The sequence below is a fragment of the Bradyrhizobium sp. USDA 3364 genome (genome assembly GCF_054056355.1).
The window spans coordinates 221,230-277,467 of the sequence record NZ_JBSRYG010000002.1 but is presented as its reverse complement, the minus strand read 5'-3'; the positions used below and the strand labels follow the sequence as shown (position 1 = coordinate 277,467).

Here is a 56,238-nt window from a genome sequence, read left to right as displayed (position 1 = left end):
CTGATCGAGAAACTCGCGTGGCAGAAGCCCGTGGTGCTGCTGATCGAGGACGTGCACTGGGTCGACCGCGCGAGCGATGCCGCGATGGCCGCCCTTGCGTCGCTGCGCGTCCGAAATCTGCTGATTATCATTACCAGCCGGACCAATGGCCTCCCGGATTGGGCCGATCGAGGCTCTGCCGAGCGCGTCGTTCTGCGGCCCCTCGAGGAGGGGGCCGGATTGGCCATGCTCGACGCAATTCTTGGAATCTCGGCGACGATGCTTGATCTGAAGAACCGGATTATGCGTCACACCGCCAACGTCCCGCTGTTCATCGAAGAAGTCTGTCGCGGCCTCAAGGAGGCCGAGGTCCTCCAGGGGCAATGGGGCGCGCTGGTGCTCGCACAGCCGATCAACGAACTGGGAATTCCCGCCAATATCCAGGGGGTGATCGCGTCGCGCCTCGACCGGTTGTCGAGAGAGGAGCATGCGCTCATGCAGACGGCGGCCGCGCTCGGTCCGCGTTCGACATTGAGTACGCTCCGCGACGCAGCCGAGCTTCCCGATGCTTTGTTGCAGAACTGTCTCGCCACGCTCGACTCGGCCGAACTGTTCGTCAGGGCAGGCGACGTTGCCGGGGAATCCTTCGAGTTTCGCCACGACATGGTACGCCAGGTCACCTACGACACGATGGTCCAGCGTACGCGCGAACGAATCCACACGCGCATTCTTTCGGTGCTGGAACGCGACGACAGCCTGCGAGAGGAGCCCGACAAGCTCTGCTACCATGCGACGCGCGCGAAGGATTGGCCGAAGGCCTTTACCTACGGGCGCGTCATCGCCAGGAAATGCGTCGGCCGCTCCGCATTCGCCGATGCGGCCACGCATTTCGAGATTGCGATGGATGCGCTCGACCGAACGCCGATTTCCCATGAGCGAGAGGCCGAGGCGGTCGATTTGCGCATCGAGGCGCGGATGGCCTTTATGGGATCCGGCAGGGTTTCAGAATGGCTCGATCTCGGAAAGGAGGCCGAACGACGCTCTGATTCCATCGGCGATATCGGGCGCAAGGTCGCGGCGATGACGATCCGCTCGGCGGCGCAGAATTTCTACGGCGCGGCGGTCGACGCGGTCGCCACCGGCGAGCAGGTCGTTCATCTGGCCCAGGAGTGGGGCAATGTCGGATGGCTGAATCTCGCCGAGTATGGCCTTGGCCAGGCGTACCATCTGTGTGGTCGTTATCGCGAAGCCGAACAGGCCCTCGGGCGCGCCTGCGCGCGATTGATGGGACCCGAGCCCAGTGCGCCGATCGGGACCACGCCAAAATATCTCCTCCTGGTATGCTGCATGATGAAGGCGATCGCGCACACGGCGCTCGGGGAATTCGAGTTGGCCGGTGCGTTTCAGCGGCAGGCGGATGAAATCGCCGATGAAAGCGGACGTCCGTTCGACCGCGTTGCGGCCGCCTATAGCGGCGGCAGCTTGATCCTGGCACGTCAGGATCCGGCGGCTGCGGCGATCTTGCTCGATGATGCGTTTGCATTGGCGCAGGAGCATGGCGTGCGAATTTTCGCTCCGGTCATCGGCAGCCAGCGCGGTATGGCCTACCTCGAGCAGGACCGGGTGGATGATGCGTGCGCCATTCTGTCGGAAGCACGCGAGACAGCGCGGGCGGTCGGCTACACCTCGACCGTTGTACGTAGCTCGGCGTTCCTGGCTGTAGCTCTCAGCCGGAGAGGTGAATTGGCCGACGCACAGCGAATGGTCCGCGACGCCCGCAACATAGCCCGGCAGCAGGGGTTTCGCGGACTGGAGGCTGAGGCCCTGTACTACGAAGCCGTGATCGCGCCTGCGACCAGCGAGGATGATCGGGCTCCACTGGTTCGCACCTTGCAGGCCTGCATCGCGCTTGCGACCGAGTGCGAGGCCAACCCGCTGCGAGCGAAGGCAGAGGCGCTTTTCGACAGGATGTTTGCTTCGATGCGCACCTGAGCCGGACGGTCCGTCGTGTGAGGTCTTACGCCTCGCACATCACACTTCGTTCTTGGGCACGTATTTGCCCATGATGCACTTATAACTCTGTAGGTGCCACTCATGGTACGGACCCTTGGCGAGCCAATCGGCGATGCCGATCTGCGCATTCACTGCGCAGGCGCCCATGGTGATGCCGGATTGGTCACTCGTGGTGACGACCTTCTCCATGCACAGTTGAGCATTGCAGAGGATTGCGACGAGCGTAACGAGCATGACGGCCTTTATCGGTGGGGTTAACCCGGTCTGTACCGACGACTCATGCAGGGTTCATGCCACTATCAGCAGCTTCGGCGTCACGGCCGGCAAGACCGGGAAAGTACGGCTGGAGCGAATCAGCACACCGGTCAGCGCGTAGCCGCACGCGCGCAGATACGCTATAGTCGCTTCCCAACTACGACGTGAGATCGGGGCGGGCGAGGAACGTTGCGCGGTCGGGGGCTGCATCGATGATGACGTTACCTGAGTTGGCGGCAGGTGCTTTGGAGAAGTTTCTCGCCACGTGGGTCAGCCGCACCTTTGGCGCGTCGCAGGCGCGTTTCGGCGAGCTGCTGCCGGCCGCGGCGCGCATCGCGCTGGAATGCATCGGCAACAGCGATGCGCTCTACCACAATGTCGAGCACACGATGCTGGTCACGCTCGCAGGTCATGACATCATCCGCGGCCGCGCGCTGCACACCCACGTCACCGCCGAGGATTACACCCACACGATCATCGCCTGCCTCACGCACGACATCGGCTATGTGCGCGGCCTGCTGAAGGGCGATGGGCCGGATGGCTACGTCATCGATGCATCCGGCAACAAGGTGGTGCTGCCGCGCGGCTCGTCGGATGCCGGCCTGATGCCGTATCATGTCGACCGCTCGAAGCTCTATGTGCTGGACAGGCTCGAGGCGGTGCTGCCGCTCGATCGCGAGCGCGTCGCGCGCAACATCGAGGGCACGCGGTTTCCGGCGCCCGAAGGCCAGCAATATGACGACGAGGCGGCGATCGTCCGGGCTGCCGATTTCATCGGGCAGCTTGGCGATCCCAACTACATCAGGAAAGCCAACGCGCTCTATCACGAGTTCGAGGAGGTCGGTATCAACCGCCAGCTCGGTTATGAATCGCCGGCCGATATCGTCGACCGTTATCCGCAATTCTATTGGAACATGGTTGCGCCGCACATCCAGGGCGCCATCAACTGCCTGAACATGACGGCAAGCGGCCGTCAGTGGATCGCGAACCTGTACAGCAACGTCTTCCGCGCCGAGCGCGAAGTGACCTTGTCCGGCCCGCAGATCTGACGCGACCTTTCAGCGCGGGCTGCGCTCTGGTCCCCAGGGTGTCCACATTTAGGCCTGCTTCATCGTTGCACAGTCGGTCGAAATCAGCGACCTTGGGCCATGGACCTCTCGAACGACCGTGTTTTCGACCGCTTCAGCATGATCTCCCGTTTCGCTCAATTGATCGTGGCTGCCGTCGTCTGCTGGCCTGCGCTCGCAATGGCCGCCGGCCCGGTCTACGACGTCGACCTGTATGCATTGATGTCCGGCACCTGCCGCAACGTCACCGTTGCGGGCCGCAACTACAGCTGCAAGGCGGTCGCCTACTTCCACACCCTGCGCGGCCGTTCCGAATTCACCGTGGTGCTCGACGATCCCGCCGACAAGAGCCACATCATCTCGTTCTCCGGCGAGAGCACCGAGCGCACCCAGGACAATCTGTTCGAGCTCGCGGTCGACCGCATGCTGCTGAAGTCGAGCGACCGCCCGCGCGTCGATGGCCTGCCGGTGCCGCTGGTCGAGATGTCGACCGGCTCCTGCCGCCAGGTCGGAAGTTTCATCACGCGGCAGGTGTCCACGGTCACCTGCGCCGCGACCGACCAGAACGGCAAGACGTACGAGCTGAGCTTCGAGTCGGATGGCTCGCCGATGACGCTGCGCCGGTTGCGGCAATCGGCGCTGCCGTCGGACCGGCAGCGGGCGCGCCAGATCGCGCAGCTCGAATGCCGTCTCAAGGCGCGGGCCGCGCAGGTCCTGCCGCGCGACACCACGGCCTTCATGATCCGCTGCCTCGGCGAAGGCGACGGCAAGCCGGCCGACGAACAGCGATAGCCGCGTGCCCGGCGCTCCGGACAAGGCTTTTGGGAGAATTCGATGCGCTTGAAATTCGCCATCATCGCCGCCATCGGCGTGTGTCTCGCCGGGTCTGCCGGCGCGCAAATGTACGATCCGAAATATCCGGTGTGCATGGAAGTCTATGAAGGCAGGCTGACGCCCGAATACGTCGATTGCAGCTTCACGTCGCTTCCGCAATGCCAGGCAACGGCCTCGGGGCGATCGGCGACTTGCTCGGCCAATCCCTTCTACAAGGGGCCGAGAACGCCGCCGAAGGAGCCCGGGCATCGGCAGCGCCAACGGAACGGCTAGAGCATGATCCGGAAAAGTGGAAACCGGTTTTCCGAAAAGATCATGCTCAAACAAAGAGATGAGATCGTGATGCGTTTCCGTGGAAACGCATTACGATCTAGCGCAACCGGGCATCGGCGGTTGCCGGCCTGTGACGACTTGCATGGGCATTGTGTCGATGATCGTGTTGACTAACTCCGGCCGTTGTGAGGAAACCTTCCGAGCAATAAGGAGAATCCGATGCGCCTGAAACTTTTCGCGATCGCCGCGTTCGCGGTCGCGCTGGCCGGACCTGCCGCCGGACAGGCCTACGATCCGAACTATCCCGTCTGTTTGCATCTCTATAACGGGCCGATGGCCGGAGACCACATCGATTGCAGCTACACCTCGATCCCGCAGTGTCAGGCGACCGCGTCGGGTCTCTCTGCGATGTGCATCGTCAATCCCTTCTTCGCTCCCCCGCCGCCACCTCCGGAACGTCGGGTGCGCCGCGGGCGGCCTCCCGTTCAGTGAGGCGGACCTGCGAAGCTCGTCCCGTCAAAGCGGCACACGCAAGGCGTCGTAGGTGAACAGCCAGTCATAGCGCTCGCGCACCCGGTCCGGCTGCCATTCGCGCGAGACATAGGCATCGGCGCCTTCGGCATCGGCGAGCGCCGGATTGTGGAAGCGTCTGGCGTTCTCGGCCGACTTCATCACGATCGTATTGGTCCGCGTCAGCCGCGCGGCCTGATAGCGCTGCAGCGCCTCCTCGGGGAGAAAGCGTTCGAGGCAACGCGCCAGCACCATGCCGTCCTCGATCGCCATGTTGGCGCCTTGCGCCAGGAACGGCAGTGTCGGATGCGCCGCGTCGCCGAGCACGCAGGCGCGCCCGACGACGAAGCGATCGAGCGGGTCGCGGCCGAGCAGCGCCCATTTGTAGGGAATGTCGAGATTGTCGATGATGGTGTGGATCTCGGGATTCCATCCGGCAAAGGCGCTGCCGCAGGCCTCGCTTGTGCCGCGCTCGGTCCACGACTCGACCGACCAGCTCTCGCCCTCGAAGATGCCGACGAAGTTCAACAGCTCGCCGCGCCGCACCGGATAGGTGATGACGTGGCCGCCGGGGCCGACCCAGTTGGTGCCGACGTCGCGCCTGAGGCTCGCCGGCAGCCCTGCCATCGGCACCAGGCCGCGCCAGGCGGCCACGCCCGCGAAAAACGGCTTGGTGTCGCCGCCGATCTGCCGGCGAATTTCGGAATGAACGCCGTCGGCGCCGACCACGATGTCGCCGCGGCGCCGCTCGCCATTGGCGAGTTCGAGCCAGATGCCGTCGCCGTCCTGGTCGAAACCGGCACAGCGGCTGCCGAGATGCAGGCACCCCGGTGCCCGTGCAGTGAAGGCGTCGACCAGCACGCGGTGAAAGTCGCCGCGATGCACCATCCAGTAGGGCGCGCCATAGATCGCGCGCGAGGCGGCGCCGAGATCGAACAGCTTCCAGGTCCGCCCGGTGCTGAACAGCCTGATTTCCTTGCCCGAGGGCTCGCAGGCGATCGCCTGCATCGGTTGCTCGAGGCCGAGCGCGATCAGGACGCTCGTGCCGTTGGCGCTGAGCTGGACACCGGCGCCGAGCTCGCGCAGCTCGGACGCCTGCTCGAAGATCTCGACCTCGATGCCCCGCTGCAGCAGCGACAGCCCCGCGACGAGGCCGCCGATCCCGGCGCCGGCAATCAGGACCTTTGGTCTGCGTTGTGAGTTCACGCCAGTTGTCCGCCGCTATCTGCGCGTGACTAGGAAGTCGTCGGTGAACTCGCCGCGCGAGACCTTGACCGGGATCTCGCCCTCGCTGCCGATCTCGACGATTTCCGAGCCCGACTTGTTATTCTCTGATGTCAGCAGCTCGATGCGCTCGGCGATCCGTTCCGCCTGCCAATCCGTCAGCTTCCAGGCGAACCGGCCGCCGAGATCGCGCATGCCGAATTCGCCGTCGGCCGGCGCCAGCACCAGCTCGTTGCGCGAGATTGCCCCGGGAATGCGCTCCGCGACCGCGATGGCTTGCGGGTTCTCGGCGAAGCGCCGCAACAGCTTCGCCAGCGCGGCAAGGTCCGCGGCTTCGCCGAGGAACAGGAACAGCGGATGGAAATCGCTCGGCATGTATTCAAATCGCAGCATGATCCGTTGTCCGTTGGCCGGAGCTACTCGCTGAGCACCTTGATGACGTCCTGCGCATGGCACAGCTCCACCGTGCCGACGTCGCCGGGACGGGCAGGGCACTCCAGGTAACGTACCTGCAGCCACTGTCCGTCATCCATGTTCTCCACCACCTCGGCGATGACGCCGGCCTCAAGTTTCAGCCGCGTCCCCACCTTGATCGCCATCACGTCAATCATTGCTACTCCTGACCTCGCTCAGAAGAACGTGGTGAGATTCTTGGCCAGCAGGATGTTCTGTTCAAGCAATATCTCGCGCCGCGCGATCCTCCAGCCGTCGTCGGTCAGCCGCAGCGTGTCGTTGCGGCGGCCGACGAAGATGTAGGTCTCGTACTCGACGCGGTTCTGGTAGACGAGGAAGCGGCTGGCGACATCGAGCTCGCGGGCCGCGCCGATATCCGGCCGCGCGCCCTTGATCTGCACGTTGCTGACGATGTGCGTGATCCGCGACAGCGGCTCCTCGGCATAATGCACGCCGGTCAGGATCTGCTCGACCCGCTTGGTCAGCGTCCACTTGTCCTCGTCGAACCAGCTGATGCCTTCGCCGCGCCTGGTGTTCTCGCGGGCGGCCTGCTGGCCGAACTTCACATTGCGCCGGATCGGCATGAAATAGCTGATGTCCTCGGTGAGCAGCTCGAGCCAGTCGCGAAAGCACCGGTCGTCGAGCAAATCGGCCTCATGGTAGTAGAAATCCTCGACATCGGCCTTCAGCCGGTAATACGTCGCCGATCGTTCGATCGCGGCGTTGCCGGCGTGCTGTTGTTTGTCCTGATCCTGAACGGTTGTCGTCATAGGGTTCTCCTCATCAGCCATCGCGCTTGTCAGAGCGTCGGCTTGGGCGGCATCGGTCCGCCCTGCTGGGCAAAGCAGCCGACATCGATCACGGTGCCGGACAGCGTTTCCGCTTCCGGCGACAGCAGGAAGGCGACCACATTGGCGATGTCGTCGCCGGCCGCAACGCGGCCTGCGGCGGTGCCCGGCGCACTCTTGCCGAAGCGCGACGCATCGCCGCCGACGCGGCCGAGGCTCATGCCGCTGACGATGCCGCCGCCGCCGGGGATCACGGTGTTGACGCGGATGCGCTGATGGAAGAAGTCGTAGGCCATCGCCGCGCTCAGTGCGACAACGCCGCCCTTGCTCGCGCTGTAGACCGCCATGTTCGGCTTGCCCCAGCCGGCGCCGGACCCGATGTTGACGATCGAGCCGCCGCCCTGCGCGATCATGTGCGGGATCGCGGCGCGGCTGGTCAGATACGGGCCCTTCAGGTTGACCGCCATGATGCGGTCGAACAGCGCCTCGTCGGTGTCGAGCACGGTGCCGAGCGGGCCGATCGCGGCGTTGTTGACGACGCCGTCGATGCGGCCGAACCGCGTCATGGCATGTGCAACCACTCTGGCGACATCGCCGGCTTGCGACACGTCGGCTTCCATCAGTTCGGCGGACAAGCCTTCACGATCGAGTTCTTCGCGCAGGGCCGGAATCGCGTTCTGCGCGGTGCTGGAGATTTGCGGCGCCTCGAGCCCGAACGCCACCACCGCATGGCCGCGCCTGGCGAGGCCGAGCGTGATCGCGCGGCCGATGCCGAAGGTGCCCCCGCTGACGAGGACGGTTTTTGCCGGGGTGCTCATTCTGCGGCCTGCCGGTTGCCTGCGGGGGAACCGAGCAGCTCGTGCCAGTCGCCGCCCTGCATGTAGCTGGTCCAGCGGCGGTAGAAGCCGCGTGCGATCTGTTCGGTGACCTGCTTGGAGACGTCGCCGCCGAGCGGATGGTCGGTGACGTAGGCGCCCATCGACTGCTGATAGTTGAAGGGATAGCGCCGTGCCACCGTGCCGGTGCTCGCCGCGGTCGCATAGAGCCAGTTCTCCATGTCGTCCTGCTCGGTCATGCCGGCCGGGCCGGAGTAGCGCATGTAGTAGCGGCGCAGATATTCCTTGGCTTCCTTCGGCGCGTCCTTGTCGACCAGGAAGAAGCGCCAGCCTTCGGTCGAGGTCGGGCTGTGCGGATGCCAGGCGCAAAGGCCGCGCGGCTGGCGGCCGTGATAGGAGGTGTTGGGGAAGATCGTGCCGACGAACGGCAGTAGCCGCGCCTGTTCGCCGAGCCGCCGCTTGCGCTCCTCGAAGCAGTGCCGGAAGTATTTTTCGAGGATCGGATTGTCGAGGAACGACTCGATATATTCGTTGGCCTCCGGCTGGATCGCGCTGTGCACGCCATGTCCTTCCGGAAAGCTGATCCAGACGTGCTCCGCCTTCTCCAATTCGTCGTCGCGGCGGCCCTTCTTGCCGGCCGCAGCGCTCGGGCCGATGCCGATCAGGTCAACCGAGCGGTGGCTCGGATTGTGATAGGTGTCGCCCAGGAAATTCTCGGCGGCGAATTTCCAGTTGGCGGGGAAATACCCATTTGTGGACGCCGATCACCTCGGAGCCGCCCTCGCGGCCGTCGCGGCAGTCGAGCGCCTGATCGAGATGGATCTTGGCGTCGCCGAGATAGGTGATGAAGTCGGGCGCATCCTTGTCCCAGGTCGCCCAGATCGAGCCCTTGTAGTTGCAGAGTTTCGCCACCGAGACCAGCGAGTTGGCCTCGCGGTCGAGCACCCCGTCATAGAGCGTCCGGTGCAGCGGAACGCCCTGCAGCTTGCCGTCGGTCGTGTAGGTCCAGCTGTGATAGGGGCAGGTGAACAGCGACGTGTTGCCCTGCTCGTAGCGGCACACCTTCATGCCGCGGTGCCGGCACGAATTGAGGAAGACGTGGATCTCGCCCTTCTTGTCGCGGCAGAGGATGACGGATTCCTCGCCCATCCGCGAGGTGTAGAAGTCGCCGGGATTGGGCACCAGGCTCTCGTGACCGACCATTAGCCAGGCGCGGGTGAAGACCTTGTCGAGTTCCTGCCGGTAGATGTCGGCATCGACGAAGATCTCGCGGCTGATGAAGCCGCCCTTGACGTCAACAAGCTGATCGAAATCGTTGCGAAGCGGCATCGGCTCCTCCTTGTTCTTCCATGGGCGACGGTGCGTCGCGGCGAATGATGGCGCGTCCTATTTGTCGAGCTTGCAGCCGCCGGCGCCTTCGGGGCGAAATGCCTTGTCGCCGGGAATGACCGCGATCTTCTGGTAGTAGTCCCAGAGATATTTGCTCTCGTCCGGCTTTTTCACGCGATAGAGCGAGAGGTCGTAGACGACGCGGCCGTCCTTGCGGATGTGCGCGGGGCGGCCGAAGAAATCGACCGGCAGCTTGCGCATCTCGGCATTGACCGCCTTCGCCTCGTCGCTGCCGCCGGCCTCGATCGCCTTCAGATAGTGGCGTACCGCGGCATAGGTCGCGGCCTGCAATTTGGTCGGCTCGCGCTTCTCGATCTCGATGAAGCGCTTGGCGAAGGTGCGGGTGCCGTCGTCGTCATCCCAGTAATATTGGGATGCGATGTACATGCCCTGCGCGTCGCGCAGGCCGATCGAATGGACGTCGGAGATGAAGGTCAGCATGCCGACGATGGTCTGCCCGCCCTGTTGCAGGCCGAATTCATGGGTCTGCTTCACCGCATTGACGGTGTCGGCGCCGGTGCCGGCCAGCGCCACCACCTTGGCGCCGGAGTTTTGGGCCGCCAGCAGGAAGGACGAGAAGTCGGTGGTGTTGAACGGATAGCGCACCGCGCCGATCACCTTGCCGCCGGCATCGGTGACCGCGCGCGAGGCATCCTTCACCATCGCGGTGCCGAACGAATAGTCGACTGCGACGAAGAACCATTCCTTGCCGACGCGGCGGCTCAGTTCGCCGACCAGGCCGGCCGACAGCGCGTAGGTGTCGTCGGCCCAATGGGTGATGACGGGCGAGCATTTGTCGCCGGTGAGGTCTGATGTCGCCGCGCCCGAGACCAGTGCGGTCCGGTTGCTCTGCGTCGCGAGCCCGGCGACCGCGAGGCCGACCGAACTCACCGCGAGGTCGGTCACCGCGTCGACATGATCGACATCGAACCACTGCCGCGCGATCCCGACCGCGACGTCGGGCTTGTTCTGGTGATCCGCCGAGATGATCTCGATCGGCTTGCCCAGCACCTTGTTGTGAAAATCCTCGGCGGCGAGCTTTGCGGCGGTCACCGAGCCCGGCCCGCCGAGATCGCGGCCGCTGCCGTAGTCGCCCAGCACCGCAATCCGCACCACGCCGTCCGAGATAGCAGAGCCATCAGGCGCGGCGTGCGCCAGCGGCGTCGAGAGCATCAGCGTGGCGATCGCAGCGGCAGCCCATCTGCGCGAGGCGTCTGTCTGAAACAATTCCAATCCTCCCGTCGTTTTCTACATGTCCATCTAGTGGACATTATTCTCATAATTTGCGATAGTATCCCTGCGGGCCGATTGGTCAAGCGCGCTGGATGCAGCGCGCCCTGCCGAATTTGCGGATGTGGACGGATGGCGAAGAAACCGAAGGCGGAAGATCAGGACGCGGAGCAGGGGGCGTCAGGCGTGCGGGCGGTCGATCGCGCGATCGCGATCCTGCAATGCTTCACGCCCGACCAGCCGGCGATGAGCGTGATCGAAATCCAGAAGCGCGTCGGGCTGAGCCGGCCGACGCTCTATCGTCTGCTGCAGACGCTGGCGCAGCGCGACCTGATCCAGTCCGAAGGCGACCCGCAGCGCTTCCGGCTGTCGCACGGCGTGATGAAGCTGTCCCATGTCTGGCTGAAGGGGCTCGAGGTCGTCGCGGTCGCACGTCCGGTCGTCGAAGGCCTGCGCGAGGCGACCGGCGAGACCGCCGCGTTGTTTCGCGAGCAGGACGATCGCGGCATCTGCATCCTCGAATGCGAGAGCCGTCATGTGTTGTCGATCAGCCGCGGCGTCGGCCACAGTTTGAGCCTGACGCAGGGATCGACCGGCAAGGCGATGCTGGCCTTCATGGACCCGGCGCGGCAGGCCAGGCTGCTCTCGACCGTTGCACCAAGCGCCGAGCGCGCGCGGATCGAGGAAGCCCTGAGCTTTGCGCTGCGCAACGGCTATGCGACCAGCCACGGCGAGATCTTCGCCGGCGCGGTCGCGGTCTCCGCGCCGTGTTTCGATCATCGCGGCGACGTCGTCGGTTCGGTCGGTCTCTACGGACCGAGCGCGCGGATCGACGAGCAGAAGCTGCTGGACTATTCCAGGCTGGTGCGCGAGGCGGGCCGGCGGATTTCAGTGCTGCTCGGCTATCAGGACGGCGCGCCCATCGCGTAGGGCTTAAGCACTGCGTAGAGCATGTCGTGGGTCGGTGTCGGGACGCCAAGCTTGCGGCCGAGCTCGACCACCTTGCCGTTCAGCCAGGGTAGTTCGAGCCGGTTGCCGCGCTCGAGATCGAGCGCCATCGAGGCCTTCATCGCCGGCGGCGCGTGGCCGATGAAGTCGAGCACCTTCGCAAGCGGGTCCGGCGGCAGCTTGATGCCGCTGGCGTTGGCGATGGCGATGATCTCCTCGCAGGCCGACACGAACAGCGGGCGCAAATCGGGATCGTCGCGCAGCCTGCCGATCGGCTGGCGCGTGACCGCGGTCATGCCGGCATTGGTGGCGAGGCCCACGAACTTCATCCAGAGTTCGGTGTTGATCTGCTCGCTCAGCGTCGCGTCGAAGCCGGCTTTCAGGCAAAGCTCGAGCAGCGCCTTGCCGCGCGGCGTGATGCGGCCGTCAAGCTCGCCGAAGATCATGCGCATGAAGGTCCCGACCTGGTTGATCACGCCGGGCTTGATGATCGAGGCAGAGATCTGCGCGACGCCGCCCATCACGGCGTTGCGTCCGAGGATCGGGATCAGCCTGTCGGGCGCGTCGATGCCGTTCTGCAGCGGGATCACCGCGGTGTCGGGACCGACCATCGGCTTGATGTGCGCCCCGGCGCTTTCGACGTCCCACAGCTTGACGCAGAACAGCACGATGTCGACCGGGCCGACGCGTGCGGGATCGTCGGTCGCCTGGGTCGGGACCAGATGGGTTTCGCCGCGGCCGCCCTGGACCTTCAGCCCCTCGCTCTGCATGGCGGCGAGGTGGGCGCCGCGCGCGATGAAGGTGACGTCGGCCCCGGCATGCGCGAGCGCCGCACCAAAGCCGCCGCCGACGCCGCCGGCCCCCACCACTGCGATCCGCATGACCTGTCTCCCTGTCCGTCGCTTCGGCCGGCAGCCTCGACGATGTCGGATCAATGTGCAACCCGGTTGCGTAGCACGCAACCGGCTGCGCTGAAAACCGCGTGACCGCCGCGGCAGCGGCCTTATGCGCCATCTTCCTGCGTTGACTTGCGCGTTCAACCCGCTAAGCCATCCCGCAACGTGGGGAGGGACGCGGTGGAGAATTCAGAGCCGACGGCAATCGCGCTTGATGGCGCGACGGTGGCGTTCCGGTTGGCGGATGGACGGGTCTATACCGCGGTCGAGCAGGCCAATCTTGCGGTCGCGCATGGCGAGTTCGTCGCCATCGTCGGCCCGACCGGATGCGGAAAGTCGACCCTGCTCAACGTCACGGCGGGGCTGTTGAAACCCGTGGCGGGAACGGCGCGGATCTTCGACAAGCCGCTCGGCGGCCTCAACCGTGACGCCGGCTACCTGTTCCAGGCCGATGCGCTGTTCCCGTGGAAGACCGCGATCGACAATGTCGCGATCGGGCTCGAGATATCGGGCACGCCGCGCGCCGAGGCGCTCGCGCGTGCGCAGAAATGGCTGACCTCGGTCGGGCTCGGCGCCTTCGCCAATCGCTATCCGCACATGCTGTCGGGCGGCCAGCGCAAGCGCGTCGCGCTGGCCCAAGTGTTGATCCGCGATCCGAAGATCCTGTTGATGGACGAGCCGTTCGGCCCGCTCGACGCCCAGACCCGGCAGATCATGGGCAATCTGCTGCTGGAATTGTGGACCGCCGACCGCAAGGCGGTGCTGTTCGTCACCCATGATCTCGAGGAGGCGATCGCGCTTGCCGACCGCGTCGTGATCATGTCGGCCGGCCCCAGTGCGCGCATCATCGGCGACTGGCGCATCACGCTGGCGCGACCGCGCGATATCTCCGAAATCAGGATGGAGAAGGATTTCCACGCCCTGCATCGCGAGATCTGGAGCGTGCTGAAGGACGAGGTGATGAAGGGTTATGTGCAGTCGACGCAGGCGGGAGCCGCCTGATGTCGCGCGTCACATTGCTGGCCCTGCAGGTTCTGGTCGCCGTCGTCACGCTGGTGTTGTGGCAGGTCTTCTCCACCGTGCCGGTGTTCGGCAAGGTGCTGCTGCCGCCGTTCTTCTTCTCCAACCCGGTCGACGTCTTCAGCCAGATCGTCAAATGGTTCTCGAGCGGGGTGATCTGGAAGCATCTGGCGATCACGCTGTGGGAATCGATCCTCGCCTTCGTGATCGGCTCGGCCGGCGGCATCCTGGTCGGCTTCTGGTTCGCGCGGCAGCCGCGCGTCGCCGCGGTGTTCGATCCCTATGTGAAGATGGTCAACGCGCTGCCGCGTGTGGTGCTGGCGCCGATCTTCGCGCTGTGGTTCGGGCTCGGCGTCTGGTCCAAGGTCGCGCTCGGCGTGACGCTCGTGTTCTTCATCGTGTTCTTCAACGTCTACCAGGGCGTCAAGGAAGTGCCGACCACGGTGGTCGACAACGGCCGCATGCTCGGCATGAACGAGCGGCAGCTGATGCGCCACGTCTATTGGCCCTCGGCGCTGTCCTGGGTGTTCTCCTCGCTGCACACCTCGGTCGGTTTTGCCGTGGTCGGCGCGGTGGTCGGCGAATATCTCGGGTCCGCGGCCGGCCTCGGCTACCTGATCCAGCAGGCCGAGGGCGTGTTCGACGTCGCCGGCGTGTTCGCCGGCATGTTCGTGCTGTCGGCCTTCGTGATCCTGATCGACATGGGCGTGACGATGGCGGAGAAGCGGCTGCTGGTGTGGCGGCCGACGGCGGCGGCGCGGGACTAGGTCACGGCCGGCGCAGCCTCCATCAGCTCGCGGATCTTCTCCGTCACATCGGGCTCGATCGGATTGTAGACGATCATGCTGAGGTCGGACCGGCCGTCGACTGCGAACGCGGAATATTCGAAGGAGATCGGGCCGAGGATCGGGTGCCGGAGCTGCTTGACGCCCTCGCCATGGGTTCGCACGTCGTTGTCGCGCCATAGCGCCGCGAATTCCGGGCTGAGCCGGCAGAGCTCGTCGACGAACGGCTGCACCTCGGCGGCCGCGCCGGCGCGCGCCGCGTCCACCCTGAAGGCGCCGACCACGAAGCGCGCCACGCTGGCCCAATCGTGTTGCGCGGCGCGGACGCGCGGATCGAGGAACATGAAGCGCAGCACGTTGCGCTCGCGCGGCGGCAGCGATCCGTAATCCGTCAGCATCACGGTCGCGGCCCGGTTCCAGGCCACGATGTCCCACGTCGCGGTCCTGATGACGGCGGGACGCGGCTCCAGCGCATCGAGCACGCGTTGCAGCCGTGGCGTCACGCCTTCACTTTTTTGGTAGCGCACCTCGGGTGTGCGGCCGAGGCCGAGCAGGAACAGGTGCTCGCGCTCGACATCCGTCAGCATCAGCGCACGCGCGATGCGGTCGAGCACGTCGGCCGACGGCGCGCCGCCGCGGCCCTGTTCAAGCCAAGTGTACCAGGTCGCGCTGATATTGGCGCGCTGCGCCACTTCTTCACGGCGAAGGCCCGGCGTGCGCCTTCGCTCGGGGGGAAAGCCGAACGTCACAGGATCGAGCTTGCTGCGGCGGTCCTTGAGGTAAGCGCCGAGCAGGTTCTCCTGCGCGAGCAGTTCGCTCATGCTGTTACCTATTATACCATGATGTAGTCACTACTTTACCACGATAGCACGACGACCCAGATTTGTCTCCAGCAGAACCTGGAGACTTGCCGATGCGCATGTTCGTCGCTGGAGCGACCGCAACCGTTCCTTCCACGCCGTGGCCGATGCGGGCGTGCCTCGCCGGCATCGATCACCTCGCATGTCTCTCGCAATAACGGCGGAGAACACACCATGACAGACGCAACGATGTCGCTCGATGGCAAGCGTGTGATTGCGATCGGAGGATCGTCGGGGATCGGCTTCGCCGTCGCGGCGCTGGCGCAGGAGCGCGGCGCCGAGGTGGTAATTGCTTCCAGCAACACCGCCAATGTCGATGCGGCGGCGGCGCGGCTGCCGGGATCTTCCGGCCGCACCGTCGATCTGCGCGACGAAGCCGGCGTGTCGCGCTTCTTCGCAGAGGTCGGCAGCTTCGATCACCTCGCGATCACGGCGGGCGATCGGGGCGTCCCGGCGTTCGGCGCGGCGCGCGATCTCGATCTCGCTGCGGCGCGCGAGGCTCTTGCCTTGCGTTTCTGGGGCTCGCTCGCGGCGGTCAAGCACGGCAGCCGCGTGATCGCTGCGGACGGATCGATCACCCTGACCGGCGGCATGTTGGCGCATCGCCCGCAAAAGGGGATGCCGTTCGTGACCGCGGCGGCGGGCGCCATGGAGAGCCTGGCCCGCGGCCTCGCCGTCGATCTCGCGCCGGTCCGGGTCAATGCGGTGTGCCCCGGTCTCATTCTCACCGAGCGCGTCACGCAGATGCCGGAGGAGAGGGTGCGGGGTTATGTCAAAGGCCTGCCGCTGCCGCGCGCTGCATCGCCGGGCGAGGCGGCCACGGCCTATCTCTATCTGATGCTGAACAGCTACGTGACCGGGCAGACGCTTGCGGTGGATGGCGGCGGTCTGTTGGTGTGAGCCGCGCGCTCAGAGCGGGAAGCACCGCATGTAGGCCGCGAACAGCTGCCCGTCGTTATGACTCACCAGCTCCGAGGCGATCGCGTCGGCAATCTCAAGATCGCGGTTCTGCACGCGCAGCCATGCCTGGGTGTCGGCGGTGATGGTCAGGGCCGGCTCTCCGACGTGACGCCCCGGCACCACCTGGAGTTCCTTGCCCCTGATCATGACAGTCATGTCCAGCGCGCTCGCGCCGGTGAAGCGCAGATGCGTCACGAAATCGAGGCCTCGCGCCCGGCCGCGCTGGAATCCGAGCGAGAGCGAAAAGATGTAGGCCTGCAGGCTGCCGGTATGGCGGCCGGAGGTGACACGCTGGACCTTCTTGTGCGGAAAGCGTCGCGTCACGGTATCCTCGGCGTCGGTATCCGGGATCACGTAGACGAACTCGTCCTTGTCGATCAGCGGCTGCACCACCTCAGTGAAATGCGCGTCGCGATCGTGCAGGAAGGGGCCGATCACGTCCTCGCCGGCCGGGCAGGCCGAGATGCAATAGGCCGCCTTGTAGCCCGGCTTGAATGACAGCGATTGCCAGATGTTCAGCGTCTCGGTGCGGGGCACGCGGGCGCGATAATCCCTTGCGTCCTTTGCATCCGCGACCTTCTCCACCCACTGCGTGAAGTTGCCGAGAAAGTCGTGATAATTGTGGGTGTGGCAGGACAGGAAATCGAAGCCGCCGTCCGGCTTGATGGCGCCGACCGGGCATGCGGCGACGCACAGCTTGCACTCCAGGCAGGGATTGTAGTCGATCGGCTGGTCGTGCGCGTCTACGTCGCAGCCGAGCAGGACGGTGCCGAGCAGGACGAAGCTGCCGAATTGCGGGTGGATGACGCTGCGATGGATTCCCATCCGCCCGAGGCCTGCTTCGACCGCGATCGGCTTGTGCTGGACCATCATGATTCTCGGCAGGTCCATCTCCATCGGGAAGGCGGCGACCGAATTGCAGGCCGGGATGCCGTGTTCGTCGAGCGCACGAACGATGGCGCGCGCGGTCTCGTTGACGTGGTCGTAGGTGCCGTGGAATTCCTCGTTGGCGACCGATCGCGACGGCGAGCGCACCGGCTCGCGGTTCATGTGGCAGGCGATCGCGAGCAGCGAGCGCGTCCGGCCATAGACCTTGCGAATGAAGTCCCGCTGCGGCGCGATGGCGGCGCGGTCGAATTCGATGATGCCGACGTCGTCGGCTCCGCAATTCCGCGCGATCTGCTTGATGAGTTCCGACGACACCGGGACGTCGTGGACCGGCTGGCTGCTGCGTGCGCGTACCGCCCTGACCGTGGGATGATCATCCAGGCTCATGGTCCTGCTCTCCATGAAATTACATTCATCATATTATGGAGCGCGCCGGTGTCAGGCAAGTGAATTATCTGTCAGTGGTCATGTAATGGAACCGCCGGTCGTGTGTTTAGGGGACCCCGTGGTCGCACACGCGATCGTCATTGCGAGGAGCGAAGCGACGAAGCAATCCATCGTTCCGCATATGCCGAGAGATGGATTGCTTCGCTTCGCTCGCAATGACGGTAGAAAGACCGCCGCATCAATCCAGCAGCTTGGTGTCGTCGGGCGCCTGCGGCGGCGTCTTGATCGCGATCGCCTTGAGGGCGCGGCCGTTCGGCTTGGTGCCGCCATGCGGCGTGCCCTTCGGGATCACAATCAGGTCGCCGGGCTTCACCGTCACCTCCTTGTCGCCGAGCCAGACCGTGCCGGTGCCTTCGAGGATGAACTGCATCTCGTTGGTGTTGGGATGCATGTGCTTCGGCACGTTGCCGTCCTGGATCGAGACCGTGGCGCCGTCGGCCGAGACGAACATTTTTGAGCGGAAGCCTGTCTTGTTGGCGTCGCCGAGCTTGTCGCCCTCCATCTCGCCGGTGTGGATCACCTGCGCCGTGATGCTCTCGGCCGCGAGCGCCGGCCGCAGCAAATGGGTGACGCCGCAGCCGGCGGCGAACGCCGCGGCAATCGACAACGTGGTTGCAATGCGATTCATGAAGACCTCCCTTGGTGTTTGCCTTGAAGTATTCTTGTCTTGCTCAAGCGGCGGCGATGCTATGCCGTCGCCGCAGGCTTGGCCAGCTATCGGAAAGTCGCCTTCTCAAGCCGTGCCGGCTCCTCTATCTTGCGTGCCAGTCGAACGGAGGACGTCATGAACAAATGGCTTGGCAAACTTGCCGGAACGCTGCTGGCGCTGACCCTGTCCACGGGCCTTGCCGCGGCGCAAAGCAAGATCACCATCGCGGTCGGGGGCGGCGCCTGCCTGTGCTATCTGCCCACCGTGCTGGCCAAGCAACTCGGCGAATACGACAAGGCCGGGCTTGCGGTCGAGCTGGTCGACCTCAAGGGCGGCTCGGACGCGCTGAAGGCCGTGCTCGGCGGCAGCGCCGACGTCGTCTCCGGCTATTTCGACCACTGCGTCAATCTCGCGGCCAAGAAGCAGGAGCTGCAGGCCTTCGTGGTCTATGACCGCTACCCCGGCCTGGTGCTGGTGGTGTCGCCGAAGCACACCGGCGAGATCAACTCGATCAAGGATCTCGCGGGCAAGAAGGTCGGCGTCAGCGCGCCGGGCTCCTCCACCGACTTCTTCCTGAAGTACCTGTTGAAGAAGAACGGCCTCGATCCGGCCGGCACCGCCGTGATCGGCGTCGGCCTCGGCGCCACCGCGGTGGCGGCGATGGAACAGGGCCAGATCGATGCCGCCGTGATGCTCGATCCCTCCGTCACCGTGCTGCAAGGCAACTACAAGGACCTCAAGATCCTCAGCGACACCCGCACCCAGCACGACACGCTCGCGGTGTTCGGCGGCGAATATCCCGGCGGCGCGCTTTATTCGACCACGGCCTGGGTCAACGGCCACGAGAAGGAGGTGCAGGCGCTGACCAACGCGATCATGGCGACGCTTTCCTGGATCCATTCGCATTCCGCCGAAGACATCATGGCCAAGATGCCGGAGGAGATCGTCGGCAAGAACAAGGAGCAATATCTGGCGGCGCTGAAGAACACGATCCCGATGTTCTCTGAAACCGGCAAGATGGATCCGAAGGGCGCCGAAGCCGTGCTTGCCGTGTTCAGCGAGGGGTCGCCCGACGTCGCGAAGGCCGGCATCGACGTCACCAAGACCTACACCAACAAGTTCGTCGATCAGGTCAAGAAGACGACCGGAAGCACGAAATAAACGCGTGCGAGCGAGCATGCAGTCTCCGCTCATCTGTCGCGTCACCGCGCTCGACCTCGCCCTGCAGCGGCGTCCCTGGCCGTTCGCGGACGAGCGGCGCGCCGAGATCGATGCGCATTTCGCCGAGCAGCGGCGGCTGAACCCGAACCTGTGGAACGGCCGCGTCCTGCTCGGGCGCGATCCGGTGTTTGCCGGCGAGCGGCTCAGCGCGAGCTACTTCGAGACCGATTTCGCAAGCTTCCTCGCCTGGCGCGACTGGGGCTTTCCGGACCGCGAGGTATTCAACGGCTTCGGCATGGGCGCGCTGCTCTCAAGCGACGGCGCCTTCGTGTGCGGGGTGATGGGCGAGCAGACCGCGAATGCCGGCCGGATCTATTTTCCCTCCGGCACGCCCGATCTCGACGACATCAGGGGTGAGACGGTCGATATCGCCGGCAGCGTGATGCGCGAGCTCGAGGAGGAGACCGGCCTCACCGCGGCGGATTGCCATGCGGATCCCGACTGGCACTGCATCTACACCGGCGTTGCGCTGGCGATGATGCAGATCCTGCGCGTCGATAAGCAGGGTGATGCGCTGCGTGCCCGGATCGAGGCCAACCTGGCGCGCCAGGACAATCCCGAGCTTGCCGGCATCCATCTGGTCCGCAGCCGCGCCGACCTTAACCCCGCCATGCCGCGCTTCGTCACCGCGTTCATCGAAACGCAGCTGCCGGCGTAGAGCCTGCATGGATGTCCGTTTCCGAGAGCAGGTCCCAATCGACGCAAACGACCCGGGCAAGACGAACCGGATCACGAGCTCGAATCTGTTCGGACGCCATTGCGGAAATTTTGCCGCCACGCGGTTGGAACCGAGCGCCGTTTATCGCATTCATTTCTCAGTGGTAATTGCAACTTGCCAGGCTTGTGATGCTGTACACGGCACCGATCGCAGTGCCAGGGGCGCCACACGTGATCGTCATCGGGAATGAGAAAGGTGGCTCAGGAAAGACGACGATCGCGATGCATCTGGCTGTCGCGCTTCTGAAGCAGGGGCAGCGGGTCGGCACCGTCGATCTGGACAGCAATCAAAGGGCCCTGACGCGCTACATCGAAAACCGGCGCATCTGGGCCAACCACCGACGGATCAATCTGGAAATTCCGTCGCATCGTTACATTCGGCGTGCGGAGGGCGCGAAGCCTGACGACAATGAGGCCGCAGAAGTGGAGGCTTTCGGGGCGGCGGTCTCCAGCCTCAAGGGATCTCTCGATTTCCTGGTAATCGATACCCCTTCAACAGATACTTACCTGATGCGTCTCGCCCACCTCGTGGCGGATACGCTGCTGACGCCCGTCACTGACAGCTTTCTTGACCTCGGCACCCTGGCCTCCACCGATCCCATCACACACGAAGTGACGGGAGCGGGTCACTATGCGGAGTTGGTCTGCGACGCCCGCAGGCGACGCCTCCAATTTGACCGGAGCCATACCGATTGGGTTGTCATCCACAACCGCTCATCGGCGCGTCGGTTGGTGCGGCAGAGTCTTGCCGAAGCGGGAGCAAGGCTGGCGTTCAGGCCTCTCGGAGGTTGTTCCGAGCGAAACGTGTATCGCCGGTTCTCCGCCTCCGGGCTCACCGTCCTTGATGCACTGGACGAAGCAATCCTCGGTGAGCGCCCGGATCGGTCGCACCGATTGGCTCAACAGGAGATGCATCTTCTCATCGAGCTGTTGAGGCTGCCGATCAGCGAGCGCGCACGCCGGCGGGCCGCGGCGCGCGCGGAGTGGTTTCTGTCAGCACATGCGCCGCTTGATACTGGGGACCTGCTGGCCGATGAAATTGCCGATTCACAGGAGCCGGCCCACTGTCCGTGATTCCCGGAACGGCCCGACGTGCGAATGTCGCCCAAAGCGCAGCGCGCGGCCCATTGTAGTCTCGTGGGGGCTCTTTGCGCATAGCGGCATGAATCCACTGCATTGATGCAGATCAAGGCAAGTGGAACTCGTTCGGCTACCCTCCGAAGACATCAGGAGGGGCTCGCCATGTCGATCAGCCGTCGTCAAGCACTTGCAATACTGGGTGCCGCAGTTTCGCCCATCGCGATTTCTCGAGCTGCGCACGCCGATTTTGATGGTCCGGTTATGCGGGCGCTGGAGGGCGGCGAAGATTTCTGGCTCGCCCAGGATGCCTATATCTACGGATATCCGCTCGTGACGATGGAGATGACCCGCCGGGTCATGACAAACGTTGCCGCCGTGGAAGGCACACGCGGGCCGATGGGGCAACTCATCAAGCTCCGCAAGTACCCGGATGCCAGCTTCAGGGACGTAACGGCGCCCAACGCCGACACCCTCTACACATCGGCCTGGATCGACGTGGGAGACGAGCCTTGGGTCTTGAGCATGCCGGACATGAAGGACCGTTACTTCCTTTTTCCGATGCTGGATGGCTGGACTACCGTCTTCCAGGTGCCGGGCAAGCGAACGACCGGCACCAAGGCGCAGACCTACGCGATTACCGGACCGGGCTGGAAGGGAACACTTCCGGCAGGGGTCAAGGAGTACAAATCTCCCACGAGCATAGTCTGGATTTTGGGCCGCATCTACTGCACCGGCACGCCGGAAGATTACGCAGCCGTACACGCCGCGCAGGACGAGTTCAAGCTTGTGCCCCTCAGCGCCCACGGCAAATCGTACACACCCCCGCCGGGCAAGGTCGATGCCTCGATCGACATGAAGACGGCGGTTCGCGAGCAGGTCAACCGTATGGATGCCGCGGCCTATTTCACCCTTCTCGCGCAACTGATGAAGCGCAATCCGCCCACGGCCGCCGATGCACCCGAGGTCGCCAAGTTCGCGAAGATCGGTCTTGTCCCGGGCCAGGATTTCGATCCGAGCAAATTCGATGTCGCGTTCGCCAAGCGGGTCCCGCAGGTGGCATTCGACCGGATCATGTTGCAGTTCAAGGTCAACAAGGCGGTCCGGAACGTGAACGGCTGGGCTTTCGATAGCGAAACCGGCATCTATGGCACCAACTATTTCAACCGTGCCTTTGTCACCGCAATCGGACTTGGCGCCAATCGAATTCAGGATGCGTGCTATCCGACATCGCAGAAAGACGTCGACGACAAGGACTATCTCGGCAGCAACAAATACGTCATGCACTTCCCGAAGGGGCAGCTGCCTCCGGTCGCAGGCTTCTGGTCGCTCACGATGTATGACGAAAACTACTTCTTCGTCCCCAATCCGATCAACCGCCAGTCGATCAGCGCCCGCCAGAACCTCAAATCCAACCCGGATGGCTCGATCGATCTCTACATCCAGAAGGACAGTCCAGGTCCGGACAAGGAGAGCAACTGGCTTCCCGCACCTGCGGGCAAGTTTATCCTGATGTTGCGGATGTATTGGCCGAACGAGAAGTCGCCGTCGATCATCAACGGGACCTGGAAGCCGCCGCCGGTACGGAAGGTGACAAGCACGAAGGAAGTTTCGCGCTGACCCTGCGGTCGATGGACGGAGGCGGGCCCGATGCTGTTTCCCGACACTCCGTCCATCGAACAACTATCGCAGGTGATCGTCCAGGTCACCGCTCCGTCGTTCCTGCTCGGAGCTGTTGCCGGGTTCGTTTCGCTGCTGATCGCCCGCATGAACCGGGTGAGCGACCGGATCCAGGCGCTCAATGCAATCGCAGATAGCGACCGCACCAAAGCAGGGGCGACGGACATGCCCCAGCTGAGGCGCCGCGCCGAATTGCTGAACCGGGCGATCGTGCACTCCGCGATGAGCGCAATACTCACGTGCTTGCTCGTGATTGTGGCGTTCGTCAGCGCATATTTCCGGCTGCGGCACGAATTTGGTGTCGCCGTGCTTTTTGTTGTTGCTCTCTGCTTCTTCATGGCGGGGTTGGTAAATCTCGTCCGTGAAACCTGGATTTCCGTGCACGAGTATGCGCTGGATCGCTAGAACCGGAGTCGCTTCCGCGCATCGCCGCCGGCCGATGGCCGACGTTCGTTCAGGCTTTCTCCCGTGGGGCTATTTTGAGAGCCAGGCGGACGCAGGCTTTATGATCGCTCGCCCTGACGCCACGCGTCGGCACCTTTCCGCCGAAACTTTGCGCAAGCCTGCGCCGTGGCGACGCAGCCATCGCGCTTGACATCACCGGCCGCTCCCCCTGTGATAGGGCCGCACGACAACAAAAAATGCAGTGCACAATCTCTGGGGAGGGATTCATGCCGGTCAGGAGGGCCGCCCGCTGGCTCGCGGGTCTGTCTGTCGCGGTTGCAGCGCTGGGCGCGGCCGTTCCAGCGCAGGCGCAGGACAAGAAGATCAAGATCGGCGTGATTTTCGATTTAACCGGCCCTTTGGCCGGCGGCGGCTCCGAGCTGCAATATACCGGCGTCAAGATCATGCTCGACCATTACGCTAAGACCGGCGTCGAGGGTTACAAGGTCGAGGCGGTCTATGCCGACGCGCAGAGCAAGCCCGACATCGCCATCAACGAGGCCGTCCGCCTGCTCGAGCAGGAGAAGGTCGACATGGTGATGGGCTTCTTCTCCTCGGCGCAATGCGTGCCGGTGGCGGCCCGGGTCGACCAGATGAAGAAATTCATGTGGATCACGACCTGCATCTCCTCGGGCGTGTTCGACGGCAAGAACTACAAATACGTGTTTCGCCCGCAGGCCGCCGGCAACCAGTACGGCATGATGACGACCGACTTCATCGCGCAATATTCGATGTCCAAGTTCGGCAAGGAGCCGAAGGACCTGCGGGTTGCCATCATCCATGAGGACGGCGCCTATGGCGTCGACGTCTCCAAGGGCAACGAGGCCGGCGCCAAGAAGGCCGGCTTCAACGTCGTGCTCAAGGAGGGCTATTCGGCGACCGCGCCCGATCTGTCGGCGCTGGTAACCAAGCTGAAGCGCGCCAAGCCTGACGTGATTTTCCACACCGGCTACAATCCGGACATTACCCTGCTGTTCCGCCAGGCGCGCGAGCAGGGGCTGAAGTTCGGCGCCATCGTCGGTCACGGCGCGGGCTACGGCGTCTACGAGAAGCTGAAGGAAGGCCTCGGCGCCGACGCCAACTATCTCTTCAACACCGATCCGATCTCGATCTGGCTCGCCAATCAGAAGGGCATGGATCCGAAACTGCCGCCGGTCATCAAGATGGTCGGCGAGGAGTTTGACCGGCTGAAGCCCGGCGTGCCGATCCGTTCCGCCCATGTCGGCATCGGAGCGGCCAACGCCTATGTGTTCCTCGACGACGTGCTGCCGCGCGCGATCAAGAAATACGGCGGCGTCGATCCGGATGCGCTGCGCAAGGCCGCGCTCGACACCGACATCCCCGAGGGCGGCACCATGCTCGGCTACGGCGTGAAGTTCTACGGCGAGGGCGAGCGGTATGCCGGGCAGAATGCGCGCTCGTTCCCGGTGGTGCTGCAATATATCGACGACAAATCCTACGTGGTGTGGCCGAAGAGCCAGATGCAGCGCGAGACCGAGCTGCCGCTGCCCGCCGGTACCACCTACAGCTACAAATAGCTCGCTTTTGGAAGGAACCGCCGTGCTCGCCGTCGAAGGCCTGGTCAAGCGGTTTGGCGGCTTTCGCGCCGTCAACAACGTGTCGTTCCGCGTCGAGCAGGGCGAGATCCTCGGCCTGATCGGCCCGAACGGCTCGGGCAAGAGCACAATCTTCAACATGCTGTCGGGCACGCTGCCGCCGACCTCGGGCTCGATCCTGTTCGACGGCCACGAGATCGCGGGCCTCGCTCCGCACCGGATCATCGTCGGCGGCATCGGCCGCACCTTCCAGATCCCGCGGCCGTTCCATCGGCTGAGCATTTTCGAGAATGTCGCGCTGGCCGGCTTCTACGGCCAGGGCCGGCATAGTCGCAGCAAGGCCGAGGAGGCGGCCGAGCGCGCGCTCGCGATGGTTGGGCTACCGACCGATCGTCATGCCAGCGTCGAGGGCCTCGGCGCCGCCGGATTGAAGAAGCTGGAACTGGCCAAGGCGATCGCGACCGGGCCAAAACTGTTGCTCGCCGACGAAAGCCTCGGCGGCCTCGACGAGGCCGAGATGGACCAGGCTGCCGACATGCTGCGCCGGATCCGCGACGAGCTCGGCATCACCATCATCTGGGTCGAGCATATCATGGGCGTGTTGATGCGCGTGGTCGATCGCGTGATGGTGCTCGATCACGGCGAGAAGATCGCCGAAGGGCTGCCGGCCGATGTCGCCGGCGATGCCCGGGTGATCGAGGTCTATCTCGGCACCGATGCGGATGCGAGCCTTGCGGCGGCGGCCGCCGCGCAGGCGCGCCGGCGGATCGGGGCGTGAGCCGCATGCTGGAATTGAAATCGATCGATGCGGGCTATGGCAGCTTCCAGGCACTGTTCGACGTCAGCCTCGACGTCAGGGCGGGCGAGGCGGTCGGCGTGATCGGGCCGAACGGCGCCGGCAAGACCACCCTGATGCGCGTGATCTCCGGCTTGATCCGCCCGATCAGGGGCAGCATTGCGATGGAGGGCACCGACGTCGTTGCAACCCCGCCGCATCGCATCGTCAGCCTCGGGATCGCGCATGTGCCGGAGAATCGCCGGCTGTTTCCGCGGCTCACGGTGGCGGACAATCTCAAGATGGGCGCCTACATGCAGGGCGCCCGCGCACATTACGCCGAGCGGCTGGAGTTCGTGTTCGAGCTGTTCCCGCGGCTCAAGGAGCGCCTGCAGCAGATGGCCGGCACCATGTCGGGCGGCGAGCAGCAGATGTGCGCGATCGGCCGCGCGCTGATGTCGAACCCGAAGCTGCTGCTGCTCGACGAGCCGTCGGCCGGGCTCGCGCCGGTCGTGGTGCAGCAGGTGTTCGAGCTGGTCAAGCGCATCCGCGCCTCGGGGCTGACGGTCTTGATCGTCGAGCAGAATGTGCAGCAGGTGCTGCGCGTGGTCGACCGCGCCTATCTGCTGGAAGCCGGCAGCATCCGCGCCGCCGGCTCGGCAGCGGAGCTCGCGGCCAGCGACACCATCAAGCAGGCGTATTTGGGGGTGTAGGGGATGATAACCGAGAAACGGACGAGTGCCCTCACGCATTTCCCCGTCATCCTGAGGAGCCGCGAAGCGGCGTCTCGAAGGATGAATCGGCCACAGACGGGCCGTGCTTCCTTCGAGGCTCGCAAGAGCTCGCACCTCAGGATGACGGCTAACTGGATAACGACGTCAGGGTCAAGGTAGAGTAGCCATGCAATCCTTCCTCGACATCTTCGACATCTACCTGCTGGAGGCCGTCATCAACGGCATCCTGCTCGGCGGCGTGCTGGCGCTGCTGGCGCTCGGGCTCAATTTGATCTTCGGCGTCATCGACGTCACCTGGATCTGCTACGCCGAGCTCGTGATGATCGGCATGTACGGCATGTACTATCTGGTGCAGGTCTTCCACCTGCCGTACTGGGCCGCCGCGCCGCTGGTCATCCTGCTGGTGGCGCTGCTTGGCGCCGCACTGCATTTCCTGGTCATCGAGCCCTTGCTGACTGCGCCGCCGATCAACCAGCTGCTCGCCACCGGCGGCGTGCTGTTCATCCTGCAGAGCTTCGCCACGGTCGCCTTCGGCATCGATTTCCGCAATCTCGGCATCCGCCTGCCGGTGCTGGCGCTCGGCGAGATGAATTTCAGCTACGCGCGATTGCTGTCGTTTGCGGCGGCGCTGGTCGGCATGGTCTGCGTCTATCTGTTCCTGACCCGCACCTTCACCGGCACCGCGATCCGCGCCATCGCGCAGGACCGCCAGATCATGCCGCTGATGGGCGTCGATCCGAAACGGATCTATCTCGTCACCTCGGCGATCGGCGGCGGGCTTGCCGGTCTCGCCGCCTGCCTGTTGGTGCTGCAATATGACGTGCATCCGTTCGTCGGCCTGTCGTTCGGGCCGATCACCTTCCTGATCTGCGTGCTCGGGGGGCTGGGCAATTTCATCGGCGGCTTCATCGCCGCCTTCGTGTTCGCCGAGATCATCTCGCTCGGCGGCCTGTTCTCCGATCTCGAATGGGGCTACGTGCTGGCGTTCGCGTTCTTCATCGTGATGATGTTCATCCGGCCCGCGGGTCTGCTGGCGAGGCGCTCGTGAGCAGCAAGCCGGCCATCTGGATCATCGCGCTGCTCGCGCTCATCGCGCTGCCCTTCGTGCACCGCGATCCCTATCATCTGCACGTGCTGGTGCTGATCCTGATCTGGTCGTTCGCTTACACCTCGTGGTCGATCATGGGCCGCTTCGGCCTGGTCTCGCTCGGCCATGGCGGCTTCATGGGCATCGGCGCCTATGTCACCGCGCTGCTTTGGAATCACCTCGGCGTCTCGCCCTGGATCGGCATTCCCCTGAGCATGGCGACGGCCGGCGTGCTCGCGCTCGTCGTCGCTTATCCCTGCTTCCGCTTCCGCATCACCGGGCACTATTTCGTGCTGGTGACCTTGGCGCTGTCCGGCATCGTGCTCCAGGTCATCACCGCGACCCGCGACTATACCGGCGGCTCGCTCGGCTACACGCCGCAGCGCGCCCAGAGCGGCAAGGGGCTGCTCGCGCTGCAATTCGACGACAAGACCACCTGGTACCTGATCGCGCTCGCGGTCTGGGTCGCAGGGCTCGTGATCTGGCGCGCGATCGACCGCAGCATGATCCGCCACGCCATGGAGGCGATCTCGGAGGATGAGGACGCGGCCGCCGCGGCCGGCGTCAATGTCACCGCCGAGAAGCTCAAGATCACCCTGATCAGCGCGCTGATGACGGCGCTGTCAGGCGCGCTGTATTGCCAGTACCAGATGTTCATCTCGCCGGATACCGTGAGCGGCATCGCGGTCTCCTTGCAGATGGTGTTCGCGGCGATCGTCGGCGGCGTCTATGTTGCGCTGGGGCCGACGGTCGGCGCGATCATCACCATCGTGCTGGCCGAGGTGCTGCGCATCTCGTTCGGCACCAAGGCGGTCGGCTGGGACAATCTGGTCTATGGCGTGCTGCTGGTGCTGTTCATCATCTTCCTGCCCAAGGGCATTCTTGGTAGCCTGATCGACCGGATCAAATCGCCACGTAAGCCGTCGAGAGGCCATGAGCAGCAAATCGTCCCCATCGCTCGCCGATGAACTGAAACCCTTTGTTGCGCCGTTCCGCTTCGACGGGGCGGGCGGATTTCACCTCAAGTCGTATCCGACCGCCGAGAAGGGCGGCATCGAGAAGGACGCCGGCGGCAAGATCATCGAGGCCAACCGCAAGCGGCTGAACGATTTCCAGGAGAAGCTCTACGCCCAGGACCGCTGGTCGCTGCTGCTGATCTTCCAGGGCATGGATGCCGCCGGCAAGGATTCCGCCATCAAGAGCGTGTTCGAGGGCGTCAACCCGCAGGGCTGCGAGGTCTCCTCCTTCAAGCAGCCGTCGAGCAGGGAACTCGACCACGACTACATGTGGCGCGCCATGATCGCGCTGCCGGAGCGCGGTCGCATCGGCATCTTCAACCGCTCCTATTACGAGGAATGCCTGGTGGTGCGCGTGCATCCCGAGGTGCTCGGCAAGCAGAAGATCCCGAAGAAGCTGGTGACCAAGGAGATCTGGCGCGAGCGCTTCGAGGACATCTCCGCGATCGAGCGCTATCTGTCGCGCAACGGCACCGTGATCCTGAAATTCTTCCTGCACGTCTCCAAGGAGGAGCAGCGCCAGCGCTTCCTCGACCGGCTCGAGGAGCCGGCCAAGAACTGGAAGTTCTCGATGGCCGACGTCTCCGAGCGGGAGCTGTGGGCGAAATACCAGGCGGCCTATCAGGACATGATCCACCACACCGCAAGCAAGCACGCGCCCTGGCACATCGTGCCTGCCGACCACAAATGGTTTGCCCGCGTCGTGATCGGTTCGACCATCGTCAATGCGCTCGACAGGCTCGAGCTGAAATTCCCCGAGGTCGACAAGGCCGAGCTCGGCGAATTCAAGCGCGTCCGCGCGGCACTGGAGGCGGAAGGCAAGGGCGGGGCGGCGGAGAAGAAGGCGGCGAAGAAGGAGGCTACGAAAGCTTAGCGGCGCGTTTTCTCTCGCGCGTGGCCCGTTACGTAAGGGGAGCAAGCTGGTCAGGCTCCCTCCCTGGTACCCCTCTCCCCAACCCTCCCCCGCAAGGGGGGAGGGAGCCCTTCCAGGGGTGCGTCCTCACAGGGTCAGATCGGCAATGTGCAACGATACGCTCACGCCGCGGCTTCGCCGAACACCATCTGCCAGCCCTTGCGCGTATCCATGTATTCCCGCACCTGCTTGATGCGGCCGGCCTCGACCGTGAACACGAAGCAGTAGTCGTTGTCGTAGGGCCGGCCGCCGGGCAGCGTCGCGCGCATGCGCTCCTCGACGATCACGCTGTCGCCGTCGGCATGCACCGCGCGGAAGCTGATGTCGATCTCGGTGAACAGGCGGTGCATCTCGGTCGAGATGAAGCCGGCGATCGCCTCCGCGCCGATCATGTGGTCGGTGTGATCGAGCGCGACCGCGGTGGCGTTGCGCGCCGGCGCGATCCATTCGGCGTCCGGCGCGAACAAGGCGGCAATCAAATCGGCGTCGCGTGTCCTGAACGTTTGCCAGGCGTTGAGGACGATTTCCTTGGCAGTTTCCTTGGCGGTCGGGCTGGTCATTGCGATGTCTCCAACTGGTGATCGACCGGTTCGATCTAGGTCAGCGCAGCGCGTCGTGCTGGCCGGAATCGGACCTCATCACCGCCGGCCCCTTTCCCTGATCGCGCGATGCGCTAGTCTCCGCCCCATGCTGAGCTTCGAGATCTGCAACGCCGCGCGGCTGCGGCGCGACGCGCGCTATGACGGCCGCTTCTTCACCGCGGTGAAGACCACGCGGATCTATTGCCGTCCGGTCTGTCCGGTGAAGCACCCGTTGCCGCGTAACGTCACCTACTACCCGACCGCGGCCGCGGCCGAGGCGGCGGGCTACCGGCCGTGCCTGCGCTGCCGTCCGGAAACCGCGCCGTTCTGCCCGGCGTGGAACGGCACGCGCTCCACGGTTGCGCGCGCGCTGAAACTGATCGACGGCGGCGCGCTCGAGCGCGGCTCGGTCGCGGCACTCGCCGACCGGCTCGGCATCACCTCGCGCCATCTCACCCGGCTGTTCGAGCGTCATGTCGGCGCCAGTCCGCAGCAGGTCGCGATCACCCGCCGCGTCCAACGCGCCAAGCGCCTGATCGACACGACAGACGATGCGATGACCGAGATCGCTCTCCGCGCCGGCTTCGGCAGCGTCCGCCGCTTCAATGCCGCCTTCGCCGACCTCTACGGCCGCTCGCCATCCAGCCTGCGGGCGTCTTCGCGCGCGCGGAGCCGAGGCGGGCGAGCGCTGGGCGAGGTAGCTGCATCGCCAGCCGATGTGGGTGAGCCCATTGGTCGGGCTCCCCTTGCCGGGTCGGATGCGAGGCGCTTGAACGATTTCGGAATATTGGAAATTTATCCCTGAGTTGCCCGACACGTCAAGTCGCCTTGTCGAACGCCGGCAGCCGCCGGCTCCTTTGCATGGGGTTGTTTTCAATATTTTGGCCGCGCGCGGCGGCGGCGGTCCCGCAACGGGGAGGAGATCCCACTGCTAGTGCGCCCCTGATGTGCCGTGCGGTCTCGGCACGTTAGGTCAATCCTCCTGACCATCTTTACCCATTGCGGCGGCTCGCCATAATCGTCTAGAACGACGGCGCACAGCGCGTCCCGGCAACCAACCGTCAATGGTTTTGACCGAGGGTTTGGCGCTCAACAGGGTCTGGCAATGCTGATTCGCGGCCAAATCGATGGGATTTCGGGGGAGGTGGCCCGGGCTACCGCCACGTTCCCGGCCGCAGCGCCCACCCTCCTTATTGGCGGCCTGCTTCTTACCTGCCCCTGAGGGCCGGCTGGGCATCTGCGCCTGGGCACTCAGGGGTTTGTACGAGATCACCGGACCCTGATATCGCCCAAGTAAACGCTCAAGTAGCAACATGACGGGCGCAAAGCTCAAAGGAATTTCTGACATGGCCACCGCTGATAAGTCCGAGAAGGACCGCGTCATCATTTTCGATACCACCCTGCGCGACGGCGAGCAGTGCCCCGGCGCCACCATGACCTTCGAGGAGAAGCTCGAGGTCGCCGAACTGCTGGACGATATGGGCGTCGACGTCATCGAGGCCGGCTTCCCGATCACCTCGGAAGGCGACTTCCAGGCGGTCAGCGAGATCGCCCGCCGCTCCAAGAACTCGGTCATCGCGGGCCTGTCCCGCGCCCATCCGGCCGACATCGACCGCTGCGCCGAGGCCGTCAAGTTCGCCCGCCGCGGCCGCGTCCACACCGTGATCGCCACCTCGCCGCTGCACATGCGGGTGAAGCTGAACAAGACCCCGGAGGAGGTCATCGAGACCTCGGTCGCGATGGTCGCCCGCGCCCGCAACCAGATCGACGACGTCGAGTGGTCGGCCGAGGACGGCACCCGCAGCGAGATGGATTATCTGTGCCGGATCGTCGAAGCCGTGATCAAGGCCGGTGCCACCACGGTGAACATCCCCGACACCGTCGGCTACACGGTGCCGGAGGAATACACCCACTTCATGAAGACGCTGATCGAGCGCGTGCCGAACTCCGACAAGGCGGTCTTCTCGGTGCATTGCCACAACGATCTCGGCATGGCGGTCGCCAACTCGCTGGCCGGCATCATGGGCGGTGCGCGCCAGGTCGAATGCACCATCAACGGCATCGGCGAGCGCGCCGGCAATGCCGCGCTGGAAGAGATCGTGATGGCGATCAACGTGCGGAACGACAAGTTTCCGTACTGGAACAAGATCGACACCACGCAGCTGACCCGCGCCTCGAAGGTGGTGTCGGCCGCGACCTCGTTCCCGGTGCAGTACAACAAGGCGATCGTCGGCCGTAACGCGTTCGCGCATGAGAGCGGCATCCATCAGGACGGCGTGCTGAAGGATGCCTCGACCTACGAGATCATGCGGCCCGAGATGGTCGGCCTGAAGCAGTCCTCGCTGGTGCTCGGCAAGCATTCCGGCCGCCATGCTTTCATCCACAAGCTGGAGGAGCTGGGCTACAAGCTCGGCCCGAACCAGCTGGAGGATGCCTTCACGCGGATGAAGGCGCTGGCCGACCGCAAGAAGGACATCTACGACGAGGACATCGAGGCGCTGGTCGATCAGGAGATGGCCGCCGCCCACGATCGCATCAAGCTGACCTCGCTGACCGTGATCGCCGGCACCCATGGCCCGCAGCGCGCGACCATGAAGCTCGACGTCGACGGCCAGATCAGGATCGAGGAAGCCGAGGGCAACGGCCCGGTCGACGCCGTGTTCAACTGCATCAAGCGCCTGGTGCCGCACGAGGCCAAGCTGGAACTGTACCAGGTCCACGCGGTGACCGAAGGCACCGACGCGCAGGCCGAAGTCTCGGTGCGCCTGGCGCATGAGGGCCGCTCGATGACCGCGCGCGCCGCCGATCCCGACACGCTGGTTGCCTCGGCCAAGGCCTATCTCGGCGCCCTGAACAAGATCGTCATGAAGCGCCAGCGCGACGTGCCCGCGGCCAAGGTCGCGGGGTGACGCGCAAGAGCGGTCGAGAGTTGAGAACGCGGCGCTCCGGCGCCGCGTTTTTGTTTAGGCGCCCCTTATCTTGCTTCGTCATCCTGATGAGGAGCGCGCAGCGCGTCTCGAAGGATGGATGCACGGCCCCGTCGTTGCGAGCGGAGCGAAGCAATCCATCTTTCCGCTTGTTGATGCATGGATTGCTTCGTCGCTTGGCTCCTCGCAATGACGGCCGTGGTTGATCGCTTGGGATGGAATTTCCAATTCCTGGTAATTCCTGGAATCGCATCCCAATAATCCGCCCCATTCCGCACCGCTTTGGAATCTTCCGCGCCGGCTCCGGCGGTATCCTGTGGCCTTTCCCGGGACGCCCGCCCATGCAGATCGCCTCGATCGTATCAGACACGCAACGCAGCCCCACGCCCGCGGAGGCCGCGCTGACGCGCCGGGTCGACCTCACCACGCTCCGCCTGTTCGTCGCGGTCTGCGACGAGCAGAACCTCACCCGCGCCGCGCAGCGCGAGGGGATCGCGGCCTCGGCGGTGTCGAAGCGGATGAACGATTTCGAGCTGGCGTTCGGCGTCACGCTGTTCAAGCGGCTCGCCAAGGGCATGGCGCTGACGCCGGCCGGCGAGGCGCTGCTGCATCACGCCCGGGTCACGCTGCTCAACGTCGAGAAGATCGCGGTCGAGCTGTCGGAATATTCGCAAGGCGTGCGCGGCCACGTCCGCATGCTCGCCAACCTCTCGGCGATCGTTCAGTATCTGCCCGACGATCTCTCCGCCTTCTTCGCCGCACACGAGCTGCTCCGCGTCGATCTGCAGGAGCGGCCGAGCGGGCAGGTGGTGCGCGGCATCGAGGAGGGCGCGGCCGAGATCGGCATCTGCTCCGCCGAGGCCGACAGCCGTGCGCTCGAAGCCTTCCATTACCGCTACGACAATCTGGTGGTGGTGATGCGGCCGGACCACCCGCTGGCCGGGCGCGAGACATTGCTGTTCACCGAGACGCTCGATTTCGACCATATCGGCCTGCACACCGCGAGTTCGATCTATCTGCGCTCGCAATATGCGGCGACGCAGGCCGGCAAGACGATGCGGCTGCGCATCAACGTGCCGGGCTTCGACGCGGTCTGCCGCATGGTGCAGGCCAATATGGGGCTCGGCCTGATCCCCGATCGCGCCTTCCGGGTCATCGGCGCCGGCATGGGCCTTCGCGCCATCCCGCTGCGTGACGACTGGGGGCGGCGCGAGCTGAAGATCGTGGTCCGCGACGCCGCGCATCTGTCCGCAACCGGCCGCCTGATGCTGGACTATCTGCGCACGATCGAAACGGATCGTCTCGGGCGCGTTGGCGGACTCGCCGGCTAAGGCACGATCCGGAAAAGTGTGAAGCGGTTTCCCCTCGCGACAAACGCGAAACGCTTGCGCCGGGATCATCTCAAACCGCAAGCCAGGGCACGCTGCCGGATTTCCGGAACGTGAACGCGACTGCGGCGATCTGTCACAAGGGTGTCGCGGTCGCCCCCGTAAGAGGAGCCCATTCCAATTTTCAAGAAATGGGGGGCTCATGTTCAAATCAATCGCCACATCGCAAACCACGCGCCGCGCCATTGTCCGGCACCTGATCGTCGGCACGGCGCTCTCACCGGTGCTGTTTGCGATCCATCCGGCACTGTCGCAGACCGCCGGCAATCCGCATGAATTGCTCGTCAGCACAGCGGTCTACGCCGGCAAGCCGTCGACCGTCACGGTCGGCCAGACGCTGCCGACCGGCGCGACGGCGGTGGCCGACGGCACCTATCCGGGTGTCTTCAACAACGTTGCCGTCGATTCGAACTTCGGCGTGACCGCGCCGGTCGTGATCAAGAAATTCCATCTGGAAGGCCACCGGCTGCGCGAGATCGGCGTGTTGACCGTTCCGGCTGACGTGGCGGTGACGAGCTTCAGCTCCAAGTCCGAATTGTCGCTGCATTTGTCGCCCGACGGCAAGGCCGTGACCTTCATGGGCTATGACGCTGCGGTGAACCAACTGGACATCTCCAACTCCAATTCGCCCAACCATGTCGATCCCACCAATCCGGACACCAGCGTGCATGCGCGCGTGGTGGCGGAGCTGGATTTCGACGGCTCGCTGCACCGGACCAAGGTCAACATCTATAGCGGCGACAACGGCCGCGGCGCGATCCGCGCCAACAAGGTCAATGGCACCCAGGCCGACCAGTATTTCACGGTCGGCAATGCCGGCAACGGCAGCGGCACCCAGCCGGTGCTCGTCGTCAACGACACCGGCGTTCAGCTTGCGACGCCGGGCGTCGACGGCTCCGATGCCGTGGTGGGCGTGCAGCAGGGAACGCCCGGCAGCAAGAACGGCTTCCAGTTCGGCTTCTCGGTCACGCAGCTCGGCTTTGCTGCCGACAAGTCCGGCAAGGACGACAATTTCCGCGGCATCGCGATCTCCGGCAACACGCTCTATGTGACCAAGGGCAGCGGCAGCAACGGCATCAACACGGTCTATCAGGTTGGTCAGCCCGGCGTGCTGCCGACCCGGGATACTGCCGCCTCGACGACGTTCAGCATTCTTCCGGGCTTCCCGAACAATCCCACGGCGAACTCCGGTGCCAACGGCTTCTATCCGTTTGGCATCTGGTTCGCCAATGCGACGACGCTCTATGTCGCGCAGGAAGGCGACGGCAAGCTGGCGGATGCGGCGGCATCGACGACGGCCGGCCTGCAGAAATGGGTCTATGCCAACGGCACCTGGACCCTGGCCTACACGCTGCAGAAGGGCCTGAACCTCGGCACCTCCTATCACGTCAACGGCTATCCGACGGATCCCGCAACCGGTGGCCTGCGCAACATCACCGGCCGCGTCCACCGCGACGGCACCGCGACGATCTTCGCGGTGACGTCGACCGTCGGCACCTCGGTTGAGCCGGGCGCTGATCCGAACCAGGTGGTCGCCATCACGGACAGGGTCGCGGCGACGCAGCTGCCTGCGAATGAAGCGTTTGACGTGGTTGTGCCGCCCGCGTTCGGAACGGTCTATCGCGGCGTGTCGTTCGCCCCGGTCAATTGCGATGGCGATCATGGTCAGATGAAGGATCATGGTCGCGGTCACGACGGCGACGACAACGCCCAGGGCGACGACGTCTGCGGTCCGACCAGGATCGCTGCAGGGCATTGATTGCCCGCCGCCAGCGGAGCCTCCGCCGGTTGCTCCGGTCAGGCTTCGCCTGGGGTAAATGCAGCAGGGCGCGATCGGCTGATCCCCGATCTCGCCTTTTGCGCTGCACCAGCCTCATTATCTCCCTGCAGAATCTTCACGCAGCCGGGACCTGCCGGTTGTCGCCACGCGGGTTACGTTGTGGACAACGATTCACCGCGGTGCGTGCATCCGGCAAGGCGGCATGGGGACAGGAGTGCTATGATGGCGAACACGATTTCCGGCATTCAGATCCCGGACAGCAAGATCGCCCGGGAGGCCGCCGAGTTGGTCCGGCAATACGAGACCGAGATGCTGTTCAATCACTCGGTTCGCGTCTTCGTGTTCGGCGCGCTCAAGGGCGTCAGGCAAAATCTGAAATTCGATCCCGAACTGCTTTACGTCGCCGCGCTGTTTCATGATCTGGGGCTTGTCGATCATTTCCATAGCGAGACGAAGCGGTTTGAAGTCGACGGGGCCGATGCGGCGCGCAAATTTCTCCGGAGCCATGGCATCCCGGAGCCGAAAGCGGATCTGGTGTGGGAAGCGGTTGCCCTGCATACGACGCCCGGCATCCCGCAATTCATGCGGCCGGAGATCGCGCTCACTAATGCGGGTGTTCTGCTCGATGCCGTCGGCGTCGGATACGACGAGTATACGCCCGAACAGCGGGACAGCGTCCTTGCCGCGTTTCCGCGCGGCGATTTCAAGAACGAGTTCATCGAGGTTCAGACTTGCTCGGCGCTCAAGAAGCCGCAGACCACGTTCGGCACGGTCAATTTCGATTTTGTGATCGATCGCGATCCCGCATTCCACCGGCCGAATGCCTGCACCCGGATTCGCAATACGCCGTGGCCGAGCTGAGTGGGGCGGCGGACATCATCCGCCGTCAAGCGCGGCGAGGCGATCGGCTTCCATGATGTCTTCGACGGTATTCGCATTGAAGAACGGATCCAGCGGCTCGGTCGGCCATTCGACCGTGGCCAGCGGATAGCGCGCGGTCCAGCGGTCGATCTTGCGCACATCCTCGTCGACCAGCGCATGGCGCAATTCGCCGCGCAGGCGCACGCTCCAGAGGCCGATGACCGGATGGGTCTGTCCGCCGGACGAGGCGACCGCAAGCTCGGCATTCTCCGCTATCCGCGCCTGCTCCAGGCGTGCGACGAGATCGCGCGGAAGAAACGGACAGTCGCCCGCCGCGCTCAACACCCATTGCGCGTCCGGCCGGTTGGCGGCGGTCCAGTCGAGCGCGGCCAGGATGCCGGCGAGAGGGCCGGGAAAATCCGCGACATCGTCGGCAACGACCGGAAGACCGAACGCGGCGAAGCGCGCCGGGTCGCCATTGGCGTTGATGATCAGCCCGCCGCATTGCGGCGCTAGCCGGTCGATCACCCGCTGCAGGATGGTGCGGCCGGCGATCTTGCGCATCGGCTTGTCGCCGCCGCCCATCCGTCGCGCGAGGCCGCCGGCGAGCAGCACGCCGGGGATGTCAGTCATTGCCGGCCTCGCCCTTGCGCTTGTGACGCATCGATTCCTCTTCCACATAGTCGAGGTTCTGGTCGTAGACGATCCGCTCCTGGCCGGACAGCGCGATGAAGCGCTTGCCGCGGGCGCGCCCGACCAGCGTCAGTCCGACCTGCCGCGCCAGATCGACACCCCATGCCGTGAATCCGGAGCGGGAGATCAGGATCGGGATGCCCATCCGCACTGTCTTGATCACCATCTCGGATGTGAGACGCCCCGTGGTGTAGAGGATCTTGTCCGCGGGATCGACGTTGTGGCGATAGATCCAGCCCGCGATCTTGTCGACGGCGTTGTGCCGGCCGACATCCTCGGTGTAGCAGACCGGCGTGCTCTCCTTGCAGAGCACGCAGCCGTGGATGGCGCCTGCTTCCAGATAGAGCGACGGCATTGTGTTGATGGTGTGCGTCATCCGGTAGAGCCAGGAGGTACGCAGTTCGGCCTTCGGCAGCGCGACCTTCTCGACGGCTTCGAGCAGGTCGCCGAACGCCGTGCCCTGGGCACAGCCCGAGGTCTGGGTGCGCTTCTTCAGCTTGGCCTCGAAATTGGTGTGGTGCTCGGTGCGCACCACGACGACCTCGAGATCGTCGTCATATTCGACCTCGGTGACGACGTCGTCGTATTTCAGCATGTTCTGGTTCAAGAGGTAGCCGAGCGCGAGATATTCGGGATAGTCGTTGATCGTCATCATCGTGACGATCTCCTGCGCGTTCAGATACAGCGTCAGCGGCCGCTCCACCGGCACCTTGATCTCGGTCCGCTCGCCGGTCTGATCGACGCCGACGACGCGCTCCGTCAGGCGCGGGTCGTCCGGATCAGGAACAATGATGGGAGCGGTGGTCTTCTTGGTCACAGGTCTGCGTCCCGATGGGTTCACATGGCAACGGTGCTAGGGATATAAGCACGATCGGAGACTGACTTGCCACTCTCCGCCGCTTCGCCGGAACTGCCACGGACGGTCCGGCTTAAGGATAACGCCGCAGGTCGCGATCCGGGTCGAACAAATCTTGTCGATGGCCGAGGACTGAAGGACACAATGGCGCAGCTTTCGGACGACTGCTTCGCGTTCGGCGGACCGATGATGTCGGTCGACGAGGCCGTCGCGATCATCGCCGCGCGCGTCAAGCCGGTCGGCGAGACGGAAGCCGTTGCCCTGGTGGATGCCGACGGACGCATCCTTGCCGGCGACCTGGCCGCACCCCTGGCGTTGCCGCCCTTCATGAATTCCGCCGTCGACGGCTACGCCGTATCAGGCACGGACCTGCCGGCGAGCGGCGAGCGCGCGTTTCCGGTCGCAGGCCGCGTGCAGGCAGGAGCGCCGGCGCAGCCCGCGCGGCCCGGCCAGGCGGTGCGGATCTTCACCGGCGCGCCGATGCCCGACGGCACCGACACCGTGTTCATGCAGGAAGACGTGCGGATCGACGATGCGGGCAACGTCATCCTGCCGGCCGGCCTGAAGCCCGGCGCCAATGTGCGCCCGGCCGGCGAGGACATCGCACGCGGCCACGTCGCGCTGGCGCAGGGCAGGCGGCTGCGTCCGCAGGACATCGCCGTCGCCGCGGCCTTCGGGCTGACCACGCTCGACGTCGTGCGGCGGCTGCGCGTCGGAGTGTTCTCCACCGGCGACGAGCTGGCCGCGCCGGGTGGCTCTCGCGGCGAAGCGCAGTTGTTCGATTCCAACCGCTTCATGCTGATGGCGACGTTGCGCAGGCTCGGTTGCGAGGTCGGCGATCTCGGCATCCTGCGCGACGAGCGGGCCGAGCTTGCCGCCGCGCTCAAGCAGGTCGCGCGCAGCTTTGACCTGATCCTGACCACCGGCGGCGTCTCGACCGGCGAAGAAGACCACGTCAAGGCCGGTATCGAGCAGGCCGGCTCGCTGGTGCTGTGGCGGATGGCGATCAAGCCGGGCCGTCCGGTGGCGATGGGAATCATCGACGGCACGCCGTTGATCGGCTTGCCCGGCAACCCCGTGGCGAGCTTCGTCACCTTCGTCCATGTGGTGCGGCCGACGGTGCTGGCGCTCTCGGGAGCGGTACCGTCTGCCTTGCTGCCGATGCCGGTCCGCGCCGCCTTCAGTTACAAGAAGAAGAGCGGCCGGCGCGAATATGTCCGAGCCTCGCTGCGCAGGGCGGCGGACGGTGCGCTGGAGGCGACCAAGTTTCCCCGCGAAGGCGCCGGCCTGCTGTCGTCTTTGGTTGAGACCGATGGACTGATCGAACTCGGCGAGCCCGTGGTGCGGGTCGAGCCGGGCGATATCGTCGGCTTTCTCGGCTACGCCGATCTGCTGTGAGCGCTGCGACACGGCCGAAATCGCGCGGCAGAACGACCGCGCGGCCGTTGTCGCGATAGCGAATCCAGATCGCCCGATAGGCAAACATTAACAACGGCCTGCGCGGCAACCGGACGCCCCTAGAGGCGTTCTAAATATGCTTGCCTGTGGCATGCCAGAGAATAGAGTTGGTTCAGCAAGCGCGATTTGCGCAAGAGCGAGGTTTCAAGGCGAGGATTCATGAGCCAAGGCGACGTTCACAAGGTCCGCGCGTTCGAGCATCCCGGCGCAGGCAGGAAGCGGGCGAAAGCCACGCCCAAGGGACGCCAGGTCGACCCTGTGGCCGCGCATGAGATCGAGGCGCTGCTTGCGGACCGGCCGCGGCAGCGCGACCTCCTGATCGAGTACCTGCATCTGATCCAGGACAAGTACCATCAGATCTCGGCGGCGCATCTGGCCGCGCTCGCCGACGAGATGAAGCTGTCCTTCGCCGAAGTGTTCGAGACCGCGACCTTCTACGCGCATTTCGATATCGTGAAAGAGGGCGAGCCCGATATCGCGCCGCTCACCGTGCGGGTCTGCGATTCGCTGACTTGCGCGATGCTCGGCGGCGAGCAGCTGTTGAAGGACCTTCAATCCCGCGCCGGCCCGGGCATGCGCGTGGTGCGCGCGCCATGCGTCGGCCGCTGCGACACCGCGCCTGCTGCGGAGGTCGGCCACAACTTCGTCGATCATGCGACCGTCACCAACGTGCTCGCGGCCGCAAAGAGCGGCGACACCCATGTGCATCTTCCGCCTTACGTCGACTACGACGCCTATGTCGCCGGCGGCGGATACCAGTTGCTGGCGCGGCTGCGCTCGGGTGTGCTGCCGCGGGAAGACCTGCTGAAGGCGCTCGACGATGCCTCGCTGCGCGGTCTCGGCGGCGCCGGTTTCCCGACCGGCCGCAAATGGCGCGCCGTGCTCGGCGAGCCCGGTCCGCGGCTGATGGCTGTCAACGGCGACGAAGGCGAGCCCGGCACCTTCAAGGACCGCTATTATCTCGAGACCGATCCGCATCGCTTCCTCGAGGGCATGCTGATCGGCGCGCACGTGGTCGAGGCGCCGGAAGTCTACATCTACATCCGCGACGAATACCCGGCCTGCCGCGAGATCCTCGATCGCGAGATCGCAAAGCTGCCGCCCGGTGGTCCGACGTTGCACCTGCGGCGCGGCGCCGGCGCCTATATCTGCGGCGAGGAATCCTCGCTGCTGGAATCGATCGAGGGCAAGCGCGGCCTGCCGCGGCACAAGCCGCCATATCCGTTCCAGGTCGGGCTGTTCGGCCTGCCGACGCTGATCAACAACATCGAGACGTTGTGGTGGGTTCGCGACATCGTCGAGAAGGGCGCCGACTGGTGGAAGAGCCACGGCCGCAACGAACGTCACGGCCTGCGCAGCTTCTCGGTGTCGGGACGCGTCAAGGATCCCGGCGTCAAGCTCGCGCCGGCCGGCATCACGCTGCGCGAACTGATCGACGAGTTCTGCGGCGGCATGGCCGACGGCCATACCCTGCAGGCGTATCTGCCGGGCGGCGCGTCCGGCGGCATCCTGCCGGCCTCGATGGACGACATCCCGCTCGATTTCGGCACGCTGGAGAAATACGGCTGCTTCATCGGCTCCGCCGCCGTCGTCGTGCTCTCGCAGGCCGATGACGTCAGGGAGGCGGCGCTGAACCTGATGAAGTTCTTCGAGGACGAGAGCTGCGGGCAATGCACACCCTGCCGCGCCGGAACCGAGAAGGCGGCGCTCTTGATGCAGCAGCCGGTCTGGAACAAGGAATTGCTCGACCAATTGAGCCAGGCGATGCGCGATGCATCGATCTGCGGCCTCGGTCAGGCGGCCTCCAATCCGCTGACCTCAGTGATCAAGTATTTTCCGGACGGGTTTCGTCCGCAGCAAGCCGCCGAATAGGCGGGGTCGAGCAGGCATTTCGACGAGGATTTAATGAGTAACCATCAGAACGGCCAGACCATTCAGTTCGAGCTCGACGGCAACCAGGTCGAGGCGCGCGTCGGCGAGACGATCTGGCAGGTCGCCAAGCGCCAGGGCACCGAGATCCCGCATCTCTGCTATTCGCCCGCGCCGGACTACCGCCCGGACGGCAATTGCCGCGCCTGCATGGTCGAGATCGAAGGCGAGCGCGTGCTGGCGGCATCCTGCAAGCGAACGCCGACGGTCGGCATGAAGGTGAAGTCGGCCAGCCAGCGCGCCGTCGCGGCGCAGAGGATGGTGATGGAGTTGCTCGTGGCGGACCAGCCGGCGCGCGAGACCTCGCACGATCCGGATTCGAAATTCTGGCACTGGGCCGAGAAGACCGGCGTGACCGAAAGCCGCTTCCCGGCGGCCGAGCGCTGGCAGGCCGACGCCAGCCATCCGGCGATGCGCGTCAATCTCGATGCCTGCATCCAGTGCGGCCTCTGCGTGCGGGCATGCCGTGAGGTGCAGGTCAACGACGTGATCGGCATGGCGTACCGCAATCACGACTCGAAGATCGTGTTCGACTTCGACGATCCTATGGGCGAATCGACCTGCGTCGCTTGCGGCGAATGCGTGCAGGCCTGCCCGACTGGCGCGCTGATGCCGGCTGTGATGCTCGACGACAAGCAGACGCGCGTCACCTGGCCGGATCGGAAGGTGGACTCGCTGTGCCCGTATTGCGGCGTCGGCTGTCAGGTCACCTACGAGGTCAAGGACGAGAAGGTGATCTACGCGGAAGGCCGCGACGGTCCCGCCAATCACAACCGGCTCTGCGTCAAGGGCCGCTTCGGCTTCGATTACATCCATCACCCCAATCGCCTGACCAAGCCGCTGGTGCGGCTGCCGGGCGTCAAGAAGGATGCCAACGATCAGGTCGATCCGGCCAATCCCTACACCCATTTCCGCGAGGCGACGTGGGAGGAGGCGCTCGATCTTGCCGCCGCCGGCCTGCGCAAGATCCGCGACGAGAAGGGCGCCAAGGCGCTGGCCGGCTTCGGCTCGGCCAAGGGCTCCAATGAAGAGGCCTATCTGTTCCAGAAGCTGGTCCGCACCGGCTTCGGCTCCAACAATGTCGATCACTGCACGCGGCTGTGCCACGCCTCGTCGGTGGCGGCGCTGTTCGAGGGACTGAGCTCCGGCGCCGTCTCCGCGCCGTTTTCGGCTGCGGCCGATGCGGAAGTGATCTGGGTGATCGGCGCCAATCCGACCGTCAACCATCCGGTCGCCGCGACCTTCATCAAGAACGCCGCCAAGCGCGGCGCCAAGCTCTACGTGATGGATCCGCGCCGACAGTCGCTGTCGCGCCATGCCACGCAGCACCTCGCGTTCAAGCCCGGCAGCGACGTCGCGATGCTGAACGCGATGATCCACACCATCATCACCGAGGGCCTGACCGACGAGCAGTACATCGCCGGTTACACCGAGGGCTATGACGATCTCAAGGCGAAGATCCAGGAGTTTACGCCGGAGCGCATGGCGCCGATCTGCGGCATTCCGGCCGAGACGCTGCGCGAGGTGGCGCGCAACTACGCCCGCGCCAAGTCGTCGATCATCTTCTGGGGCATGGGCATCAGCCAGCACGTCCACGGCACCGACAACGCGCGCTGCCTGATCGCGCTCGCTCTGATCACCGGCCAGGTCGGCCGCCCCGGCACCGGACTGCATCCGCTGCGCGGCCAGAACAACGTGCAGGGCGCCTCCGACGCCGGCCTGATCCCGATGTTCCTGCCGGACTATCAGCCGGTCGGCCGTGACGACATGCGCGGCGCCTTCGAGAAGCTGTGGGGGCAGGAGCTCGATCCGGTGCGCGGGCTGACCGTCGTCGAGATCATGAACGCGATCCATGCCGGCGAAATCCACGGCATGTATGTCGAGGGCGAAAATCCGGCGATGTCCGATCCCGATCTGCAGCACGCGCGCGAGGCGCTGGCGAAGCTCGATCATCTCGTCGTGCAGGATCTGTTCGTCACCGAGACCGCATTCCACGCCGACGTCATCCTGCCGGCCTCGGCGTTCGCCGAAAAGTCCGGCTCCTTCACCAACACCGACCGCCGCGTGCAGCTGGCGCGCGAGGTGATCAAGCCGCCGGGCGATGCGCGGCAGGATCTCTGGATCATCCAGGAGATCGGCAAGCGGATGGGATTGCCCTGGAATTATGCCGGGCCCGGCGAGGTCTTCACCGAGATGGCCGAGCTGATGCCGTCGCTGAAGAACATCACCTGGGAGCGGCTGGTGCGCGAGGGCGCGGTGACCTATCCGGTCGACGCTCCCGACAAGCCGGGCAACGAGATCATCTTCACGACAGGCTTCCCGACCGAGAGCGGCCGCGGCAAGATCGTGCCGGCCAAGGTGATCCCGCCGGACGAGCTGCCCGACGACGAGTATCCGATGGTGCTGTCGACCGGTCGCGTGCTCGAGCATTGGCACACCGGCTCGATGACGCGCCGCGCGCAGGTGCTCGACCAGATCGAGCCCGAAGCGGTCGCGTTCATGACGCCGAAGGACATGCGCAAGAAGGGCCTCGCGCCCGGCGACTTCATCCGTCTCGAGACGCGCCGCGGCGCGGTCGAGGTCAAGGTCCGCGCCGACCGCGACGTGCCCGAGAACATGGTCTTCATGCCGTTCTGCTACGCGGAGGCGGCGGCGAACCTGTTGACCAATCCGGCGCTCGATCCGTTCGGCAAGATTCCGGAGTTCAAGTTCTGCGCCGTCCGCGCCGAGAAGATCGATATCCGGACCGCGGCGGAATAGCGGCGCACCGAGGCGGAGTGGGCCGCACGCATCGCCAGTGCGCATCTGCTCCCGGTTCCAGAGCGGACACGTGCCGCCCTTGACTCACGGCAATGCACGAAACTCGAAAGCTGCTTCGAGATAAGTGTCGCGTGCCCGGTAACCGCCTGTTTACGACGAGTTCAGAGACCGGCCGCCGGCCTTGTTTCTGCATGTTGCGTTAGGAATGTGCGTGGTAGCACGGCAAAAAATTGCAACTACCGGGCGATGGAATGAGCAATTTCAGATTTGGTCTGCTGGCGATCGGCGTATTCGCGTTCATTTTCATCGGCGGAACCTGGGCAAAGCATGGTTTCCCTCTGCTCGTGTACGGCATCCAGCCGCTCAAGCGCGATGCGCGCCTGCCGACCTTTGGCGACGGCATGGACGAGAAGCTCCGCAAGGACTGGGTCGCCACGAAGTCGAACCAGGGCGATGGCAACGCCGAACGCAACAAGCTTCGCCGCGAATTGCTTCAGGCATCGAACGCCTACAAGCTATCGCCTTGCAGCGACATGGCGAAGAAGAATCTGGTCGAGGCGCTCTCGAACTACACTAACGCCTGGCACGCGCTCGCATGGTGCACGTCCGGGGTGAACGGGTGTCCCCGAACTCTCGATGAAAGCCTCGACGCAGCCGCGGCCACATTCCAGACGCCGGCCGATCTCAATCTGCACCAGGCGGTAAGGGATGCCGTCGAAATCGGCGGCATCTACCGGAGCGACTTTCCAGAATCGATCCGGCACTTTGTCTTTCAATGGGGCAATGCGTCGCCGCCGGATGAACCCAAGGAAGCCTGCCTCGTCGCGCGCAAGACTGCGAGCCGCAAATGAGGCTGATCCTCTACATCGTCGGAGCGCTGTTCGTCGCCAACATTGTCGCGGCGACCTTCATCTGGCCTCCGGAGAAGGACGCGGCTCCAGAGCCAAAGGTTGTCGTCAACGCGGCGACACTGAAGGGGCAGGACCCCTGGATGGTCAAGGAGAGCTACAACGCGCCCTATCGAAATCTCGTGCGGGCGAATACGCTCAAGACACTCGACGCGCCTTGGTCCGAACGTTGTTCTGCAGCGGGCCACAAGACGCTCGTGCTCAGCATCAATGGCTACTACGACATACGTGATCGGGACGTCAGCAACTACGCCGAGGTGTTTGGCGAAGCCGCACGACAATTCGCACTAAAGGCTTGGCGCACGCCTGACGACAATCGGATCGAGCGGTTGATCGGCGAAACGTTCGCGCGAGGGTATATCTCGGAAGCAGAATTGAAGCCGGTTACCCAGCTGGCACTCGCCAGCGAGATCGGCAAGAGCCATGCATCGGCGTGCAAGAGTTGAACCGCATAGCGGTTGGGGGATGTAACCCATGCGGCCGGCACGCCACCGCGTGTCGGCACCAAGCCTTGTCAGTCAGCTCGGCAATGCTAGTTTCCCAGGAGCAAGCAAGGAACGGGCAATGACCGGGCAAGCCACCACAGCCGCAGCATTGACGACGATCAAGGTCATCATTTCGGGCGGCTTCGCCGCGGTCTACCGGGACGTGCTGCCTGAATTCGAGCGAAGTACCGGCATCAAGGTGGAAACCGGCTCCGGAGCATCTGAAGGCACCGGACCGAAGACGATCCGGCACCAGCTTGCGAATGGCATCAGGGCGGACGTCGTGATCCTCTCGCGCGAGGGGCTTAAGACGTTGACCGAAGACGGGCGGATTCGCGCGGGCTCCGAAGCTGGGCTGGCGACGGCGCCGTTAGCCGCAGCGGTTCGGGCAGGCGATCCCAAGCCCGACATCGGCAATGCCAGCGCGCTCAGGAAAGCCTTGATCGACGCCGTCGAGGTGGTGGCGCCAAGCAGCACCAGCGGGCAGTTCGTCCGCGACAGGATCTTCCCGAAGCTCGACCTGCCGGACGCGGTGAGGCTCACCCTCGAGGCGCGTGGAACCGAAGCGGCTGAAGCGCTCCGAGCAGGCAGGGCCAATTTCTCGATCGGCCCGACCAGCGAACTGGTTCATGAGACCGGCATCGACGTTGTCGGACTGTTGCCGCCGGATCTCCAGCTCGTGCAGATCTTCACAGCCGCGGTCGTCAGCGACTCCGAGTCGCCCGAAGCAGCCCGGCTCCTGATCGAGTTTCTTTCCTCTGATACCGATATCCTGCGCGCGGCAATCAAGCGGGTGGGCATGGAGCGGCCGCGCGGATAGATTGCCTGCACCCATGCGCCCGGCGTCATGCTGACGCAGGCGCGGGGGCTCAGTGATCGCCGGGTACTGCGTTGAGCGGCGCGCCGCCGGTCGATATCGGCCCTGCCGGTTTGGGTGCCCGAACCGGCGGCCGTCTCGGCTTCGGTGCGGCCTGCGCAACCGGCGCATGCGGTGGTTCGGCCGCAGCCGCGGTCGGCGGTGGCACGGGGGCTGGAGCAGGGCGCTGGAGCGCGTCGACCTTCGACGTCAGGGCCGCCAATTGGTCGACAACGGTCTTCAACTGCTCCTGCTGGTCCGCCACAGACTTGTTCAGCGCCCCGATGTCGTCCTCGAGCTTCTGCTGGGTGGCGAGGAGATCCGGCAACGCCGCCTTGTCACTTGCGGCCGCATCGTCGCCAGGCGCTGCGTTGCCCAGCGACGTGACCAGCGGCTGGATTTGCGGCCACGCGTAGACACCCCCGGCGCCGGCACAGGCGAGGATGAGGATCAGCAGGAACCACGGCCAGCGGCGGCGGGCGGCAGGAACCGGGCTTGACGGCGAATGGCGTTGCCACGCCTGATCGGAATCGATGGTCACCCATGCTTCCTAGTCTGCTTCGGCAGCTGTTGCAATCGATGCCGAGTCTGACCACCTTGGCATGTATGTCCCTTTCGTCCGGAGCCCCATTGGCGCCCACGCACACGTCCCAACTTCTTGAGGAACTCGTCGCTCAAGCACCGGACGGTCCCGTCAACCTCGAATGGCTCCTCAGCAACCTGGACAAGCGGTCGTTCGGCCTGCTCCTGCTGCTCTTGGGGCTCCTGGTGATCATTCCCGGCGTCGCGACGATCGCGACGCTGGCGCTGCTGTTTCCGGCGGTCGAGATGATGCTCGGCCACAGCGCGCCGTCGTTTCCGCATTTCGTGTCGAAGCGGCAGTTCGACTTCAAGCGCTTCAAGCGTTTCACCGTGCTGGTCCGCCCGATGCTGCAGGCGATCGAGCGCATCAGCCGGCCGCGTTGGGACGCGCGTCGCGAGGTGATCGACCGCCTCGTCGGATTGATCGTGTTTCTGCTGGCCTTCTCGGCAGGCTGGCCGCTGCCGCTGGTGAACGTCATTCCGGGCGTGGTGGTCGTGCTGATCGCGATCGCCTATTTGCAGGAGGACGGTCTGCTGCTGACCGTTGCGATGGCGGCGGCGCTGATCTGCCTGCTCGGGCTCGGATGGACGCTCTGGGCATCGTTCGGCGCCGTGACGAGCTGGATGGGGCTGTGACGCGCGACGGCTCGCGGATCAAGTTTCGACTTAAGGGTCGACAACTCGCGCCGGCATGATCATGATCTCGCCCGACGTCGCGGCCAACAGCGACGCGAATGGGGAGAACATGATGCGAAGCATCACACTTGCGGCGGTTGCCGCGCTCGGCCTTGTTGCCACGTCAGCCGTTCTTGCTGCCGACAAGAAATACGATCCCGGCGCCAGCGATACCGAAATCAAGATCGGGCAGACCATGCCCTACAGCGGTCCGGCTTCGGCCTATGGCACGCAGGGCAGGGCCGAGGCTGCATACTGGAAGATGATCAACAGCCAGGGCGGGATCAACGGCCGCAAGGTCACGCTGCTGAGCATGGACGACGGCTACAGCCCGCCGAAGACGGTGGAGCAGACGCGCAAGCTCGTCGAGCAGGACGAGATCCTCGCCGACATCGGCTCACTCGGCACGCCGACGAATTCGTCGATCCAAAAATATCTGAACGGCAAGAAGATCCCGCATCTGTTGATCTCGACCGGGGCCTCGAAGTGGAATGATCCGAAGGAATTTCCCTGGACCACGCCGTTCTATCCGCCCTATGCGCAGGAAGCGAAGATCTACGGCAAGTACATCCTCAAGGAGCTGCCGAGCGCGAAGATCGGCGTGCTCTATCAGAATGACGATTTCGGCAAGGACTATCTGAAGGGCTTCAAGGAGGCGCTCGGCGACAAGGCCGGTCTCATCGTCAAGGAGCTCAGCTACGAGGTCACCGATCCGACGATCGATTCCCAGATCGTCAATCTGAAGGCAGCCGGCGCCGACGTGCTGATGACGATCACGACGCCGAAGTTCGGCGCGCAGGCGATCCGCAAGGTCTCTGACCTCGGCTGGAAGCCGACGCACTTCATCGTGTCGGTGTCCAGTTCGATCGGCGGTGTGCTCGAACCCGCGGGCCTCGAAGCGTCCACCGGCCTGATGACGGCGCTGGCGACCAAGGTAGTGGGAGATCCTGCGTGGGATTCCGACAAGGGCGTGCAGGACTATCTCGCCTTCATGAAGCAGTGGTATCCCGAAGGCAATCCGATCGATGGCAGCAACCAGATCGGTTACCTGTCCGCGCAATTCACGGCCATCATCCTGAAGAACTGCGGCGACGTGCTGACGCGCGAGAACCTGCTGAAGCAGGCGACGAACCTGAGCAAGGTATCGCTGCCGCTGCTGCTTCCCGGCATCACGGTGTCGGTGTCGCCGACCAACTATTCCACCTTCGACACCTTTAAGCTCGCGAAGTTCGACGGCAAGACCTGGAAGTTCTTCGGCGAGAACATCAGCACCGCGTCGCGGTGAGAACACGCGAGCGGCAGCCGTGCCAGTTCGCATGAAGGGGACGCAGCAGATTGGCTGCGTCCATGTGGAGCGGGGGCTGGTCGTGAGACTCGCGTGGTGGCAGCAGCGACCGTTCGTGGCTCAGAGCCGACCTCGCTGAGGCGTCAATTGATGTGAGCTGTTGACGCAGAGCTCTCTCAATCCATCGATCGGCCGCAAGTGCTTCACTTGTCTCGCGAACGTTCGTTTTGTCGGCACGGAACTGTTGATTTCGCTCCATGGAACACGTTGCCAAGAAGCCACAGCGATCGAAGGGAATGGAAATGGGTGGCGTCATTCCCGTGGCGGCGCGCACGCGCACAGCTTATTGATCAGGGATCAAATCGGGCAGCGCGAATCATTTTGAGCCCGGCAGTTTGTTTCTGACACGTGATTGATCTGAGCTGGAATTGGCTAAGCCGGTTCAATAAGCCATGGAGCTAGTCGCGAAATGAATTTTGATAATCAGTCGAGATCCAATTATTCGAACCAGATGCATTCCCTCTCCGCCGCTGAAACGAATGAGAGCCACGGCAGTGAGACGCGCTTCGGATTCAAGGCAACGGACTTGATCGTATACCCTGCACACGGCGTCGGCCAAATCGTGGCGATCGAGGAGCAGACAGTGGCAGGGGCCTGCCTTGAGTTTTTTGTCGTCTATTTCGCGAAGAGCAAGATGACGCTACGCGTTCCGACGAGGAAGGCGGCAAACGCCGGAATGCGCAAACTGTCCGATCCCGTTGCCATCCAGCGCATGCGACAAACCCTAGGGCAAGCGCCGCTCAAAGCGCGGGGCAATTGGTCCCGACTTGCTCAAGAATACGAAAGCAAGATCAATTCGGGCAATATTGTCGCCATCGCGGAAGTCATGCGCGATCTCTACCGGCCCGTTCTCAGTTCCGAACGGAGCTACAGCGAACGACAACTTTACGAGACGGCAGTTGATCGCCTGGCCGGAGAGGTCGCGCTTGTTGGCGGCATTACCGAACAAGAAGCCGTCAGGGAGCTTGAAAGCCTGATCGTCACTGAAGCCAGGCGAAGCGCCTAGATCCCCATTCTGATCAGAAGCGCCGTGGGAACGTTGCTTGCAACAGGGATCGGCTGAGCCATGTCAAAGCTTGGCTGGACCTTCCGACTTGCGAGTTGTTCGCCGTTCTCATCGTGCTCTATGCGGCGACCGGCGCCGCCATCGTCATCGCCCGGCACTCTGGGCGATCCAGTACGCCGCGGCCCATCGGTTCAATAGTGACTGCCTCTGGAATACTGGATCACCCGCTTTCGCGGGTGATGACACCGGTTGTTTGACATCTTGAACCGAGCGCCATCCTCGCTGTCGTCCCTGCTTTCGCAGCAACGATAGCGGTGGGTGCTGTGAAAGCTGCGTACGCCGCGGGAGGAGGGCGACGGCGGGCATGAGGCACCAGCATTCGCGCCCGGCGAACTCGCCATTGCCAAACCTCGCATTGACCGCGCGGCGATGGCCGGGCACAGCGTGCGGGCGGTGTCATTGAACGGTCGCGAGAACCGAAGGGGATACCGCTGCATCGGATATTGCAGTGCAACAATGACGGAATTAGCCCCTGCTAAAGGGGCAATGGCAATCGTCGTTGCTTGTCTGTAATGGTGCGACCGGATGTCTCGGGGCCGGTATTCGTGCTCCGCAATTACGCGGGAGGAAACATGCGTAAATTCATTTGGGCTGCGGCGTCGATCGCGGCCTTGACCTTTGTCGGACCGGCCGCGGCGCAGGCGCCGATCGTCCTCAAATTCAGCCACGTGGTGGCCTCCGATACGCCGAAGGGCAAGGCGGCCGACAAGTTCAAGGAACTCGCCGAAAAGTACACCGGTGGCAAGGTGAAGGTCGAGGTCTATCCGAACTCGACGCTCTACAAGGACAAGGAAGAGCTCGAGGCGCTGCAGCTCGGCGCGGTGCAGATGCTGGCGCCGTCGAACTCGAAGTTCGGCCCGATCGGCATCAAGGAATTCGAAGTCTTCGATCTGCCCTACATCCTTCCGGACCTCAAATCGCTGCGCCAGGTGACCGACGGTCCGCTCGGCGCCCAGCTGCTCAAGAAGCTGGATTCCAAGGGCATGACCGGTCTCGCCTATTGGGACAATGGCTTCAAGCAGATGAGCGCGAACAAGAAGCTGGTCGCGCCGGCCGACTACAAGGGGCTCAAGTTCCGCATCCAGTCGTCGAAGGTGCTGGAGGCCCAGTTCCGCGCGCTCGGCGCGATCCCGCAGGTGATGGCGTTCTCCGACGTCTACCAGGCGCTGCAGACCGGCGTGGTCGACGGCCAGGAGAACACCTGGTCGAACATCTACACCCAGAAAATGCATGAAGTGCAGAAGTACGCCACCGTCACCAATCACGGCTACATCGGCTATGTCGTCGTCGTGAACAAGAAGTTCTGGGACGGCCTGCCGGCCGATATCCGCGAGCAGCTCTCCAAGGCGATGAAGGAAGCCACCGAGTTCGGCAACAGCCAGTCGGCCAAGGAAAACGACGACGCGCTCGAAGCGATCAAGAAGGCCGGCAAGACCGAGATCGTCGCGCTGACGCCCGAGCAGGACGAGGCGATGCGCAAGGCAATGATGCCGGTCTACAAGGACGTCGCCTCGCGCGTCGGTCAGCCCCTGATCGACGAATTCCTCAAGGAAACGGGCCGCAGCCCGATGAACTGAGGCATGATCCGGAAAAGCGGGTACCGGTTTTCCGGAAGGATCATGCTCAATCAATCGCGGATCTGAACCGCAAAAACATAACGATGCCGCGGCCGCGCAAGGCCGCGGCCTGGGTGCCGTGGCCGGTTGCCGCATCAGGCCATGACAGGGGAGATTTATGCTGCTGAAAATTCTGGACCGGCTCGAGGAAATCATCATCGCGAGCCTGATGGGCGCCGCGACGCTCTTGACCTTCATCACGGTCGTGCACCGCTTCCTGGTCGACGTTCCCTTTCTCTATCCGTACCTGTTCGGCATCAATCTCGCCTGGTCGCAGGAACTCTGCATCTACATGTTCATCTGGATGGCGAAGTTCGGCGCTGCCTATGGCGTGCGCACGGGCATCCATGTCGGCGTCGACGTCCTGATCAACCGCCTCAATGACACCTGGCGCAAGCGCACCATCACCTTCGGCCTGCTCGGCGGCGCGCTGTTCACCGCGATCGTCGGCACCATGGGCGCCAAGTTCGTGTTCGAGTTGATGCACACCGACCAAGTCTCGCCCGACATGGAGATCCCGAGCTGGATCGTCTACGCCTGCATCCCGCTCGGCTCCTATCTGATGTGCTTCCGCTTCCTGCAGGTGTGCTGGAACTACTGGTGGACCGACGACCTGCCGCACCATGACGCCTCCCATGTCGATGGCGTCGAGACCAGCAAGACCGCGCCCGTCGCGCTTGGAGAAGCGTGATGAGCGCCGCACTGATCTTCGGACTGCTGTTTGCTCTGATGCTGACGGGCATGCCGATCTCGATTTCGCTCGGCCTGACCGTGCTCACCTTCCTGTTCACCATGACCGAGGTGCCGATCGAGAGCGTCGGCCTGAAGCTGTTTTCGGGCCTCGACAATTTCGGCATCATGGCGATCCCGTTCTTCATCCTGGCCGGCACCTTCCTGACCCGCGGCGGCGTCGCGCGGCGCATGATCGCGTTCACGACATCATTGGTCGGGCATCTGCCCGGCGGCCTTGGCCTTGCCGGCGTCGCGGCCTGCGCGATGTTCGCGGCGATCTCGGGCTCGAGCGTCGCCACCGTGGTCGCGATCGGCTCGATCATGATGCCGGCGATGGTCGATCACGGTTATCCGAAGCGGTTCGGCGTCGGCGTGATCTCGACGTCGGGTGCGCTCGGCATTCTGGTGCCGCCCTCGATCATCCTGGTGCTCTACGGCGTCTCCACCAACACCTCGATCGGCGCGCTGTTCATGGCCGGCATCGTGCCGGGCGTGCTGCTCGCGCTGATGCTGGCCGCGGTGACCTTCTTCGTCGCGCAGCGCAACGGCTATCCGAAGATGCCGCGCGCGACCATCGCCCAGCAGTTCAAGGCGTTCCGCGAAAGCATCTGGGGCCTCTTGCTGATCGCGATCGTGCTCGGCGGCATCTATGGCGGCATCTTCACGCCGACCGAAGCCGCCGCGGTCGCCGCGACCTACGCCTTCTTCATCACCGTGTTCGTCTACAAGGAGCTGAAGCTCTCCGAGGTGCCGAAGGTGCTGCTGCAGGCGGCGAGCATGAGCTCGATGCTGCTCTACATCATCACCAACGCGGTGCTGTTCTCGTTCCTGATGACGCATGAGCAGATCCCGCAGGAGATGGCGGCCTGGATCATCGACAAGAACTTCTCGGTGTGGATGTTCCTGCTGGTCGTCAACGTCATCCTGCTGCTCGCCGGCAACGTGATGGACCCGTCGTCGATCCTCCTGATCATGGCGCCGATCCTGTTTCCGCTGGCGACCAAGCTCGGCGTGCATCCGGTGCATCTCGGCATCCTGATGATCGTCAACACCGAGGTCGGGCTGTGCCATCCGCCGGTCGGTCTCAATCTCTATATCGCGAGCAGTATCGCCAAGATGGGCATCAGCGAGATCACGATCGCGGTGTTGCCGTGGCTGTGCGCGATGCTGGTGTTCCTCGGCCTGATCACCTACGTGCCGGAGATCTCGCTGTGGCTGCCGCGACTGCTGGGAATGATTTAGCGACAACCGGAAATCCAAGGCGCGAGATCGCGCCTTGGATGTTTCTGGCCGGCAATGAACCTGATTACATCTTGGTAAGAGAGGTCTCCCTGTCAAATCTGTAAGTTGAAGGCATCGGGCGAGCGCATCATCCTCAGACAACCCTTGAAGGAGGTTTGCATGAAGAAAGTTCTGCTCGCCGGTATCGCGGCGCTCACGATAGCCGGTTCGACCGCGGTCTATGCCCAGCATCGTCCCTGGTTCCACGGCCACATGCGGATGAGCCCCGAGGACCGGGCCGCCTTCCTCGACGCGCGGATCGCAGCTGTCCACGCCGGGCTGAAGCTTACTGCCGATCAGGAAAAGCTGTGGCCGCCGGTCGACGCCGCGGTGCGCGACTTCGCCAAGATGCGGATGGATCGCGCCAATGCGCGGATGGCCGCGGAGAAGACCGATGGCGACAAGGCGCAGAAGCCGGATGATCCGGTCGCCCGCCTGCGCGAGCGCGCCGACAACATGGCGGCGACCGCGACCTCGCTGAAGAAGATCGCCGATGCCGCCGATCCGCTCTACAAGACGCTCGACGACAACCAGAAGCGGCGGCTCACCATGCTCACCCATATGGAAGGCCGCGGCTTCGGTGCCGAGGGCTGGCGCCGCCATCGCCTCGAGCGCGGCATGGACCGCTGGGAGCGCGGCGGCCGCGACCACCATTTCGACCGCGACGACGGTCCGGATCAGGAGCGCTCGGGCAGGCTCTGAGCGCCGCCCGCCGGCAGCCTCGCCAAGCCCATGAAAGGCCGCCGGAATCCGGCGGCCATTCGGCTGCCGGAAGGACGCGTAAAAGTCGGGAAAACTTGCGCCAGCTTGCTGGACATCGCGGAATCGCTTTGCTAAACGACGGCCTCTCTTGCGAGGGTCATTTCCGGACAAGTTCCGGGCGCATAGCTCAGTTGGTAGAGCAGCTGACTCTTAATCAGCGGGTCCCAGGTTCGAGCCCTGGTGCGCCCACCAATCCTTTCAAGAACTTAGCTGGATGACGGGATGTCGTTCTGACATTTCGTCAGCTGCTCATTCTGACAAATTCCCCCGTTCCGTTCTCGCGTTCAGCCTCTTTCGAGCGCCGATCCTACGTTGTGTGTCGGTCTCCTTGGCGTACCGAAGTAGTGCCGCCGTGGTCTTGTGGCCGCCGAGGGCGCGCATCTGCGCGTCGGTCAAACCGGAATCACTTGCGTCCGTATGGCCACCGTGCCGGAAGCTGGTGAACGTGATCTGGTCGGGCAGCCCTGCGGCGCGGCAGATTCGCCTGACCTCCGCCTGGACGTAGCGCATCGGATTGCGGCCGCCGGTCAGCCAGGGCAGGTGGACCTTCTTGCGAGGATCTGGCTGGTCGCGCATCACGACGAGCGTGCCGGTGCGGCTCGCGCGCTCGAGCCGGGCGAACATTTCCGGCCACAAACAGGTGCCGTCGCTGTCGAACAGAGGAACAGGCACCTTTTCGGTTTTCCTGTTCTTGTGATGCCAGACCAGAACGCGATCGGGTTGATCAGCTGGTCTGTAATCCGACCATGCGAACCGGCCGAAGATATCCTCTTCGCGCGGCAGCCAATAAAACGCGATCATGGCAGCCGTGCCGAGCGACGGTCGGCCATCGGCGTCAGCCGCCTCCACGAATGTGGTGAGATGCTGCCGCGTCGCCGAGATATTCTTCTTGGGCTCATACTCGATTTCGACGCCCTTGAATGGATTGGCCGCGGGCAGGATGGCGGGGTGCTTGCGGTAGGCGACATCCCACGCCCGTTTGCAGACGGTCATCGAGAGCAGGGCGCTGCGATGGCGTGGCGAGCCGTCGCTGGCGATCATCAGCTTCTCATAAAGCAGGTCGACGGCGCCCGAGCTAATGCTCTTGACGGAGAGCGAACCAAAGCGCCGACCATCTTTCAGAGCGTAATCGGCAACGTCGCGGAGCGCTCGATCGTAGCTGTCTCGCGTTCG

At 64.3% G+C, this 56,238-nt stretch carries 55 protein-coding genes, 1 tRNA gene and 1 pseudogene (2 of these 57 cut by a window edge); 39 read left to right on the top strand and 18 right to left on the bottom strand.

What is annotated here, in order from left to right; translation table 11 throughout:
- Positions 1-1,971, top strand: partial view of an ATP-binding protein gene (locus ACVILL_RS01605; protein ID WP_456727536.1) — the 3' portion only. Its footprint begins 1,005 nt before the window's first position; only the last 1,971 of its 2,976 coding nucleotides appear in the window; its start codon lies beyond the left edge, outside the window; it ends in the stop codon at positions 1,969-1,971.
- A 39-nt stretch (positions 1,972-2,010) separates the two neighbouring features.
- Here the strand turns inward: ACVILL_RS01605 and ACVILL_RS01600 are convergent, their stop codons facing one another.
- Positions 2,011-2,226 (bottom strand): hypothetical protein, encoded by a 216-nt coding sequence (locus ACVILL_RS01600; protein ID WP_016844293.1) that lies wholly within the window; start codon positions 2,224-2,226, stop codon positions 2,011-2,013.
- A gap of 233 nt (positions 2,227-2,459) precedes the next feature.
- On the opposite strand from ACVILL_RS01600, the gene ACVILL_RS01595 reads away from it, so the two are divergent.
- The 4 genes from ACVILL_RS01595 to ACVILL_RS01580 all read left to right on the top strand — a co-directional run bounded on the left by ACVILL_RS01595 (position 2,460) and on the right by ACVILL_RS01580 (position 4,913).
- A complete protein-coding gene (locus tag ACVILL_RS01595) occupies positions 2,460-3,296 on the top strand; it encodes a metal-dependent phosphohydrolase (RefSeq protein ID WP_456727535.1) in 837 nt (278 codons plus the stop codon).
- A 99-nt stretch (positions 3,297-3,395) separates the two neighbouring features.
- A complete protein-coding gene (locus ACVILL_RS01590) occupies positions 3,396-4,106 on the top strand; it encodes a hypothetical protein (protein ID WP_456727534.1) in 711 nt (236 codons plus the stop codon).
- 42 nt (positions 4,107-4,148) lie between these two features.
- Positions 4,149-4,421 (top strand): DUF3551 domain-containing protein, encoded by a 273-nt coding sequence (locus tag ACVILL_RS01585; protein WP_456727533.1) that lies wholly within the window; start codon positions 4,149-4,151, stop codon positions 4,419-4,421.
- 219 nt (positions 4,422-4,640) lie between these two features.
- Positions 4,641-4,913, top strand: a complete 273-nt coding sequence (locus ACVILL_RS01580; protein ID WP_456727532.1) for a DUF3551 domain-containing protein — start codon at positions 4,641-4,643, stop codon at positions 4,911-4,913.
- 24 nt (positions 4,914-4,937) lie between these two features.
- Here the strand turns inward: ACVILL_RS01580 and ACVILL_RS01575 are convergent, their stop codons facing one another.
- The 8 genes from ACVILL_RS01575 to ACVILL_RS01540 are packed head-to-tail and all read right to left on the bottom strand — an operon-like array spanning position 4,938 to position 10,854.
- Positions 4,938-6,137 carry an FAD-dependent monooxygenase gene (locus ACVILL_RS01575; RefSeq protein WP_456727531.1) on the bottom strand — a complete coding sequence of 400 codons (1,200 nt, stop codon included), beginning with the start codon at positions 6,135-6,137 and terminating at the stop codon, positions 4,938-4,940.
- A 15-nt stretch (positions 6,138-6,152) separates the two neighbouring features.
- Entirely contained in the window at positions 6,153-6,548 is a 396-nt protein-coding gene (locus ACVILL_RS01570) for a hypothetical protein (protein WP_456727530.1), read from the bottom strand.
- A 23-nt stretch (positions 6,549-6,571) separates the two neighbouring features.
- The gene (locus ACVILL_RS01565; protein WP_456727529.1) at positions 6,572-6,766 is read right to left on the bottom strand and encodes a hypothetical protein; all 195 of its coding nucleotides are present in this window, start codon (positions 6,764-6,766) and stop codon (positions 6,572-6,574) included.
- Positions 6,767-6,784: 18 nt separating this feature from the next.
- Positions 6,785-7,378, bottom strand: coding sequence for a 3-phenylpropionate/cinnamic acid dioxygenase subunit beta (locus tag ACVILL_RS01560; RefSeq protein WP_456727528.1), 594 nt, complete (start codon positions 7,376-7,378; stop codon positions 6,785-6,787).
- Positions 7,379-7,407: 29 nt separating this feature from the next.
- On the bottom strand, positions 7,408-8,214 hold the full coding sequence (locus ACVILL_RS01555; protein ID WP_456727527.1) for an SDR family NAD(P)-dependent oxidoreductase: 807 nt from the start codon (positions 8,212-8,214) through the stop codon (positions 7,408-7,410).
- Positions 8,211-8,939, bottom strand: a complete 729-nt coding sequence (locus ACVILL_RS01550; protein WP_456734141.1) for a hypothetical protein — start codon at positions 8,937-8,939, stop codon at positions 8,211-8,213. The genes ACVILL_RS01555 and ACVILL_RS01550 overlap by 4 nt, the downstream gene beginning before the upstream one ends.
- Positions 8,899-9,561: an aromatic ring-hydroxylating oxygenase subunit alpha gene (locus tag ACVILL_RS01545; RefSeq protein ID WP_456727526.1), complete on the bottom strand. Its 663-nt coding sequence runs from the start codon at positions 9,559-9,561 to the stop codon at positions 8,899-8,901. The genes ACVILL_RS01550 and ACVILL_RS01545 overlap by 41 nt, the downstream gene beginning before the upstream one ends.
- A 57-nt stretch (positions 9,562-9,618) precedes the next feature.
- Positions 9,619-10,854, bottom strand: a complete 1,236-nt coding sequence (locus ACVILL_RS01540; RefSeq protein ID WP_456727525.1) for an ABC transporter substrate-binding protein — start codon at positions 10,852-10,854, stop codon at positions 9,619-9,621.
- 129 nt (positions 10,855-10,983) lie between these two features.
- Between ACVILL_RS01540 and ACVILL_RS01535 the strand changes: the two genes are divergently transcribed.
- On the top strand, positions 10,984-11,781 hold the full coding sequence (locus ACVILL_RS01535) for an IclR family transcriptional regulator (RefSeq protein ID WP_456727524.1): 798 nt from the start codon (positions 10,984-10,986) through the stop codon (positions 11,779-11,781).
- Here ACVILL_RS01535 and ACVILL_RS01530 read toward each other — a convergent pair.
- Positions 11,757-12,680, bottom strand: coding sequence for a ketopantoate reductase family protein (locus tag ACVILL_RS01530; RefSeq protein ID WP_456727523.1), 924 nt, complete (start codon positions 12,678-12,680; stop codon positions 11,757-11,759). The genes ACVILL_RS01535 and ACVILL_RS01530 overlap by 25 nt on opposite strands.
- A 195-nt stretch (positions 12,681-12,875) precedes the next feature.
- On the opposite strand from ACVILL_RS01530, the gene ACVILL_RS01525 reads away from it, so the two are divergent.
- Together ACVILL_RS01525 and ACVILL_RS01520 are read left to right on the top strand one after the other, a co-directional pair.
- Positions 12,876-13,697 (top strand): ABC transporter ATP-binding protein, encoded by an 822-nt coding sequence (locus ACVILL_RS01525; RefSeq protein WP_456727522.1) that lies wholly within the window; start codon positions 12,876-12,878, stop codon positions 13,695-13,697.
- Positions 13,697-14,482, top strand: a complete 786-nt coding sequence (locus ACVILL_RS01520; protein ID WP_456727521.1) for an ABC transporter permease — start codon at positions 13,697-13,699, stop codon at positions 14,480-14,482. The genes ACVILL_RS01525 and ACVILL_RS01520 overlap by 1 nt, the downstream gene beginning before the upstream one ends.
- Here the strand turns inward: ACVILL_RS01520 and ACVILL_RS01515 are convergent.
- Positions 14,479-15,321: a helix-turn-helix transcriptional regulator gene (locus ACVILL_RS01515; protein WP_456727520.1), complete on the bottom strand. Its 843-nt coding sequence runs from the start codon at positions 15,319-15,321 to the stop codon at positions 14,479-14,481. The two genes, ACVILL_RS01520 and ACVILL_RS01515, sit on opposite strands and share 4 nt — an antisense overlap.
- A 213-nt stretch (positions 15,322-15,534) precedes the next feature.
- On the opposite strand from ACVILL_RS01515, the gene ACVILL_RS01510 reads away from it, so the two are divergent.
- Positions 15,535-16,260: an SDR family oxidoreductase gene (locus ACVILL_RS01510; protein WP_456727519.1), complete on the top strand. Its 726-nt coding sequence runs from the start codon at positions 15,535-15,537 to the stop codon at positions 16,258-16,260.
- A gap of 9 nt (positions 16,261-16,269) precedes the next feature.
- Here the strand turns inward: ACVILL_RS01510 and ACVILL_RS01505 are convergent, their stop codons facing one another.
- Together ACVILL_RS01505 and ACVILL_RS01500 are read right to left on the bottom strand one after the other, a co-directional pair.
- Positions 16,270-17,595, bottom strand: coding sequence for a 4Fe-4S binding protein (locus tag ACVILL_RS01505; protein ID WP_456727518.1), 1,326 nt, complete (start codon positions 17,593-17,595; stop codon positions 16,270-16,272).
- Between the two features lie 238 nt (positions 17,596-17,833).
- The gene (locus tag ACVILL_RS01500) at positions 17,834-18,283 is read right to left on the bottom strand and encodes a cupin domain-containing protein (protein ID WP_456727517.1); all 450 of its coding nucleotides are present in this window, start codon (positions 18,281-18,283) and stop codon (positions 17,834-17,836) included.
- 156 nt (positions 18,284-18,439) lie between these two features.
- Between ACVILL_RS01500 and ACVILL_RS01495 the strand changes: the two genes are divergently transcribed.
- From ACVILL_RS01495 to ACVILL_RS01445, 11 genes are all read left to right on the top strand, one after another.
- Entirely contained in the window at positions 18,440-19,465 is a 1,026-nt protein-coding gene (locus ACVILL_RS01495; RefSeq protein ID WP_456727516.1) for an ABC transporter substrate-binding protein, read from the top strand.
- Between the two features lie 16 nt (positions 19,466-19,481).
- Positions 19,482-20,183, top strand: coding sequence for an NUDIX hydrolase (locus ACVILL_RS01490; RefSeq protein WP_456727515.1), 702 nt, complete (start codon positions 19,482-19,484; stop codon positions 20,181-20,183).
- A gap of 188 nt (positions 20,184-20,371) precedes the next feature.
- The gene (locus ACVILL_RS01485; RefSeq protein WP_456727514.1) at positions 20,372-21,316 is read left to right on the top strand and encodes a division plane positioning ATPase MipZ; all 945 of its coding nucleotides are present in this window, start codon (positions 20,372-20,374) and stop codon (positions 21,314-21,316) included.
- A 168-nt stretch (positions 21,317-21,484) separates the two neighbouring features.
- Positions 21,485-22,939 (top strand): DUF1254 domain-containing protein, encoded by a 1,455-nt coding sequence (locus tag ACVILL_RS01480; RefSeq protein WP_456727513.1) that lies wholly within the window; start codon positions 21,485-21,487, stop codon positions 22,937-22,939.
- 30 nt (positions 22,940-22,969) lie between these two features.
- On the top strand, positions 22,970-23,404 hold the full coding sequence (locus ACVILL_RS01475) for a DUF2721 domain-containing protein (RefSeq protein ID WP_456727512.1): 435 nt from the start codon (positions 22,970-22,972) through the stop codon (positions 23,402-23,404).
- A gap of 266 nt (positions 23,405-23,670) precedes the next feature.
- Positions 23,671-24,981, top strand: coding sequence for an ABC transporter substrate-binding protein (locus ACVILL_RS01470; protein ID WP_456727511.1), 1,311 nt, complete (start codon positions 23,671-23,673; stop codon positions 24,979-24,981).
- 22 nt (positions 24,982-25,003) lie between these two features.
- Positions 25,004-25,777, top strand: a complete 774-nt coding sequence (locus tag ACVILL_RS01465; protein ID WP_456727510.1) for an ABC transporter ATP-binding protein — start codon at positions 25,004-25,006, stop codon at positions 25,775-25,777.
- A gap of 5 nt (positions 25,778-25,782) precedes the next feature.
- Positions 25,783-26,487, top strand: a complete 705-nt coding sequence (locus ACVILL_RS01460) for an ABC transporter ATP-binding protein (protein ID WP_456734140.1) — start codon at positions 25,783-25,785, stop codon at positions 26,485-26,487.
- A 187-nt stretch (positions 26,488-26,674) separates the two neighbouring features.
- Positions 26,675-27,556 carry a branched-chain amino acid ABC transporter permease gene (locus ACVILL_RS01455; RefSeq protein ID WP_456727509.1) on the top strand — a complete coding sequence of 294 codons (882 nt, stop codon included), beginning with the start codon at positions 26,675-26,677 and terminating at the stop codon, positions 27,554-27,556.
- The gene (locus ACVILL_RS01450; RefSeq protein WP_456727508.1) at positions 27,553-28,563 is read left to right on the top strand and encodes a branched-chain amino acid ABC transporter permease; all 1,011 of its coding nucleotides are present in this window, start codon (positions 27,553-27,555) and stop codon (positions 28,561-28,563) included. The genes ACVILL_RS01455 and ACVILL_RS01450 overlap by 4 nt, the downstream gene beginning before the upstream one ends.
- The gene (locus tag ACVILL_RS01445) at positions 28,529-29,485 is read left to right on the top strand and encodes a polyphosphate kinase 2 family protein (RefSeq protein WP_456727507.1); all 957 of its coding nucleotides are present in this window, start codon (positions 28,529-28,531) and stop codon (positions 29,483-29,485) included. Before ACVILL_RS01450 ends, ACVILL_RS01445 begins: the two co-directional genes overlap by 35 nt.
- Before the next feature lie 161 nt (positions 29,486-29,646).
- Here ACVILL_RS01445 and ACVILL_RS01440 read toward each other — a convergent pair whose 3' ends face one another.
- Positions 29,647-30,084, bottom strand: a complete 438-nt coding sequence (locus ACVILL_RS01440) for a nuclear transport factor 2 family protein (protein WP_456727506.1) — start codon at positions 30,082-30,084, stop codon at positions 29,647-29,649.
- Positions 30,085-30,211: 127 nt separating this feature from the next.
- Between ACVILL_RS01440 and ACVILL_RS01435 the strand changes: the two are divergent.
- The 5 genes and pseudogenes from ACVILL_RS01435 to ACVILL_RS01415 form a co-directional block, all read left to right on the top strand.
- Positions 30,212-30,760: pseudogene (locus ACVILL_RS01435) on the top strand (bifunctional transcriptional activator/DNA repair enzyme AdaA); the annotation flags it as partial.
- Positions 30,761-31,451: 691 nt separating this feature from the next.
- Positions 31,452-33,014, top strand: a complete 1,563-nt coding sequence (locus tag ACVILL_RS01430; protein WP_456727505.1) for a 2-isopropylmalate synthase — start codon at positions 31,452-31,454, stop codon at positions 33,012-33,014.
- Positions 33,015-33,373: 359 nt separating this feature from the next.
- Complete coding sequence (locus tag ACVILL_RS01425) at positions 33,374-34,363, top strand: LysR family transcriptional regulator (RefSeq protein WP_456727504.1); 990 nt, start codon at positions 33,374-33,376, stop codon at positions 34,361-34,363.
- A gap of 199 nt (positions 34,364-34,562) precedes the next feature.
- The gene (locus tag ACVILL_RS01420) at positions 34,563-36,179 is read left to right on the top strand and encodes a hypothetical protein (protein ID WP_456727503.1); all 1,617 of its coding nucleotides are present in this window, start codon (positions 34,563-34,565) and stop codon (positions 36,177-36,179) included.
- 243 nt (positions 36,180-36,422) lie between these two features.
- A complete protein-coding gene (locus tag ACVILL_RS01415) occupies positions 36,423-37,061 on the top strand; it encodes an HD domain-containing protein (protein ID WP_456734139.1) in 639 nt (212 codons plus the stop codon).
- Positions 37,062-37,076: 15 nt separating this feature from the next.
- Here the strand turns inward: ACVILL_RS01415 and mobA are convergent, their stop codons facing one another.
- On the bottom strand, positions 37,077-37,694 hold the full coding sequence (mobA, locus tag ACVILL_RS01410) for a molybdenum cofactor guanylyltransferase MobA (RefSeq protein WP_456727502.1): 618 nt from the start codon (positions 37,692-37,694) through the stop codon (positions 37,077-37,079).
- Positions 37,687-38,571 carry a formate dehydrogenase accessory sulfurtransferase FdhD gene (locus tag ACVILL_RS01405; protein ID WP_456727501.1) on the bottom strand — a complete coding sequence of 295 codons (885 nt, stop codon included), beginning with the start codon at positions 38,569-38,571 and terminating at the stop codon, positions 37,687-37,689. The genes mobA and ACVILL_RS01405 overlap by 8 nt, the downstream gene beginning before the upstream one ends.
- A 183-nt stretch (positions 38,572-38,754) precedes the next feature.
- Between ACVILL_RS01405 and ACVILL_RS01400 the strand changes: the two genes are divergently transcribed.
- From ACVILL_RS01400 to ACVILL_RS01375, 6 genes are all read left to right on the top strand, one after another.
- Positions 38,755-40,008 (top strand): molybdopterin molybdotransferase MoeA, encoded by a 1,254-nt coding sequence (locus ACVILL_RS01400; protein ID WP_456727500.1) that lies wholly within the window; start codon positions 38,755-38,757, stop codon positions 40,006-40,008.
- Between the two features lie 219 nt (positions 40,009-40,227).
- On the top strand, positions 40,228-41,940 hold the full coding sequence (locus tag ACVILL_RS01395; protein WP_456727499.1) for an NAD(P)H-dependent oxidoreductase subunit E: 1,713 nt from the start codon (positions 40,228-40,230) through the stop codon (positions 41,938-41,940).
- A gap of 33 nt (positions 41,941-41,973) precedes the next feature.
- Positions 41,974-44,757, top strand: a complete 2,784-nt coding sequence (gene fdhF, locus ACVILL_RS01390) for a formate dehydrogenase subunit alpha (protein WP_456727498.1) — start codon at positions 41,974-41,976, stop codon at positions 44,755-44,757.
- Positions 44,758-45,008: 251 nt separating this feature from the next.
- Positions 45,009-45,608 carry a hypothetical protein gene (locus tag ACVILL_RS01385; RefSeq protein WP_456727497.1) on the top strand — a complete coding sequence of 200 codons (600 nt, stop codon included), beginning with the start codon at positions 45,009-45,011 and terminating at the stop codon, positions 45,606-45,608.
- Complete coding sequence (locus tag ACVILL_RS01380; protein WP_456727496.1) at positions 45,605-46,111, top strand: hypothetical protein; 507 nt, start codon at positions 45,605-45,607, stop codon at positions 46,109-46,111. Before ACVILL_RS01385 ends, ACVILL_RS01380 begins: the two co-directional genes overlap by 4 nt.
- Positions 46,112-46,229: 118 nt before the next feature.
- Entirely contained in the window at positions 46,230-46,970 is a 741-nt protein-coding gene (locus ACVILL_RS01375; RefSeq protein ID WP_456727495.1) for a substrate-binding domain-containing protein, read from the top strand.
- 49 nt (positions 46,971-47,019) lie between these two features.
- Here ACVILL_RS01375 and ACVILL_RS01370 read toward each other — a convergent pair whose 3' ends face one another.
- Positions 47,020-47,547, bottom strand: a complete 528-nt coding sequence (locus ACVILL_RS01370) for a hypothetical protein (RefSeq protein ID WP_456727494.1) — start codon at positions 47,545-47,547, stop codon at positions 47,020-47,022.
- 89 nt (positions 47,548-47,636) lie between these two features.
- Here ACVILL_RS01370 and ACVILL_RS01365 point away from each other — a divergent pair, with 89 nt between their 5' ends.
- The 8 genes from ACVILL_RS01365 (at position 47,637) to ACVILL_RS01330 (ending at position 55,257) form a co-directional block, all read left to right on the top strand.
- Complete coding sequence (locus tag ACVILL_RS01365) at positions 47,637-48,224, top strand: exopolysaccharide biosynthesis protein (protein ID WP_456727493.1); 588 nt, start codon at positions 47,637-47,639, stop codon at positions 48,222-48,224.
- Between the two features lie 109 nt (positions 48,225-48,333).
- Entirely contained in the window at positions 48,334-49,548 is a 1,215-nt protein-coding gene (locus tag ACVILL_RS01360; RefSeq protein WP_456727492.1) for an ABC transporter substrate-binding protein, read from the top strand.
- Positions 49,549-50,017: 469 nt separating this feature from the next.
- Positions 50,018-50,614 (top strand): CarD family transcriptional regulator, encoded by a 597-nt coding sequence (locus ACVILL_RS01355; protein WP_456727491.1) that lies wholly within the window; start codon positions 50,018-50,020, stop codon positions 50,612-50,614.
- 632 nt (positions 50,615-51,246) lie between these two features.
- On the top strand, positions 51,247-52,251 hold the full coding sequence (locus ACVILL_RS01350) for a TRAP transporter substrate-binding protein (protein ID WP_456727490.1): 1,005 nt from the start codon (positions 51,247-51,249) through the stop codon (positions 52,249-52,251).
- A 157-nt stretch (positions 52,252-52,408) separates the two neighbouring features.
- Positions 52,409-52,981 carry a TRAP transporter small permease gene (locus ACVILL_RS01345; protein WP_456727489.1) on the top strand — a complete coding sequence of 191 codons (573 nt, stop codon included), beginning with the start codon at positions 52,409-52,411 and terminating at the stop codon, positions 52,979-52,981.
- Positions 52,981-54,264: a TRAP transporter large permease gene (locus ACVILL_RS01340; protein ID WP_050419290.1), complete on the top strand. Its 1,284-nt coding sequence runs from the start codon at positions 52,981-52,983 to the stop codon at positions 54,262-54,264. The genes ACVILL_RS01345 and ACVILL_RS01340 overlap by 1 nt, the downstream gene beginning before the upstream one ends.
- A gap of 159 nt (positions 54,265-54,423) precedes the next feature.
- A complete protein-coding gene (locus tag ACVILL_RS01335; RefSeq protein WP_456727488.1) occupies positions 54,424-55,005 on the top strand; it encodes a Spy/CpxP family protein refolding chaperone in 582 nt (193 codons plus the stop codon).
- 176 nt (positions 55,006-55,181) lie between these two features.
- A tRNA-Lys gene (locus tag ACVILL_RS01330) sits at positions 55,182-55,257 on the top strand.
- 57 nt (positions 55,258-55,314) lie between these two features.
- Here the strand turns inward: ACVILL_RS01330 and ACVILL_RS01325 are convergent.
- Positions 55,315-56,238, bottom strand: partial view of a hypothetical protein gene (locus ACVILL_RS01325; protein WP_456727487.1) — the 3' portion only. 309 nt of this gene lie beyond the right edge of the window; 924 of the gene's 1,233 nt are visible here — the last part of the coding sequence; its start codon lies beyond the right edge, outside the window; its stop codon occupies positions 55,315-55,317.

Bases quoted from the DNA above. Each gene is read 5' to 3' on its own strand.
- ACVILL_RS01585 (WP_456727533.1), top strand. From the start codon at position 4,149: ATGCGCTTGAAATTCGCCATCATCGCCGCCATCGGCGTGTGTCTCGCC.
- ACVILL_RS01545 (WP_456727526.1), bottom strand. From the start codon at position 9,561: ATGCCGCTTCGCAACGATTTCGATCAGCTTGTTGACGTCAAGGGCGGC.
- ACVILL_RS01460 (WP_456734140.1), top strand. From the start codon at position 25,783: ATGCTGGAATTGAAATCGATCGATGCGGGCTATGGCAGCTTCCAGGCA.
- ACVILL_RS01340 (WP_050419290.1), top strand. From the start codon at position 52,981: ATGAGCGCCGCACTGATCTTCGGACTGCTGTTTGCTCTGATGCTGACG.
- ACVILL_RS01515 (WP_456727520.1), bottom strand. From the start codon at position 15,321: ATGAGCGAACTGCTCGCGCAGGAGAACCTGCTCGGCGCTTACCTCAAG.
- ACVILL_RS01500 (WP_456727517.1), bottom strand. From the start codon at position 18,283: ATGAATCGCATTGCAACCACGTTGTCGATTGCCGCGGCGTTCGCCGCC.
- ACVILL_RS01595 (WP_456727535.1), top strand. From the start codon at position 2,460: ATGATGACGTTACCTGAGTTGGCGGCAGGTGCTTTGGAGAAGTTTCTC.
- ACVILL_RS01470 (WP_456727511.1), top strand. From the start codon at position 23,671: ATGCCGGTCAGGAGGGCCGCCCGCTGGCTCGCGGGTCTGTCTGTCGCG.
- ACVILL_RS01600 (WP_016844293.1), bottom strand. From the start codon at position 2,226: ATGCTCGTTACGCTCGTCGCAATCCTCTGCAATGCTCAACTGTGCATG.
- ACVILL_RS01350 (WP_456727490.1), top strand. From the start codon at position 51,247: ATGCGTAAATTCATTTGGGCTGCGGCGTCGATCGCGGCCTTGACCTTT.
- ACVILL_RS01490 (WP_456727515.1), top strand. From the start codon at position 19,482: ATGCAGTCTCCGCTCATCTGTCGCGTCACCGCGCTCGACCTCGCCCTG.
- ACVILL_RS01425 (WP_456727504.1), top strand. From the start codon at position 33,374: ATGCAGATCGCCTCGATCGTATCAGACACGCAACGCAGCCCCACGCCC.
- mobA (WP_456727502.1), bottom strand. From the start codon at position 37,694: ATGACTGACATCCCCGGCGTGCTGCTCGCCGGCGGCCTCGCGCGACGG.
- ACVILL_RS01355 (WP_456727491.1), top strand. From the start codon at position 50,018: ATGAATTTTGATAATCAGTCGAGATCCAATTATTCGAACCAGATGCAT.
- ACVILL_RS01530 (WP_456727523.1), bottom strand. From the start codon at position 12,680: ATGCGGATCGCAGTGGTGGGGGCCGGCGGCGTCGGCGGCGGCTTTGGT.
- ACVILL_RS01535 (WP_456727524.1), top strand. From the start codon at position 10,984: ATGGCGAAGAAACCGAAGGCGGAAGATCAGGACGCGGAGCAGGGGGCG.
- ACVILL_RS01345 (WP_456727489.1), top strand. From the start codon at position 52,409: ATGCTGCTGAAAATTCTGGACCGGCTCGAGGAAATCATCATCGCGAGC.
- ACVILL_RS01590 (WP_456727534.1), top strand. From the start codon at position 3,396: ATGGACCTCTCGAACGACCGTGTTTTCGACCGCTTCAGCATGATCTCC.
- ACVILL_RS01415 (WP_456734139.1), top strand. From the start codon at position 36,423: ATGGCGAACACGATTTCCGGCATTCAGATCCCGGACAGCAAGATCGCC.
- ACVILL_RS01360 (WP_456727492.1), top strand. From the start codon at position 48,334: ATGATGCGAAGCATCACACTTGCGGCGGTTGCCGCGCTCGGCCTTGTT.
- ACVILL_RS01505 (WP_456727518.1), bottom strand. From the start codon at position 17,595: ATGAGCCTGGATGATCATCCCACGGTCAGGGCGGTACGCGCACGCAGC.
- ACVILL_RS01560 (WP_456727528.1), bottom strand. From the start codon at position 7,378: ATGACGACAACCGTTCAGGATCAGGACAAACAACAGCACGCCGGCAAC.
- ACVILL_RS01445 (WP_456727507.1), top strand. From the start codon at position 28,529: ATGAGCAGCAAATCGTCCCCATCGCTCGCCGATGAACTGAAACCCTTT.
- ACVILL_RS01510 (WP_456727519.1), top strand. From the start codon at position 15,535: ATGACAGACGCAACGATGTCGCTCGATGGCAAGCGTGTGATTGCGATC.
- ACVILL_RS01565 (WP_456727529.1), bottom strand. From the start codon at position 6,766: ATGATTGACGTGATGGCGATCAAGGTGGGGACGCGGCTGAAACTTGAG.
- ACVILL_RS01580 (WP_456727532.1), top strand. From the start codon at position 4,641: ATGCGCCTGAAACTTTTCGCGATCGCCGCGTTCGCGGTCGCGCTGGCC.
- ACVILL_RS01520 (WP_456727521.1), top strand. From the start codon at position 13,697: ATGTCGCGCGTCACATTGCTGGCCCTGCAGGTTCTGGTCGCCGTCGTC.
- ACVILL_RS01335 (WP_456727488.1), top strand. From the start codon at position 54,424: ATGAAGAAAGTTCTGCTCGCCGGTATCGCGGCGCTCACGATAGCCGGT.
- ACVILL_RS01475 (WP_456727512.1), top strand. From the start codon at position 22,970: ATGCTGTTTCCCGACACTCCGTCCATCGAACAACTATCGCAGGTGATC.
- fdhF (WP_456727498.1), top strand. From the start codon at position 41,974: ATGAGTAACCATCAGAACGGCCAGACCATTCAGTTCGAGCTCGACGGC.
- ACVILL_RS01570 (WP_456727530.1), bottom strand. From the start codon at position 6,548: ATGCTGCGATTTGAATACATGCCGAGCGATTTCCATCCGCTGTTCCTG.
- ACVILL_RS01455 (WP_456727509.1), top strand. From the start codon at position 26,675: ATGCAATCCTTCCTCGACATCTTCGACATCTACCTGCTGGAGGCCGTC.
- ACVILL_RS01380 (WP_456727496.1), top strand. From the start codon at position 45,605: ATGAGGCTGATCCTCTACATCGTCGGAGCGCTGTTCGTCGCCAACATT.
- ACVILL_RS01485 (WP_456727514.1), top strand. From the start codon at position 20,372: ATGCTGTACACGGCACCGATCGCAGTGCCAGGGGCGCCACACGTGATC.
- ACVILL_RS01495 (WP_456727516.1), top strand. From the start codon at position 18,440: ATGAACAAATGGCTTGGCAAACTTGCCGGAACGCTGCTGGCGCTGACC.
- ACVILL_RS01400 (WP_456727500.1), top strand. From the start codon at position 38,755: ATGGCGCAGCTTTCGGACGACTGCTTCGCGTTCGGCGGACCGATGATG.
- ACVILL_RS01430 (WP_456727505.1), top strand. From the start codon at position 31,452: ATGGCCACCGCTGATAAGTCCGAGAAGGACCGCGTCATCATTTTCGAT.
- ACVILL_RS01420 (WP_456727503.1), top strand. From the start codon at position 34,563: ATGTTCAAATCAATCGCCACATCGCAAACCACGCGCCGCGCCATTGTC.
- ACVILL_RS01440 (WP_456727506.1), bottom strand. From the start codon at position 30,084: ATGACCAGCCCGACCGCCAAGGAAACTGCCAAGGAAATCGTCCTCAAC.
- ACVILL_RS01375 (WP_456727495.1), top strand. From the start codon at position 46,230: ATGACCGGGCAAGCCACCACAGCCGCAGCATTGACGACGATCAAGGTC.
- ACVILL_RS01385 (WP_456727497.1), top strand. From the start codon at position 45,009: ATGAGCAATTTCAGATTTGGTCTGCTGGCGATCGGCGTATTCGCGTTC.
- ACVILL_RS01555 (WP_456727527.1), bottom strand. From the start codon at position 8,214: ATGAGCACCCCGGCAAAAACCGTCCTCGTCAGCGGGGGCACCTTCGGC.
- ACVILL_RS01480 (WP_456727513.1), top strand. From the start codon at position 21,485: ATGTCGATCAGCCGTCGTCAAGCACTTGCAATACTGGGTGCCGCAGTT.
- ACVILL_RS01395 (WP_456727499.1), top strand. From the start codon at position 40,228: ATGAGCCAAGGCGACGTTCACAAGGTCCGCGCGTTCGAGCATCCCGGC.